General features: G+C 41.1%; 49 protein-coding genes (2 of these 49 cut by a window edge). 26 read left to right on the forward strand and 23 right to left on the reverse strand.

Annotated elements, in window-relative coordinates:
* The 24 genes from BQ7394_RS24835 to BQ7394_RS24950 all read left to right on the forward strand — a co-directional run.
* Positions 1-1,161, forward strand: partial view of a DUF4493 domain-containing protein gene (locus tag BQ7394_RS24835; protein WP_161951816.1) — the 3' portion only. 1,539 nt of this gene lie to the left of the window's left edge; only the last 1,161 of its 2,700 coding nucleotides appear in the window; the start codon falls outside the window, past its left edge; the stop codon is at positions 1,159-1,161.
* Positions 1,162-1,168: 7 nt separating this feature from the next.
* Positions 1,169-1,957 carry a DUF4493 domain-containing protein gene (locus tag BQ7394_RS24840; RefSeq protein ID WP_075559842.1) on the forward strand — a complete coding sequence of 263 codons (789 nt, stop codon included), beginning with the start codon at positions 1,169-1,171 and terminating at the stop codon, positions 1,955-1,957.
* Position 1,958: 1 nt separating this feature from the next.
* On the forward strand, positions 1,959-3,362 hold the full coding sequence (locus tag BQ7394_RS24845) for a DUF4493 domain-containing protein (RefSeq protein ID WP_075559843.1): 1,404 nt from the start codon (positions 1,959-1,961) through the stop codon (positions 3,360-3,362).
* Positions 3,363-3,368: 6 nt separating this feature from the next.
* Complete coding sequence (locus tag BQ7394_RS24850; protein WP_075559844.1) at positions 3,369-5,537, forward strand: PCMD domain-containing protein; 2,169 nt, start codon at positions 3,369-3,371, stop codon at positions 5,535-5,537.
* Positions 5,538-5,542: 5 nt separating this feature from the next.
* Positions 5,543-6,283, forward strand: coding sequence for a hypothetical protein (locus BQ7394_RS24855; protein ID WP_075559845.1), 741 nt, complete (start codon positions 5,543-5,545; stop codon positions 6,281-6,283).
* 9 nt (positions 6,284-6,292) lie between these two features.
* Complete coding sequence (locus tag BQ7394_RS24860) at positions 6,293-7,945, forward strand: PCMD domain-containing protein (RefSeq protein ID WP_075559846.1); 1,653 nt, start codon at positions 6,293-6,295, stop codon at positions 7,943-7,945.
* A 107-nt stretch (positions 7,946-8,052) separates the two neighbouring features.
* Positions 8,053-12,438 (forward strand): InlB B-repeat-containing protein, encoded by a 4,386-nt coding sequence (locus BQ7394_RS24865; RefSeq protein WP_161951817.1) that lies wholly within the window; start codon positions 8,053-8,055, stop codon positions 12,436-12,438.
* A gap of 100 nt (positions 12,439-12,538) precedes the next feature.
* Positions 12,539-12,832 (forward strand): nucleotidyltransferase family protein, encoded by a 294-nt coding sequence (locus BQ7394_RS24870; protein ID WP_075559848.1) that lies wholly within the window; start codon positions 12,539-12,541, stop codon positions 12,830-12,832.
* A gap of 191 nt (positions 12,833-13,023) precedes the next feature.
* Positions 13,024-15,063, forward strand: a complete 2,040-nt coding sequence (metG, locus tag BQ7394_RS24875) for a methionine--tRNA ligase (protein WP_075559849.1) — start codon at positions 13,024-13,026, stop codon at positions 15,061-15,063.
* A gap of 137 nt (positions 15,064-15,200) precedes the next feature.
* On the forward strand, positions 15,201-16,364 hold the full coding sequence (locus BQ7394_RS24880; RefSeq protein WP_075559850.1) for a DegT/DnrJ/EryC1/StrS family aminotransferase: 1,164 nt from the start codon (positions 15,201-15,203) through the stop codon (positions 16,362-16,364).
* A complete protein-coding gene (locus BQ7394_RS24885; protein WP_075559851.1) occupies positions 16,357-17,382 on the forward strand; it encodes a Gfo/Idh/MocA family protein in 1,026 nt (341 codons plus the stop codon). The genes BQ7394_RS24880 and BQ7394_RS24885 overlap by 8 nt, the downstream gene beginning before the upstream one ends.
* A 196-nt stretch (positions 17,383-17,578) precedes the next feature.
* Complete coding sequence (locus tag BQ7394_RS24890; RefSeq protein WP_075559852.1) at positions 17,579-18,508, forward strand: UDP-glucuronic acid decarboxylase family protein; 930 nt, start codon at positions 17,579-17,581, stop codon at positions 18,506-18,508.
* Between the two features lie 21 nt (positions 18,509-18,529).
* The gene (locus tag BQ7394_RS24895) at positions 18,530-19,843 is read left to right on the forward strand and encodes a UDP-glucose dehydrogenase family protein (protein WP_075559853.1); all 1,314 of its coding nucleotides are present in this window, start codon (positions 18,530-18,532) and stop codon (positions 19,841-19,843) included.
* A gap of 61 nt (positions 19,844-19,904) precedes the next feature.
* Positions 19,905-21,386 carry a lipopolysaccharide biosynthesis protein gene (locus BQ7394_RS24900; RefSeq protein WP_075559854.1) on the forward strand — a complete coding sequence of 494 codons (1,482 nt, stop codon included), beginning with the start codon at positions 19,905-19,907 and terminating at the stop codon, positions 21,384-21,386.
* Positions 21,383-22,177, forward strand: a complete 795-nt coding sequence (locus BQ7394_RS24905; protein WP_075559855.1) for a DUF5672 family protein — start codon at positions 21,383-21,385, stop codon at positions 22,175-22,177. The genes BQ7394_RS24900 and BQ7394_RS24905 overlap by 4 nt, the downstream gene beginning before the upstream one ends.
* Positions 22,178-22,179: 2 nt before the next feature.
* Positions 22,180-23,028, forward strand: a complete 849-nt coding sequence (locus BQ7394_RS24910; RefSeq protein WP_075559856.1) for an O-fucosyltransferase family protein — start codon at positions 22,180-22,182, stop codon at positions 23,026-23,028.
* Positions 23,025-23,843 carry a class I SAM-dependent methyltransferase gene (locus BQ7394_RS24915; RefSeq protein WP_075559857.1) on the forward strand — a complete coding sequence of 273 codons (819 nt, stop codon included), beginning with the start codon at positions 23,025-23,027 and terminating at the stop codon, positions 23,841-23,843. Before BQ7394_RS24910 ends, BQ7394_RS24915 begins: the two co-directional genes overlap by 4 nt.
* Positions 23,844-23,871: 28 nt before the next feature.
* Entirely contained in the window at positions 23,872-24,738 is an 867-nt protein-coding gene (locus BQ7394_RS24920) for a glycosyltransferase family 2 protein (RefSeq protein WP_075559858.1), read from the forward strand.
* Between the two features lie 29 nt (positions 24,739-24,767).
* Positions 24,768-25,676 (forward strand): hypothetical protein, encoded by a 909-nt coding sequence (locus BQ7394_RS24925; RefSeq protein ID WP_075560242.1) that lies wholly within the window; start codon positions 24,768-24,770, stop codon positions 25,674-25,676.
* Between the two features lie 16 nt (positions 25,677-25,692).
* Positions 25,693-26,769 carry a glycosyltransferase family 4 protein gene (locus BQ7394_RS24930; protein WP_075559859.1) on the forward strand — a complete coding sequence of 359 codons (1,077 nt, stop codon included), beginning with the start codon at positions 25,693-25,695 and terminating at the stop codon, positions 26,767-26,769.
* A gap of 25 nt (positions 26,770-26,794) precedes the next feature.
* The gene (locus BQ7394_RS24935) at positions 26,795-27,886 is read left to right on the forward strand and encodes a glycosyltransferase (RefSeq protein WP_075559860.1); all 1,092 of its coding nucleotides are present in this window, start codon (positions 26,795-26,797) and stop codon (positions 27,884-27,886) included.
* Positions 27,887-27,918: 32 nt separating this feature from the next.
* Complete coding sequence (locus BQ7394_RS24940) at positions 27,919-28,677, forward strand: glycosyltransferase family 2 protein (protein WP_075559861.1); 759 nt, start codon at positions 27,919-27,921, stop codon at positions 28,675-28,677.
* A 23-nt stretch (positions 28,678-28,700) separates the two neighbouring features.
* A complete protein-coding gene (locus BQ7394_RS24945) occupies positions 28,701-31,241 on the forward strand; it encodes a YfhO family protein (RefSeq protein WP_075559862.1) in 2,541 nt (846 codons plus the stop codon).
* Entirely contained in the window at positions 31,238-32,239 is a 1,002-nt protein-coding gene (locus tag BQ7394_RS24950; RefSeq protein WP_075559863.1) for a glycosyltransferase, read from the forward strand. The genes BQ7394_RS24945 and BQ7394_RS24950 overlap by 4 nt, the downstream gene beginning before the upstream one ends.
* Here BQ7394_RS24950 and BQ7394_RS24955 read toward each other — a convergent pair.
* The 8 genes from BQ7394_RS24955 to rpsO form a co-directional block, all read right to left on the reverse strand.
* Positions 32,221-32,763, reverse strand: coding sequence for a D-glycero-alpha-D-manno-heptose-1,7-bisphosphate 7-phosphatase (locus BQ7394_RS24955; protein WP_075559864.1), 543 nt, complete (start codon positions 32,761-32,763; stop codon positions 32,221-32,223). The two genes, BQ7394_RS24950 and BQ7394_RS24955, sit on opposite strands and share 19 nt — an antisense overlap.
* Positions 32,744-33,445: a nucleotidyltransferase family protein gene (locus tag BQ7394_RS24960; RefSeq protein WP_075559865.1), complete on the reverse strand. Its 702-nt coding sequence runs from the start codon at positions 33,443-33,445 to the stop codon at positions 32,744-32,746. Before BQ7394_RS24960 ends, BQ7394_RS24955 begins: the two co-directional genes overlap by 20 nt.
* A gap of 3 nt (positions 33,446-33,448) precedes the next feature.
* On the reverse strand, positions 33,449-34,036 hold the full coding sequence (locus tag BQ7394_RS24965; RefSeq protein ID WP_075559866.1) for a D-sedoheptulose-7-phosphate isomerase: 588 nt from the start codon (positions 34,034-34,036) through the stop codon (positions 33,449-33,451).
* Entirely contained in the window at positions 34,018-35,052 is a 1,035-nt protein-coding gene (locus BQ7394_RS24970; protein WP_075559867.1) for a GHMP family kinase ATP-binding protein, read from the reverse strand. Before BQ7394_RS24970 ends, BQ7394_RS24965 begins: the two co-directional genes overlap by 19 nt.
* 122 nt (positions 35,053-35,174) lie before the next feature.
* The gene (gene ahcY, locus BQ7394_RS24975; RefSeq protein ID WP_075559868.1) at positions 35,175-36,593 is read right to left on the reverse strand and encodes an adenosylhomocysteinase; all 1,419 of its coding nucleotides are present in this window, start codon (positions 36,591-36,593) and stop codon (positions 35,175-35,177) included.
* A gap of 396 nt (positions 36,594-36,989) precedes the next feature.
* Positions 36,990-38,645 carry an AMP-binding protein gene (locus BQ7394_RS24980; RefSeq protein ID WP_075559869.1) on the reverse strand — a complete coding sequence of 552 codons (1,656 nt, stop codon included), beginning with the start codon at positions 38,643-38,645 and terminating at the stop codon, positions 36,990-36,992.
* Positions 38,646-38,662: 17 nt separating this feature from the next.
* Positions 38,663-39,247, reverse strand: a complete 585-nt coding sequence (locus tag BQ7394_RS24985; protein ID WP_075559870.1) for a helix-turn-helix domain-containing protein — start codon at positions 39,245-39,247, stop codon at positions 38,663-38,665.
* Positions 39,248-39,397: 150 nt separating this feature from the next.
* On the reverse strand, positions 39,398-39,667 hold the full coding sequence (rpsO, locus tag BQ7394_RS24990) for a 30S ribosomal protein S15 (RefSeq protein ID WP_075559871.1): 270 nt from the start codon (positions 39,665-39,667) through the stop codon (positions 39,398-39,400).
* Positions 39,668-39,838: 171 nt separating this feature from the next.
* On the opposite strand from rpsO, the gene typA reads away from it, so the two are divergent.
* Positions 39,839-41,635, forward strand: a complete 1,797-nt coding sequence (typA, locus tag BQ7394_RS24995) for a translational GTPase TypA (RefSeq protein WP_075559872.1) — start codon at positions 39,839-39,841, stop codon at positions 41,633-41,635.
* Between the two features lie 87 nt (positions 41,636-41,722).
* Here typA and BQ7394_RS25000 read toward each other — a convergent pair whose 3' ends face one another.
* The 15 genes from BQ7394_RS25000 to BQ7394_RS25070 all read right to left on the reverse strand — a co-directional run bounded on the left by BQ7394_RS25000 (position 41,723) and on the right by BQ7394_RS25070 (position 57,281).
* Positions 41,723-42,370: a hypothetical protein gene (locus BQ7394_RS25000; RefSeq protein WP_075559873.1), complete on the reverse strand. Its 648-nt coding sequence runs from the start codon at positions 42,368-42,370 to the stop codon at positions 41,723-41,725.
* Between the two features lie 158 nt (positions 42,371-42,528).
* Positions 42,529-43,944, reverse strand: coding sequence for an NADH-quinone oxidoreductase subunit N (locus BQ7394_RS25005; RefSeq protein WP_075559874.1), 1,416 nt, complete (start codon positions 43,942-43,944; stop codon positions 42,529-42,531).
* A gap of 18 nt (positions 43,945-43,962) precedes the next feature.
* On the reverse strand, positions 43,963-45,474 hold the full coding sequence (locus tag BQ7394_RS25010; protein WP_075559875.1) for a complex I subunit 4 family protein: 1,512 nt from the start codon (positions 45,472-45,474) through the stop codon (positions 43,963-43,965).
* 4 nt (positions 45,475-45,478) lie between these two features.
* A complete protein-coding gene (nuoL, locus tag BQ7394_RS25015) occupies positions 45,479-47,407 on the reverse strand; it encodes an NADH-quinone oxidoreductase subunit L (RefSeq protein ID WP_075559876.1) in 1,929 nt (642 codons plus the stop codon).
* A gap of 5 nt (positions 47,408-47,412) precedes the next feature.
* Positions 47,413-47,727, reverse strand: coding sequence for an NADH-quinone oxidoreductase subunit NuoK (gene nuoK / locus BQ7394_RS25020; RefSeq protein ID WP_046150801.1), 315 nt, complete (start codon positions 47,725-47,727; stop codon positions 47,413-47,415).
* Between the two features lie 4 nt (positions 47,728-47,731).
* On the reverse strand, positions 47,732-48,244 hold the full coding sequence (locus BQ7394_RS25025; RefSeq protein ID WP_075559877.1) for an NADH-quinone oxidoreductase subunit J family protein: 513 nt from the start codon (positions 48,242-48,244) through the stop codon (positions 47,732-47,734).
* The gene (locus BQ7394_RS25030; protein ID WP_075560243.1) at positions 48,241-48,729 is read right to left on the reverse strand and encodes a 4Fe-4S dicluster domain-containing protein; all 489 of its coding nucleotides are present in this window, start codon (positions 48,727-48,729) and stop codon (positions 48,241-48,243) included. Before BQ7394_RS25030 ends, BQ7394_RS25025 begins: the two co-directional genes overlap by 4 nt.
* 20 nt (positions 48,730-48,749) lie before the next feature.
* Positions 48,750-49,838, reverse strand: coding sequence for an NADH-quinone oxidoreductase subunit NuoH (gene nuoH, locus BQ7394_RS25035; RefSeq protein ID WP_075559878.1), 1,089 nt, complete (start codon positions 49,836-49,838; stop codon positions 48,750-48,752).
* Between the two features lie 13 nt (positions 49,839-49,851).
* Positions 49,852-50,973, reverse strand: coding sequence for an NADH-quinone oxidoreductase subunit D (locus BQ7394_RS25040; protein WP_075559879.1), 1,122 nt, complete (start codon positions 50,971-50,973; stop codon positions 49,852-49,854).
* Positions 50,974-50,998: 25 nt separating this feature from the next.
* Positions 50,999-51,448, reverse strand: coding sequence for an NADH-quinone oxidoreductase subunit C (locus BQ7394_RS25045; protein WP_075559880.1), 450 nt, complete (start codon positions 51,446-51,448; stop codon positions 50,999-51,001).
* The gene (locus BQ7394_RS25050; protein WP_075559881.1) at positions 51,445-51,990 is read right to left on the reverse strand and encodes an NADH-quinone oxidoreductase subunit B; all 546 of its coding nucleotides are present in this window, start codon (positions 51,988-51,990) and stop codon (positions 51,445-51,447) included. Before BQ7394_RS25050 ends, BQ7394_RS25045 begins: the two co-directional genes overlap by 4 nt.
* A complete protein-coding gene (locus BQ7394_RS25055) occupies positions 51,981-52,331 on the reverse strand; it encodes an NADH-quinone oxidoreductase subunit A (RefSeq protein WP_075559882.1) in 351 nt (116 codons plus the stop codon). The genes BQ7394_RS25050 and BQ7394_RS25055 overlap by 10 nt, the downstream gene beginning before the upstream one ends.
* 124 nt (positions 52,332-52,455) lie before the next feature.
* Positions 52,456-52,857 carry a hypothetical protein gene (locus tag BQ7394_RS25060; RefSeq protein WP_075559883.1) on the reverse strand — a complete coding sequence of 134 codons (402 nt, stop codon included), beginning with the start codon at positions 52,855-52,857 and terminating at the stop codon, positions 52,456-52,458.
* Positions 52,858-53,056: 199 nt separating this feature from the next.
* Positions 53,057-54,748, reverse strand: a complete 1,692-nt coding sequence (locus tag BQ7394_RS25065) for a tetratricopeptide repeat protein (RefSeq protein WP_075559884.1) — start codon at positions 54,746-54,748, stop codon at positions 53,057-53,059.
* 304 nt (positions 54,749-55,052) lie between these two features.
* Positions 55,053-57,281, reverse strand: coding sequence for a T9SS type A sorting domain-containing protein (locus BQ7394_RS25070; protein ID WP_075559885.1), 2,229 nt, complete (start codon positions 57,279-57,281; stop codon positions 55,053-55,055).
* Positions 57,282-57,558: 277 nt separating this feature from the next.
* On the opposite strand from BQ7394_RS25070, the gene BQ7394_RS25075 reads away from it, so the two are divergent.
* A protein-coding gene (locus BQ7394_RS25075) for a fumarate hydratase (RefSeq protein WP_075559886.1) crosses the window boundary here: on the forward strand, positions 57,559-57,671 show its 5' portion. 1,528 nt of this gene lie beyond the right edge of the window; the window shows 113 of its 1,641 coding nt (coding positions 1-113); the start codon lies at positions 57,559-57,561; its stop codon lies beyond the right edge, outside the window.

Raw genomic sequence — 57,671 nt, forward strand, 5'->3', positions numbered from 1 at the left:
GAAAATAGTTTCACTGATTATGGTTTCTCCTTTAGTTTGAAAGATAATAATGGTCAGACTTCTGAAAATCAGCAACCTTATACGATAAAAGTAAATGCTCCCGAATTTGATTTTTTAACGGATGATGGAGCTGCATTTGCGAAACGAATTGTATTGCGTACAGATATAAAAAACGGAAATTCAAAGAAGTTGAGATTTCAGTATCGTGTAAGTGGTACTGGGAGCTGGCTTAACATGGAATCGCCCGGTTTGATAAAAGAAGCACAAGGAAGTACTATCTATAAGACTACCCTTATAGGGTTAGAGCCGAATACGAAATATGATCTTTGTGTCATTTATAATGATAAATATCGGAAAGAAGTAACCGTAACAACTGAAAATCCTGTTTATTATATTCCGAATGCAGGCTTTGAAGAGTATTCGAGTGAGAAGGTATGGGAGGAAGCTGGTATAGGGGGAATGAATATTTATGCTTTTTACCCTTTTAAAGAGGTCTCTACAGGTTGGTGGAATACATCAAATAGGACAACTACTCAACCCAAAGGTAGTAGTTCATGGTATTATGCAGCCTATCCGGGGGTAGTTCCAACAAAAGAAATAAATTATACAGCAACAAATCATATGAATAGATTTGGTGGAAAAACTTTTAATATCGTTGCTTTTGAGGCTGATAATGCGATGGAAATAGCAACTGTGGGTTGGGGAAAGAATACTTGGGTTGATGGAAATCATCCTGTAGCATATAGAACGGCAGGTATGTTGTATGTTGGAGATTATGACCTTGGTAGCCACAAAGAGTCTTTTGGCAAACCATTTTCAACCCGTCCTTCCGGAGTAAGATTTTATTATAAATTTTACTCTTATAATAACGAGACAAGTAAAGCTTATGTTCAATTATGGTCAGAAGATAATTCTTCTGTTGGATATGGTGAACTGATAATAAAAACAGCTACAGATGAATATGCAGAAGCTATTATACCTGTTGAATACTCTATAATGAAAAAAGCAGTAAAAATGACTATTGTATTTTTGTCAACTGATGCTGCTTCACCAGCTACGCTTGATGTACAAGGAAGTAAAGGAGCATTTGGAGGTTATGGTGATTCTCGTCATATTGGTAGTATTCTTACTGTAGATGATGTTTCATTAATATACGAATAATCAAAATATGAAAAAGATATTATTATACACCTTACTATTCCCTCTCTTCACCGCTTTTACATCCTGCGGTGAAGATGCGGAAATGAACCAATCGTCTTATGTCGATGGTACAGGTGGATTGAGTTTAAAGAATAACACTCCTACGCAGATTACTATTCCGGTGATTACGAAGAGTGCGGACTTTACCGATATAGAGGCAGATAATTTTTATGTCGGAATCCTGGATGAGAACGGTGCAGTAGTGAAAGAGTTTGATACTTTCACTGATATGAAAGCAGCCGGTCTTCCGTTGATTCTTCCTTGTGGAGATTATTCAGCGATTGCCAGTTCCTATAAATTGGGAGAAACGAAAGTTTCCGACAAGCCTTATTTTGTAGAACAGCAGGAGTTTGTTATTGAAGAAAAGACAACGACTAATGTCGCTTTGAAATGTACGTTTCAGAGTATCGGTGTTGAACTGGTTCTCTCCGAGCAATTCAAAAAGAAGCTGGAAGAACAGCCGAATAACTATGATTACGAAGTGAAAGTCTCTAACGGGGTAGCCGACTGGACGTTCTCGAAAGAAAAGACGGATGTAGGTTATTTCATAGACGCTTGCGATGAATTAGTGGTAAAGGTAAAAGTCCGTTTGGGTGATGATAAGTGGTATCCCGAACGTACTTATCGTGTAAAGAATGATGATAATAATCCGGCTACTTCTCCGAAGTTAGGCGAATATTATATCATTAATCTGGATGCAGGTGAAACCCCTGAAAAACTATCCTTACGAACAGTAACGCTTATTGATCAGGAATAAAATGAAATACATACGTATACTTACAATTGTTTTGTTTCTTCTTCCTTTTCTTTTTTCATGCGAAATGAAGAAAGACCTGTTGGGAGGAAAAGATTCGGATAAAGAAACTCCCTCATATGAAAATGTGGGTCTGCTGGATCTGGAAGTGAAGGCAGAGAAAGAAGCGAAAGCTCCTAATACAAAGGGGGATGATGATGGGGAAGAGGATTTGTTGAATCCTGATAATTTCTCTATAACTATTGCCGACAGTTTGGGTGAAACGGTAAAATATTATGAATCGTATGCCGCTATGAGAGATGAAGGCGGTTTGTTGTTGCCTGTCGGTACATATTCTGTTCGGGCAGCTATGGGATCGGACCTGAATGCCGGTTTCAACTCTCCTTATTATGCAGGTGATACGGTTTGTAAGGTTACTGAAAAAGAGGTGGCAAAGGTGGTTGCTCAATGTAACCTTCAGAATAAAAAGGTACAGTTTGCTTGCTCGGACGAGTTTTATTCACAGTTTAAAGAAGATTATTCCATCGTTATCGATAATGGTGTCGGTGTGCTAACACTCAAGAAAGATGAAGCCCGCATTGCTTACTTGAAGAATACAGGTACATTACGTTTTACCATGTATGCTACTACGCACGATAATACCGTACATACGTATTCGCATGACTTTTCGAAAGATGATCAGATATTGAATCATAACAACGTACTGATCGAATTGGGTACAGTTCCGACTGTGCCGGATGGTGATCCTGATCATGGAGGAGGTGGTGACGATTCGGAAGAACCGGAAGAACCCGATGATCCGGACGATCCCGATGACGGTGATGATCCCAATGTGCCGGATGTCCCTGTGAATGCGCCTGTTATCAAAATTGATGTGTCTCTGATCGAGAAGGATTATATCATTGAAGTACCGTCACACTTTGAGGAATCGGATAAGCCGGATACACCGGGTGGAGATGATGGTACCGGTGACGGTGATGATAATACGGGAGGAGATTCTACCGCTAAGCCTACAATAAAAGGTGATGGATTTGATATGGGTGATCCCGTTAAATTAACTCCATCAAATGCAGAAAATAAAAAGGTTCGTATTGCAATCTCTACTCCGGGTAAATTAGCTTCTTTACAGGTAACAATTTCGTCTGATGTATTGAAACCTTTATTGGATGAACTTGGATTGGGAAGTTCTTTTGATATGTGCAATTTAACATCTAAACAGGAAAAAGTATTGAGGGATCTAAAATTGGATATACCGAATAAAGGAATAACATCGACTGTATTTGATATATCAAGTTTCATGCCTTTGATTGCTATATTGGATCCTGGAGAATATAAGTTTACAATAAAAGCAACAGACGAGAAAAAACAATCTGCATCAAAAACATTAGTTGTCAAGTTGTCAAAATAGGAAGATATGAAACGTTTGAGAAGTTGTTTATATATTATAATATGTGTTTGTCTTGTTTTTGCCTGTAATGAAGATAAATACAATCCGGTAGGAACGCTTTTATTAAATGTAGAAGAGGACCAGACGTTATTAACCAAGGCTACACATGAAGTGGTTTTTGAATCGTTACGGGTTGATATTTTGTCAGGAGAAGAAGATACTGTAAAAACATATAAGGACTTTTTGACTGATTTAAAAGGACAAAAGGTGGTTTTACCGGAAGGTGATTATGTTATAGCTGTCCGTTCGAATCATTCAGGGGAGGCTTCTTGGGAATCCCCTTTCTATACAGGGAGGGAAGAGGTTTCTATAAAAGCAGGTGAGATCACACAGGTAAAGGTTACTTGTCAGATAGCCAATACCAAGGTATCGGTAACCTATAGTGATGATGTGAAAGAACATTTTATAAACTATGAAACAAAGGTCAGTAATGTTTCCGGTGAATTGTTGTATACAAGGGATGAATATCGAGCTGGTTATTTTTCTCCGGAAAAACTGACAACTCGTTTATCTTTGACAAATAATGATGGAAATAAGTTTACTTTGCAGCAGGTTCATGCGGATATTGAACCACGCTATCATTATGTATTTCATTTTAAGTTAGCGAATCCGACACCGCCAGAAGAAGATGAAGAGGCTGGAGGCGATTTCTCTATTGAAGTGGACGATAGTAATAAAGAAGTTACTTATAATATCTTTATTAAAGAAGAAGATTTGTTTGGAAAAGGAGTACCTTCTTTAAAATTAAAAGGTTTTGATGAAAATAATAAGATCATTTATAAAATAGGAAAACCTGAAATACCTAAAGCTAATCTCTCGCTTTATGCTCCGGCTGGAATTAAATCGCTGAAGGTAAAAGCTGATTCTTATCAATTGTCTACTATGCCGGTGTTTGATTTAGTGAATTTATCGTCGTCAGAACAGGCATTGCTGAAAAATATCGGATTTCCTTTATTAGGAGAAGAATCGCAAGATGCTGGCTTATTTGAACTTGATTTTCAGACTTTGATATCTAAGCTTGAACCGAATGGCTTAAAGGTCGGAATTCATACTTTTACATTAGAACTTTTGGATCAGATCGATCAGGAAGTGTCAGTGACATTCTCTTTTGAAATTCGTCCGGATGTTAAAGTCAGTGTGGATGATCCTATCAAATGGGCTAAATTTGCAACATTGAAGGGGTACTCGGCAGATGAAGTAGGGCAGGTGTTTATGTTCCGGAAAACAGGGGAAAGCGATTTCAAGGCTGTTGATAATGTACAGGTTAATCCTTCAACAGGTGATGTGACGGCTTTGGTAATAGGTTTGGAGGCGAATACTGAGTATGAGTATTATTTAGTTTCTGGTGAAGAAGGTAATCTGAACCAAAGCGAATCTACTCTATTTACAACAGAAGATACACCGATTGTACCTAATTTGAGTTTTGATGATTGGTGTGAAAGTGGTGGTATTGTATATCCCAATGCTAACCAGAATAATGCTTATTGGGATTCCGGTAATGGAGGGGCAGTGAAAGCTAAAAAAACTCCAACGGAAGGCGTTTCGGATGTTGTTGTAAAAGGAAAAGCAGCTTATCTTCATTCTGAAATGGCTACTGTTATAGGTATTGGAGCTTTTGCTGCCGGAAATATTTATACAGGCTCTTTTATACAGGCTATAATGGATCCGACAAATCCTGGTGCAGAGCTTGATTTCGGTCGTCAGTATACAGGTCGTCCGACAAAATTGACAGGTTATTATAGATATATTCCCCAAAAAGTGGATCAAGGGGGGTATAAGGAATTACAAAAAGGTTCGATGGATAAGTGTAGTATATATATTGTTTTATGTGACTGGACTGCCCCGTTCGCTGTCAATACACAGAAAGGACAATTTGTCGATTTATCTACAAATAATACAAGTATATTAGCTTATGGTGAGTTGAGTGAAGCTGAAGCTAGCCGTACAGGTATGACAGAATATGAGAAGTTTGAAATTGATATCAAATATCGGGACACTAATAGAAAGCCTTCATATATTTTGATCGTGGCATCAGCAAGTAAGTATGGCGATTACTTTACAGGAGGGGAAGGTAGTAAGCTGTATATCGATGAGTTTGAACTTGGTTTTGATTATAACGAGAAATCTTTTAAATAACAAATATGAAACAACTCTTATCCCTTACCATATTGTTGATATGTTGTTCTGTATTGCCGGCGAAGGCAAAGGAGAACAAGTATGACCGGGGTATTCTGATGAAAACTTTTATCCCGAAAGGGCAATGGATGGTTGGTACTACGTTTTCCTATAGCGAACATGTGGATGAAAACTTTGAGTTTTTATCTGTGTTGAAGGATATTAATAGCGAAGGGTATACCTTTAAGGTGACTCCGTTGGTGAGTTATTTTATTCGCGACAATATTAGTATCGGTGGTCGCTTTTCCTATTCCCGTACCAATACGGATATAGGTAATATATCTCTGGAACTGGGTGACGATCTGAGCTTTGATGTCGATAATTTTAAGTCTGTATCCAATACATATACGGCGGCGATCTTTCTCCGTACCTATTTGAATCTGGGAGACAGCAAGCGTTTCGGATTGTTTAATGAGGCGCGTGTGTCGTATGGTTATTCAGAAAGTAACAGTAGCTCAGGTACAGGAATCGATCTTTCCGGTATGTATCAGTTAAAGCATAACCTGAATATCGGTGTGGCTCCCGGTCTGACTGTCTTTATTAACGATTATGTGGCAGCTGAGGCTTCGGTTAGTGTGGCAGGTTTGAACTTCAACTGGTATGATCAGACAAAAGATCAGGTATATAAAGGGAAACGCACGGCAAGTTCCGCTAATTTCAAGATCAATCTGTTGTCGATCGATTTAGGTATTGTTTTTTATTTGTAAAAACAGGGCATGAAGGGAAGAAATAGTATCTGGTGTTTTTTAGTAGGTCTGCTGCTGACAGGCTGTGTGGAAAACGATCTGCCTTATCCTACCATCGAAGGGATTATCGAAGAGTTTGCCGTTGAAGGACAGACTTCGGTAAAGATCGATAAGACTTCGGCTTCCGTCTCTGTAAAGGTGGCGGATACATTGGACCTGAGGGACCTGAGAGTGGAAAAGCTGGTCGTTACTTCGGGTATGACCGTTATACCGGATTCTATAGCTTGCAAAGACTTCCGCCATTTCCCGGATACCGGATTTGTGTCGGTTGACAGTTTGCCCGAGACGGTCAATACGCGAATGAACTTTAAGAAACCGGTTTCTTTTCTGCTTCGTTTGTATCAGGATTATCCTTGGAAAGTGACGGTGGTACATGATATACTGCGTAAAGTAACTGTTGCAAACCAGCTGGGGGCTTCCCTGATCGATGCTGATACGCATAATGTAATTATATATGTGGATTCAACAGCCCAGCCTTCTTTACGTAATGTGAAAATAGAGACCTTCCAGTTAGGTAGCAGCATTGCAAAAACGACACCCGAACCGTCGGAGGTAACCGATTTTACCCGTCCTCGTATTTTCCAGGTATCCGCTTTTGATGAAACGGAAGAATGGACCGTGAGTGTGGCGTATCCGCCTGCCGGAATGTCGTTTACCTCTTTGTCGGCATGGGCAAAGCGGGCGGTTGTGACGGGTAAGACATTGACCGGGCAGGTTTCGGCTCGCTATCGAGGTAAACCGCAGGCGGAGACAAAGGCTGATTCGGAAGAAGGCTGGGAGGAAGTGCTTTCCAGTGAAATAGAGATAGATGAAGAAGGAAACTTCACGTTGGTCTTTACGCATCTTAAACCGGCTATGGAGTATGAATATCAGTTAACGGTGGACGGTGCATCCGAGGATATCAAAACATTTACGACGGAGGCGGTGGAGTTGGTGCCGAACCTCTCGTTGGACGATTGGTTTAAAGATGGCAAAAGCTGGTATGCCGACCTCGATCTGACTCCGGAGAATTATTTCTGGGATTCAGGAAACAAAGGCTCGAATGCCGTAGGTGAAGCGAATCCGACTTCTCCGGAAACCAGTGATGTCGTAAAGGGGAAAGCTGCTCGTCTGGAAAGTAAAACGGTAGCCGGTGTGTTTGCTGCCGGTAGTTTGTATACCGGGACTTTTGGTAAGGTTGAAGGGCTGAGTGGTGCTTCGTTGAATTTCGGTCGTCCGTATACGGGTCGTCCGTCTGCTTTGCGTGGCTATTATAAATACAATTCCGGTACCATCGATAAAGCGAAAGATCCGTATAAGGAGCTGGAAGGGCGTAAGGATTCTTGCCATATTTATATGGCTTTGTTTTCCGGCTGGACATCTCCGTTCCCTGTCAATACGAATACCGGAACATTTGTCGACCTGACCTGGAACAATGAGAATCTGCTCGCCTTCGGTCAGCTGGTTCAGGGTGAAACTGTCAAAGATTACACCCAGTTCCGCATCGACATGGAATATCGTGATCAAACAACAAAACCAACATATATATTGATCGTCGCTTCAGCCAGTAAGTATGGCGATTACTTTACAGGCAGTACGAGTAGCGTGTTGTTGTTGGATGAGTTGGAGTTGGTGTTTGAGTAGAAGAGGAGCATCAGAAAGGCTGACTGTACTTTTTCTGATTGTTCATTTGAAGTATAACAATTGCCGAATGGACTATGTATTTCCATCTGGTTCAAAAAGCGAAAATAATGATAAAGCGAATAAAATGGTGGCTGGTACCAGTAATGGTAATGATCGGATACCTAGAAGGGAGAGCTGCAGATGTGGCATCTGCTTCTGACTTGCAGGCTATTTTAGGAGAACATGCCTCAGTTAGTGGGAATACTGTGACTTTGAATGGTGATGTTACAATCAATCAATCAATAACGATTACAGGTGGATCTATAACTCTGAACTTGAATGGGTATACATTGATAAGTGATCAAACGGGTGCAGCCTCTACTGCTTTAGGTATATTAGTGAATGGAGCAACTGCGAATGTTTTAATTACAGGGAATTTATCACTTAATAGTACTGTAGGTAAAATTGAGGTTAGGGCTGCAAAAGGGGAAAAAAAGACTTTTGGTAATGGGGGTCCTGGATATACTGCTGTTGGAGTTCAATATAATTTGGGAACTTTAAATATTCAGAATATACAATTGAATATGAAGCCAGGAGAAGGAGGGGATAAAGGTATAGCTGGTAGTAAAGGGCCTTATGGTAATGCTTATCCCATCGACCCAGAAGGCTCATATACTGTAAATGATATGGTTCCTGCTGGTTGGTATATTCCAGAGGCTTCTGAGAATGATTATATAAACATAGGAAATGGACCTTCTCAAGAAAAAACCACTTCATATTCAGTATCTGTTAAGTCCATAACTTATAATGCTACGTTCAATCCTTCATCTGGAACACTAATTCCTGAAAATCCTTTGACGTTTTCTTATACTGTTGGAACCCAGAATGTGAGTTTACCTTCCGTCTCTAAAACAGGTTATACCTTTGATGGATGGACTTGCAATGGCTCAAAAGTTGACCCTTCTCATTTGCCAACAACAAAAGATCGAAAAGCTACGGTTAATGTAACTTTTAATGCCGATTTATCACCAATTAAATATAATATCGAATACGATTTGAAGGGTGGTACAAATCCTGCAGAAACAAAATTCACTTATACGATAGAAGATAAGGTTGATTTACCAATCCCAACTCGTTCAACTTATATCTTTGACGGTTGGTTTTTAACTCCTGATTATTCAGGGGAGAAGCAAATGATAATACCGACTGGCAGCATGGAGGATAAGAAGTTTTATGCGAAATGGTATCAGTACACAATTTCCTATGATGTGGGGGAGAATGGTAAGATGCCGGATTCCTATCCAAAAGTCTATTCATTAGGAGATATTTTCGATTTACCGAAACCGACCTCTTCAGATACGAAGAAAGAATTTGTTGCTTGGTTTGATAATATTGACTATACGGGTACTCCTTATTATTCTGTTAAAGGGCTGACTGGTAATAAAACTTTTTATGCGAAATGGCTTACCGCTATGTCAATCACTTATCACCTAAATGGAGGAACTAACCCGAAGGATGCTCCAATCACTTTCACAGTAGAGTCAAAAGATGTCATATTGCCAACTCCGACTAGGGATGGATATACTTTCTTTGGATGGTTTGATAATAATACTTTCTCCGGATTAAAAAAAGAGAAGATTCCTACAGGTACAGATAAGAATCAGACATTTTATGCTAAATGGACTCCAACTATTTATAAAATAACTTATAACTTGAATGGCGGTACAAACCCGGATGGAATTAAGCAAACTTATACAATCGAAGACAATGACATAAAGTTGCCATCTCCAACTAGAGACGGTGGTACTTTTGCCGGTTGGTTTACTGATTCCAATTTTAGCCAATCAATTACAACGATCTCCAAAGGGACTACAGGAGATAAAACATTATATGCTAAATGGAATTTAACAACCTATACCATAAAGTTAGATACAAAAGGTGGTTCTTCTTTAGGAGATATCTCTTATACCATTGATACGGATAACATGGCTTTGTCTACAAAAGTTCGAAAAGAGGGTTATATATTTGCTGGTTGGTATAAAGACGAGGGTTATACACAACCTTTTGGAGAAACCATTTCTAAAGGAACTTCTGGAAACTTTACTTTGTATGCCAAATGGAATCCGGTTAATTATACGATTAAATATGAAACGTATAGTGATGTAGAAGTCGCATCATCAACTTATACTATTGAAAAGGAAGTTACTTTACCTGTTCCGCAACGAAGTGCATACTCTTTTGCCGGTTGGTATGAATCAGATCGATTGGAAGGAAAATCTATAATGGCAATAGCAAAAGGTACTATTGGCAATAAAACCCTTTATGCCAAATGGTCTGCAGGTTCTGTGGTAACTATATCTCAGGGAGCGAACGGCACTTTCACTGTAAAGAATGGCGATAAAGAAATCAAATCAGGTGAATATGTTGGGCCTAAGACTGAATTAACTTTGACAGCTACTCCGGTTGCTCCCTATACATTGAGTAAATGGGTTGTTAATGGCAAAGATGTGATCGGTAATCCCGCAAAAGTAGAAATGCCTGCAACTAATGGTTTGGCTGTTTCGGCTGTTTTTGTTGATAACCGGACAGCTGTTTCAGCCCCTGAAATTATAACGACTCCGACCAATACAGATAAAGTGCCGAAAGGAGAGAGCGTAAAGGTTCGACTGAACAAAACAGATGAGTCTGCTGCTTTGTATTATAGTGTAGATGGAGCTCCGGATAAAGCATATAATGGAGAGTTTCTTGTTTCAAGTGCAAAAGATACTCTGGTCATCAAGGCGATTGCTCGTAAAACAGGTTTTAAGGATGGGGTGACAACTCGACAGGTTGTGTTCGACAATAATAAAATTTCCCTGACTTTCGATCTCCCTTTAGGTGTGAAAGCAACCAATCCTACTGGTGGTGATGTGGTGACGGCTACCACTAGTGGAGGTTCTTTTGAGTTTATATTGACGGTGGATAAAGCTTATTATACGAATCTAGATTCAATGGTTGTCTCGGCGAATGATTCGACGATTACGGGGAATGCTTCCGGGCTTTATACGTTGACGAACTGCTCGTCCGATATTACGGTGACTGTCTCCGGTTTGAAAGCTAAAACTTGTACGGTTACATTGCAGCAGACAGAGAACGGACAGATCAAGTTTACCGATGGTGCAGACGAAACGACTTCGGAAGTTGGATACGGATCATCGGTATCGATCACGGCAGTTGCTGATGAGGACTTTAAGTTCCTGCAATGGAATACCGGCAGCCAAAGCAACCCGCTGAACCTGACGGTTAGCAGGGATACGACTATTTCTGCCCGTTTCATTTCTGATTATAAGTCGTATATGATGACTTTGCCGCAGATGGAAGGAGTGACCGTGAAACCGTTCTCCGGTTATTCTACCGAAGTGAAGAAAGACGGAACGTTTAAGTTTTATCTGGTTCTCGCTAAAGGATACCGTGAAGGAAATCTGGTTGTTCGTGCCAATGGTGAAGAGTTGACAAAGAATAAAGGAGGATATGCGATCTACCATATAAATAAGAACATCAGCATCTCGGTCGATGGTATTGTCCGGGATTCCATAAAGCTGACATTGCCGGATCATGTGACGGCGAAAGTTGTTGAAACGATGTCCGACGTAGCAGGTCAAGGGCTATTTGAAGAAACGATGCTTTTGCTTCAGGCGAAAGCGCCCGAAGGCAAAATCTTTAGTAAATGGACGGACGGAAAGACGGATAATCCCCGAATGGCAACGGCAGTGGATGCAGCCCAGCTCATACCTCTGTTTACAGATAAGGAAGATGCTGCGTATGCAAAGGTGATCCTGAATCAATCACCGGGAGCTGGTATTACGGGAGCCAATTCGAATATGGATGCAGTGAAGAGTGGTGATGTTGTGCAATTGAAAGTTGTTTTGCTTCCTGCTTATAGCCAGAGCGAAGTCGTTTTGACAGCCGATGACAAGGTGCTGATTCCTGAAACTTCTTTACGCGCAGCATCTGAGACGAAGACCTATGTATATAATTTGCCGGTGGATAAAGACGGTATAACGGTGAAAGTATCGGGACTGAAACTAAATAGCTACGAGGTTGCAGTGAGCCAGACTAACGGTGGTACGGTATCTGCTGTTCCGGCAGGAAAGGTTATTCATGGGGATAAAGTTCAGTTGAAGGCAGAGGCGGCTTCCGGCATGTTGTTTGTCAAATGGTGGGATGGCAACACCCTGAATCCTTATCCGTATACGGTCGCCTCTGATACGGAAGTAAAAGCCTGTTTCGTTGGAACAGAATCGACTGTCGATAATGAATCCATCCGCAAAGACGATAAGGTTTCGGTTTCAGTAACAGGACGGGTATTATCTGTCGCAGTCACCGAAAAGTCAGCGCTATACATCTGGGATTACAAAGGCTCTTTGTTCCGTAACCAAACAATACCGGCAGGAGAATATACAATGTCATTACCCTCCGGAGTTTATCTGGTTAAGGTGGGAGATATGATAGTTCGAAAGGTTGTAGTTCGATAATAGGAATTTGTTAGTAAGTATTTGAAATACTATTTATTAAGAATATTCTTGCAAATGAGAACGGAATTTCTTTCCTTTGTGAGAAAGTAAGTGTTTGTTTATGAAGACAAAAAAAGAATATATAGAATTGTTACGTAGCTACTTTTTGAATAATGCCAGATATTATGGTGTTGTCCGGATGGCTCTGTTTGGCTCTATTGTTCAAGATGAACAAACTGAAAATAGCGATGTCGATGTAGCTTATGAAGGTGAGGCAAATCTTCTGCTAAGAAGTCGCATGAAACAGGAATTGGAATTATTATTTGGATGTAGAGTTGATCTGGTCCGTTTGAGAGAACAATTATCTGGCTCTACTTTTGGAAAGAGTATATCAAAAGATTTGATATATGTTTGATAAAGAAAGAATTCAGTCTTTGCTTAATCGAATAGAAGATTCTATTATTTAATGTAATAAAGCAAGATTTAGCTCCTTTGTTAATGACTATCCGTCAGATGAGGACTGACTTATAAGTATAATTGATATTTACCTAATTATATTTCGCAAATATTTCCGTACCTTTGCCCCTCAAAAAGAGAACACAAGGTATGGAAAAACAGTTTAAGAGAACGCTGATTACTACGGCGTTGCCGTATGCGAACGGGCCGGTACATATCGGGCACCTGGCTGGTGTATATGTGCCTGCCGATATATATGCCCGTTACCTTCGCCTGAAGGGGGAGGATGTTTTGATGATCGGAGGATCGGATGAGCACGGTGTGCCTATTACGCTCCGGGCTAAGAAAGAAGGAGTTACACCGCAGGATGTGGTGGACCGTTTTCATGGTATCATCAAGAAGTCTTTCGAGGAGTTCGGTATCACATTCGATATTTATTCCCGTACAACCTCGCCTACACATCGTCAGGTAGCCTCGGATTTCTTCCGTACCCTGTATGAAAAAGGGGAGTTTATTGAAAAGACAAGCGAACAATATTATGATGAGGAAGCCAAACAATTCCTTGCCGACCGTTATATAACCGGTACATGCCCGCATTGTGGCAATGAAAAGGCGTATGGCGACCAGTGTGAAGCCTGCGGTACCTCATTGAGTCCGACAGACCTGATCAATCCGAAATCTGCCATCAGCGGTAGCGAGCCGGTGATGAAGGAAACCAAACACTGGTATCTGCCGTTGGATAAACATGAACCGTTCCTGCGTCAGTGGATTCTCGAAGACCATAAAGAATGGAAATCAAATGTATACGGACAGTGCAAGAGCTGGTTGGATATGGGGTTGCAGCCACGTGCTGTAAGTCGTGACCTAGACTGGGGTATTCCTGTTCCCGTAGAAGGAGCGGAGGGTAAGGTGCTTTATGTATGGTTTGACGCACCGATCGGTTATATCTCCAATACAAAAGAGTTGTTACCGGATAGCTGGGAGACATGGTGGAAAGATCCTGAAACAAAGATGTTGCATTTTATCGGAAAGGATAATATTGTATTCCACTGCATTGTATTCCCGTCTATGTTGAAGGCCGAAGGTTCTTTCAACTTGCCGGAGAACGTACCTGCCAATGAGTTTCTGAACTTGGAAGGTGATAAGATCTCAACTTCACGTAACTGGGCTGTTTGGCTGAACGAATATCTGGTGGATATGCCAGGTAAACAGGATGTGTTGCGTTATGTCCTGACAGCTAATGCTCCTGAAACAAAAGATAATGATTTTACCTGGAAAGATTTCCAGGCTCGTAATAATAATGAACTGGTTGCTATCCTGGGTAACTTTGTGAATCGTGCCTTGGTGCTGACAGAGAAATACTTCGAAGGGAAGGTTCCAGCTGCCGGTGAACTGACAGATTATGACCGTCAGACATTGAAGGATTTTGCAGATGTAAAAGCTAATGTAGAACGTTTATTGGATACATATCATTTCCGTGATGCACAGAAAGAGGCGATGAATCTGGCTCGTATCGGTAACAAATACCTGGCTGATACAGAACCTTGGAAGCTGGCGAAGACGGATATGGAACGTGTGGCGACGATCATGAATATATCATTGCAGATCACTGCCAACCTGGCAATTGCTTTTGAACCGTTCCTGCCGTTCAGTATGGAAAAGTTGAATAAGATGCTGAATGTAGAGCCGCTGGGCTGGAATCGTTTGGGTTCAACCGATTTGCTTGAAGCTGGTCATCAACTGGGTAAATCAGAACTTCTGTTCGAAAAAATTGAAGATAGTGTGATAGAGGCACAGATACAGAAGTTGCTGGATACAAAGAAAGCGAATGAGGAAGCGAGTTATAAAGCAAAACCGGTTCGTGAAAATATCGAGTTTGACGATTTTACGAAACTGGATATCCGTGTTGGTACAATTTTGGAATGTACAAAAGTTCCTAAGGCGGATAAGTTATTGCAGTTCCGTATTGATGATGGGTTGGAAAAACGTACGATCGTTTCCGGTATCGCCCAGCATTATGCTCCTGAAGAACTGGTTGGAAAACAAGTTTGCTTTATCGCTAACCTGGCTCCCCGCAAATTGAAAGGTATTGTATCGGAAGGTATGATCTTGTCTGCGGAAAACTTTGATGGTAAGCTAGCTGTGATCACTCCTGAAAAAGAGGTGAAACCAGGCAGCGAAGTAAAATAAAAGAAATAAGCCTTACGTAGAAGGTAAAGGGTGTGTCATCTTGTTTCTGCATGAATGACGCACTTTTTTTATAATAATATGGCTATTGCTGCGTTATTTAAAGCAAGGAAAAACAAAACGGGTGCAAGAATACAAAGATGTTTGAAAAACAGATACAAATGGTCGATTTGCATGGACAATATTATCGTCTGAAAAAGGAGATAGATATTGCAATGCAAGCAGTAATTGAAAGCAGTGCCTTTATCAATGGACCTCAGGTGAGAACCTTTGGAGATCATTTGGCCGGGTATCTGAATATTCCTTATGTGATTCCATGCGGGAATGGAACGGATGCTTTGCAGATTGCATTGATGGCTCTGGAACTACAACCTGGTGATGAGGTGATTGTTCCTTCATTCACATATGTGGCTGCTGCGGAAGTGATTGCCTTATTAGGGTTAACACCGGTACTGGTAGATGTCGATCCGCAAACATTTAATATCGATTCTCGGAAGATAGAGGGGGCGATCTCTCGCAATACTAAGGCTGTTATAGCAGTACATTTATTCGGGCAATCTAGTGATATGGAGCCGCTCCTGAAAATTGCTGAGAGGTATCATTTGTATGTGATAGAAGATAATGCCCAGTCCATTGGCGCTGAATATACTTTTGCGGATGGTCGCGTAAAGAAAACGGGTACAATGGGACATATCGGGACAACATCTTTCTTTCCTTCCAAACCGTTGGCCTGTTATGGGGATGGAGGGGCCTTGATGACCTCCGACGCGGTTCTGGCTAAACGTATCCGTATGATTGCCAATCATGGGCAGGAGCTTAAATATCATCATAAACTGATCGGATGTAATTCAAGACTGGATACTTTGCAGGCTGCTATTTTGGATGTGAAACTGAAATATATCGATGAATTTACGGAAGCCCGCAGGATAGTGGCTGCAAGATACGATGAGGCGTTGTCTTCGTGTGACCTGTTGATTCTTCCGAAGAAATCGGCATTTTCCACTCATGTATATCATCAGTATACGGTTCGGTTGAAGCCTGTTGCCGGTTTCTCATCTATTGCGGAGCAACGGAAGCTTTTACAGGATTATCTGAAAGAGAAAGGTATTCCTTCAATGGTCTATTATCCGTTGCCTTTACAGGCGCAGGATGCTTATAAATGGATGGCGCGTACACCGGGAAGCATTGATGAATCGGCCCGTTTGAGTCAATGCGTTCTGTCATTGCCTATCCATACTGAAATGACAAAAGAAGAACAAGAGTATATAATTGATGCGATAGTCAATTTTAAGTATAATGAATAAGATAAAATTTGCTGTAGTAGGCTGTGGGCATATCGGAAAACGTCATGCCGAAATGGTTACCCGTGATCCGGATGCCGAACTGGTTGCCTTGTGTGATATTCGTCCGCGTGAAGAGTTGGGAATCGATGCCTACGATGTACCTTTCTTTTCTGGTTTGCAGGATTTGTTGCAGAGTAATATTCAGGTAGATGTAGTTAATGTCTGCACACCGAATGGTTTGCATGCCTCTATGGCGGTACAGGCTGTTGAGGCTGGCTGTAACGTAGTAATAGAAAAGCCGATGGCTCTGACATTGGCAGATGCGGAGAAGGTGGTCTATGCCTCTTTGAAATATCATAAGCAAGTGTTTTGTGTGATGCAGAACCGCTATTCCCCTCCTTCTGTTTGGATTAAAGAGATGATCGAGTCCGGAAAATTGGGTAAGATCTATATGGTTCAGCTGAATTGCTACTGGAATCGTGACGACCGTTATTATAAACCGGGTGGTTGGCATGGAGATGCTGCACTTGATGGTGGAACACTTTTCACCCAGTTCTCTCATTTTATCGATATTATGTACTGGTTGTTTGGTGATATATGTAATATTCAGGCTCGTTTTGCTGATTTCAATCACGAAAAGCTGACGGATTTTGAAGACTCCGGCTTTGTGAACTTCAATTTTGTGAACGGTGGCATGGGGAGCTTAAACTATTCTACCTCCGTATGGAATAGGAATATGGAAAGCAGTATGCTGATCGTAGCCGAGAATGGTAGCGTAAAAATCGGTGGACAATATATGAACGAAGTGGAATATTGCCATGTGAAGGATTACGAAATGCCTGAACTGGCTCCGACTAATCCCGGTAATGACTATGGTCCTTATAAAGGTTCGGCCCAGAACCATAACTTCGTAATTCGTAATGTTGTCCGTGTACTTTCGGGTTCAGGCTCGGAAAGTATTACTACCAATGTACTGGAGGGTATGAAGGTGGTGGATATGATACAGCGCATTTACGCACTAAAAGAGCAACAACGTTGATAGTGTAGGTGAGGCTGATGATTATGTGGACATGGACATTTTATAAATATACTTTTTTATGGGGCTAAAATCCCTTCAATTTCCTATCTTTGTGGCAGTTTTGTTATTCTCTGTATGGGACTGACGAACCTTGATGTGTCTTCATTTCTCGAAGATTGTTGAGATATATAGGAAAAACTCAAATTTTACAACTAGCATGAAACAGATTTTAGTTACCGGAGGAGCAGGCTTTATTGGCTCTCATCTTTGTGAACGCCTGCTGAAAGACGGAAACAATGTGATTTGTATGGATAATTATTTTACAGGTTGCAAACAAAATGTTATTCATTTATTGGACAATCCCTATTTTGAACTGGTCCGCCACGATGTGACGTTTCCTTATTACGTGGAAGTTGACGAGATCTATAATCTGGCTTGCCCGGCATCGCCTATACATTATCAGTTCGATCCGGTGAGTACGACTAAAACTTCTGTTATCGGTGCTATTAATATGCTAGGGTTGGCTAAACGTACAAAAGCTCGTATCCTTCAGGCTTCAACGAGTGAGGTATATGGTGATCCGTTCGTTCATCCACAGGAAGAAAGTTACTGGGGGAATGTAAATCCGATAGGTGTACGGAGTTGTTATGACGAAGGAAAACGATGTGCGGAAACGTTGTTCATGGATTATCATAGACAAAATAAAGTAGACATCAAGATTATCCGTATCTTCAATACTTATGGCCCCCGTATGCGGCCGGATGATGGAAGAGTTGTTTCCAACTTCATCATGCAGGCTCTGAAAGGAGATGATATCACCATCTATGGGGATGGAAAGCAGACCCGTAGTTTTCAATATGTGGATGACCTGATTGAAGGCATGATCCGTATGATGGCATCTAAAGACTTCACCGGCCCTGTTAATTTAGGTAATCCGAGAGAATTTACTATGATAGAATTGGCTGAGATGGTCCTTAGAATGACTAACTCAAAATCAAAACTCGTATTTAAACCTCTTCCTGCTGACGATCCTAAACAGCGTAAACCGAATATTTCTTTAGCCAAAGAAAAACTGAATGGTTGGGAACCGAATATTCGTTTGGAGGAGGGTTTGGTAGAGACGATTAAGTATTTCAAAAGTCTTTAATTTTGTATTTGATTATAAATTATGAAAATAGCGATAGTAGGTACAGGCTATGTAGGCCTGGTGACCGGAACCTGTTTTGCCGAGATGGGTACCGAAGTTTTTTGTGTAGACGTAAATACCGAAAAAATTGAGAACCTAAAAAAAGGCATAATTCCTATCTACGAACCTGGCCTCGAAGAAATGGTTCATCGTAACCAGCAGGCCGGCAGATTACATTTTACAACCGATTTGACAGAGTGTCTGGATGAGGTAGAAGTCTTGTTCAGTGCCGTAGGTACACCTCCTGATGAAGATGGTAGTGCAGACTTGAAGTATGTGCTTGAAGTTGCCCGTACTGTCGGTCGTAATATCAAGAAACATATTCTGGTGGTGACAAAGAGTACGGTGCCTGTGGGTACTGCAAAAAAGGTGCGCCAGGCTATTCAGGATGAGTTGGATAAGCGGGGAATACAGATTGAATTTGATGTTGCTTCCAATCCGGAATTCCTGAAAGAAGGAGCTGCGATCAGTGACTTTATGAGTCCGGATCGTGTTGTTGTTGGTGTCGAGTCGGAACGTGCAGAAGAGTTGATGACTCGTTTGTATCGTCCTTTCCTTTTAAATAATTTCCGTGTAATTTTTATGGATGTGCCATCTGCAGAGATGACCAAATATGCTGCAAACGCAATGTTGGCTACCCGCATCAGCTTTATGAATGATGTGGCTAACCTATGTGAAATTGTTGGTGCCGATATAAATATGGTGCGTAAAGGCATTGGTTCAGATAATCGTATTGGCAATCGTTTTTTATATGCAGGTATCGGTTATGGTGGTTCTTGTTTCCCGAAAGATGTGAAAGCATTGATCAATACCGCAAAATTGAATAATTACCCAATGCGTATTCTTCAGGCAGTAGAAGAAGTAAATGATGAGCAAAAATCACTTTTATTCCGTAAATTGGAAAAACATTTTAATGGAGATCTGAAGGGTAAGCGTGTTGCTCTCTGGGGATTGGCATTTAAGCCGGAAACCGATGATATGCGTGAAGCTCCGTCATTAGTTTTAATAGAAAAACTACTAGCCGCGGGTTGTGAGGTGTATGCTTATGATCCGGTAGCTGTAGAAGAAACAAAGCGTCGTATCGGCGACTCGATCCATTATGCAAAGGATATCTATGATGCCGTGGTGGATGCCGATGCCTTGATGCTTGTAACGGAATGGAAAGAATTCCGTATGCCTTCCTGGTCTGCTGTAAAGAAGCTGATGGCTACCCCGTTAGTTCTTGATGGCCGTAATATTTATGATATTAAGGAGATGGAAGGAAATGGGTTTGTTTATCATTGTATAGGAAGGTAATCTTCCTTTTAACTTGAGGTAAAAGGAGCTTGAATTAAAATTGCTTTGGAAATATAAGTAGATGGGAATAGTTATAAGGCAAAGTATAAAAGGAACTATTATAAATTATATTGGGGCCTTTATCGGTTTTCTTACTACTTTCTTTATTCAAACCCGGTTTCTTCGTGCAGATGAAATCGGGCTTTTAAGTGTTATTTATGAGGCAGGAATGATGTTTGCGGCATTGGCAATGTTGGGAACAAATTCTTCTGCAGTACGTTTCTTCCCATATTTTAAAGATGAAAAGAAAAAACATAATGGTTTTTTCTTTTACATGTTATTTCTTCCATTTATAGGGCTATTGATTTTTATACCTTTATATCTTATTTTGCATACGCCAATAAATGATTATTTTTCCAAGAATTCAGCTCTTTTTATAAATTACTATTACTGGATTATTCCTCTAATTTTATTTTTACTGTATTGGATTGTATTTGAATGTTATGCATCATTGCTATTAAAAATTGCTATTCCTAAATTTATTCGTGAAGTAGTTTTAAGAGTATTATTATTGATCATTTATTTATTATATGGCTTAAATATTATAGGAATAGATGGTTTAGTTGGATGCTATATAGGTGTATATGGAATTGGTGCATTATGTTGTTTTTATTATATATCCAGGATAGGAACAGTTTCTTTACGACATGATTATTCATATGTAGAAAGACCTTTAAGGAAACAAGTTTTTAAATATACTGCTTATTTAGTCATAGGTGCTTTAAGTGGAGGTATAGTAGGAAGGCTTGATTTGTTTATGGTAAGTGCTCAGTTGGGATTAGATTATGCTGGTATCTATAGAATTGCATTTTATATTGTAGCAGTTATTGGTATCCCTTCACAATCTATTAGTACGATCGCTTCTCCTTTGGCTGCAGATTTATTAGCAAAAGAAAATTTTAATGAAGCAAATGAGTTATATAAAAAAGTTGCATTACATCAGTTTATTGCAGGTAGTTTAGTGTTTTTATTTATTTGGATTAATATTGATAATATATTTTCTATTATTCCTAATGGAGAGGTCTATAAAATAGGCAAATGGGTCGTTTTTTATATGGCATTGGCAAAGATCATAGAAATTACACTTTCCTTTGGAGGAAGTCTGATCAGTTTTTCTCGGTATTATTATTGGGGATTGTACTTTACTTTCTTTATAACAGGAATAACGATTTTAGGGAATAATCTTTTAATCCCTATATGGGGAGTTACAGGGGCTGCTTTGGCTACTGCTATCACAACTCTTATTTCCTATGGTTTACAGCAATGGTTGCTTTTTATAAAAATAAAAGCAAATCCTTATTCAATAGGATTTGTTAAGCAATTGGGAGTGGTGTTCTTTTTGTGGTTTGCAAATATGGCATTACCAACATTGGAGAATCCCTGGTTTGATTGTATTTATCGTTCAATTCTATTAGGTATTGGAGCAGTCTCTCTCTTGTATATTTTTAAAGTATCTACTGATCTTAATTTGTTGATAAGGAATATTATACGATTAAATAAATGAATATAATTGTCATTCCCGTATATAAGGATGTTTTGGATGCAAATGAGTATAAATCATTATTTCAGTGTTTGAAAGTATTATATAAACATCCAATTTGCTTGATAGGACCGGAAGATCTCAACTATTCTGTCTACAACGAAGTCTTTTCGGAATATGGAGTAAAATTTGATATTGAAACATTTGATTCTAACTACTTTAAAAGTGTGGCAGGTTATAATAAGCTGATGTTGAGTAGGTTTTTTTATGAACGTTTTAGTTCATATAAATATATGCTTATTTATCAGTTGGATGCATATGTCTTTAAAGATGAGTTAGACTATTGGTGCGATAAGGATTATGATTATATAGGTGCTCCGTGGATGAAACTTAGTGGTGAGCTTGATGAAAAAAACAGTGGGAATGGTGGCTTTTCATTAAGAAAGATCGAATCTTTTATTTCATTGTTCGATCATAAGGGTCTTTTGCTATCTCTCAAAGGATTATGTTGTTTTTATCGTTATAGAGGCCCTTTACATAAGCCAATTTGTGTGTTAGCTGGTTTATTGGGTAGGAGAAATCACCTAGAAGATTTTACAGAAACAAATATTGTAAATGAAGATTTACTTTATGCTGTACTAAAGTATAAGAGAGGGCAAAAGTTCAGAATCCCAGAATCAGCAGAGTCGATGTATTTCTCTTTTGAGGAGTCGCCCTCTATGTTATTTGAGCTAACAGGTCATACATTACCTTTTGGATGCCATGCATGGTATAAATATGATTATGTACAATTTTGGAGTAAATATATTTATTAGGCATGAAATCTTTAACATTGGTTCCAATTGGAGGTTTAGCAAATCGTTTTTATGCAATAACATCTGCTATCGCTTTTTGCAGAGACCATGATATAACATTAAGAGTTATATGGTTTAAAGATAAAGGGATGGGCGCTGATTTTCATTCATTGTTTGAATTGTCTGAAACCGTTGATAAACACAAAGTTGAAATTGTTGATGCAAAATGGTTTCATTACTTATATGATAGACCTCGGAAGAAAAATTTGTGGCTTCCTTGGATATGGCAGCGAATTCTGTTTAAATGGCGAAGTTATGAAAAGGATATAACAACAACTTTTAATTTAAGTTTATTAGAGACTGCACTAGATCAAAAAAACTTTTATTTAGTTCATTGTTATGAATTTTATCCAATCTCTGACTTTAATATTCTTTTGTTGAGAAAAGATATTTTCTATGAGGTTAAAAGAATAAGAGCTTCTTTTAGTGGAAATAATGTCGTTGGGATCCATATAAGACGAACTGATAATATTAATTCGGTTAGAAAGAGTCCATTGGAGTTGTTTATTCATTCAATGGACAAAGAAATAGAGTTAGATCCTAAAGTGGTATTTTTTGTGGCTTCGGACTCTTTATGTGAGAAACAAAAATTAAAGAATAGATATGGAGAACATATTTTGACTTATGGAGAAGTAGTTAAAAGAGACAATGAAAAAGGAATTAAAGAGGCATTAATAGAATTATATTTGTTATCAAAAACAGATAGGATATATGGTTCAGCTTCAAGTTCTTTTTCTTTATTGGCAGCCAAGTTATCAGGGATAAGTGTAAAGATTCTTTCGACAGATAATAAATATGAGAATGATAGATGAAAACCTATGGAGATGTTAATTTGATATATACAGAAAACACTTTACCTAATATTCTAAAGTGGGTTTCTCCAAATTCTAAAGTGTTAGAATTTGGACCGGCAATGGGATATATGACTCGATATATGAAAGAAATATTAAACTGTAAGGTGACATGTATCGAACTAAATGTTGATATGGCTAAAGTTGCAAGTCAATATGCTGAACATATGATAGTTGCTAATTTAGACAATGATGATTGGAGTGATCATTTAGATGGAACGTTTGATTATATTATATTGGGTGATGTTTTGGAGCATTTACGAAATCCCAGTCTGATAATAAAGAATTGTATACAATTTTTGTCTCCTAAAGGTTTTATTTTAACTTCTATTCCTAACATAGGGCATAGTTCAATAATATTGAGTTTAATGGATGGTGACTTTGAATATCAAGAGTATGGTCTTTTGGATAGTAGTCATATTCATTTTTTCACTCGGAAGAGTATTAATGCAATGATGAATGATTGTGGATTGATTTGTATTGAAGAGAATAATAATATTAATCCACTCCCTGGAAACACAGAATTTTACAAATTTTATATTACCCACATTTCTGGGATATTTTCTTGCCTCAGAAAAAAAGATACGGCTGTTTATCAGTTTGTCCAAAAATGGGGATTTATTGAATATACTCAAGGACCTAGGCAATTGGAAGGCTATAAATTGTCTTTTAAGAAGTCAATACTTGTTCTGTTAGATGATTTAAATGATTATATCGGTTATCGATTTAACCATAAATTATCATTACCTCTTTTTTTGAAGAAATTATTTAGATAGAGGTCTTGGATTATAAAATAGGGCTGTGATGGAGAAAATAAAAAGAATAGCAGTATTATTGACTTGTTTTAACAGGAAAAATAAGACGGATTTATGTTTGGAGAGCTTTTTTATTGCTATAAAATCGGTCACAGATTTTGTTTTCGATGTTTATTTAGTGGATGATGCTTCCAAAGATGGGACTGCATTATTAGTAAAACAAAAATACCCAATGGTAAACTTAATTATTGGTAGTGGTAGCTTGTTTTGGGCAGGAGGAATGAGATTAGCATGGAAAACTGCCTTAAAGACAGGGAAGGAATATGATGGTTTTCTTCTAATTAATGATGATGTCTGTTTTTTTTCTTCTTTTTGGTATCAGATAGATGCAACTTTGAAATATATAAAACAAAATTATAATAGGTCTGGTATTTGTGTCTTATCGACTGTAGATGAAGCTACAGGGATGATCTCTTATGGTGGATATAAATTGGCAAATAAATTCTTTAAACATAAGACGTTCCAAGTTTTCCCAATGGATATCCCACAAGAATGTCATTTAGCAAATGCTAATATTTTATATGTGCCTAATGATGTTGTTACAAGAATTGGAATTTTGGATTCTAATTTTACACATTCATTAGCAGATTTTGATTATACATTGACGGCTTATAAAAAAGGAATACCTGTATTAGTCGGTTCTGATTATGGAGGATTTTGTATGAATGATCATCCAAGTAAAACTATTGCTAATACATTGAGAAAAAGAATTCGTGATTTATATGATATAAAAGGATTAGCTTTAAATGAATATTTATATTATTTAAATAAACATTTTTGGTGGAAGGCTCCATATGCTTTTATTATTCATTGGATGAAGGTGTTTTTTCCTTGCTTTAATGAAAAAAATCGTTGAATTTCAAATTATAATTATTGACCAATTTTATGTATAATACTCCCATTCTCTTTTTAATATTTAATCGTCCAGAGACTACAAAGCAAGTTTTCGAAAGAATACGACAGGTAAAACCTTCAATTTTATATATTGCGGCTGATGCTCCTAGGAAAAATCGTCCTGACGAAATACTACGATGCCAGGAGACTCGTGAAATAGTGAGCCATATTGATTGGCCTTGTGAACTAAAGACATTATATAGAGATCAGAACCTTGGATGTAAAAATGCAGTGTCTTCTGCAATAACTTGGTTTTTTGAGCAAGAAGAATATGGAGTAATTTTAGAAGATGATTGTTTACCTGACTTATCCTTTTTCTATTTTTGTGAAGAGCTTCTTCTTAAATATAAAGATGATAATAGGATTGGGCATATTGGGGGAAATAACTTTTTTCGTGGAATTGTAAAGGATAATTTGAGCTATGATTTCTGTACATTTTCTCATATATGGGGGTGGGCTTCTTGGAGAAGAGTATGGCAACACTACGATGTGAACTTTTCTTATTGGAATGAAGCTTTGAAAGAAAAATATAGAATGAATTCACTTTTCAATAATCTTTTGGAAAAAATATATTTTTCATCGTTTATATCTGATACTTTAAAAGGTGATAGGGGAATTAACACTTGGGATGTGCAATATTTGTTTATGCTTAGAGTGCAAAATCAATTATCTATATATCCTAAGGTAAATCTAGTTACGAATATAGGGCTAAATGATCCTAATGCAACGCATACAACTAAAAAAAATAAAAAAAGTTATATTTTATCAGAGCAAATACAATTTCCCCTAAGTCACCCTAAGTATATTCTTTCTAATAAATTAATAGATAAGACGACTGTATGGAAAAACTTTTTTTCTTATAAACGTTTAATAAGATATTTGCTAAAAAAGAATTTGTAATATTAATATTTTGAATATGAGGATATTATATGATCATCAAATGTTTTCTTTTCAAAAATTTGGTGGAGTAACTCGATATTTTTGTGATTTAATGACTAATTTGCCTGAAGGATATGAATATGAATTGCCAATTCTGTTTTCAGAAAATCAATATTTGTCGAATGAATTATTTTCTGGATGTAAAAAAATTCCTTGTATATCTTCATTTAGAGTAAAAAGACGTATTTATTATTTTTTCAATAACTCTTTGTCAAAGAGGGTCATTGGTTCAAATACTTATGATTTGTTTCATCCAACTTATTATGATACCTATTTTCTTAAAAAGATAAAGAGACCTTTTGTATTAACGATCCATGATATGATTCATGAAAAATATCCGAAGTATTTTAAACCATATGATAATACATCGGAGCAAAAGTTCTTATTGTGTAAGAATGCAGCTCATATAATTTCGGTAAGCGAAAATACCAAAAAAGATTTAATTGATTTATTTGGTATTCATCCAGAAAAAATATCTGTAGTTTATCATGGATATTCTCAATCTGATAGTTTAGAAGAGCCTCTCTTCAATAATTATATTTTGTATGTGGGTGAGCGTAAGGGATATAAAAATTTTTATGGTTTCATTGAGGCCATTATACCATTACTATTAAATGAACCTGATTTGAAAATTGTTTGTACAGGACAATTTTTTGCTTCAAAAGAGATTGCTCTCTTTAACAAATGGAAAATTTCTAATCAATTATTTCACTTAAGTGCATCAGAAAAACAGTTAGCATCACTTTATAAATATGCATTGTTTTTTGTGTATCCATCTTTATATGAGGGATTTGGTATACCTATCTTAGAAGCATTTAAGAATGGATGTCCTGTATGCCTAAGTAATTCTAGTTGTTTTCCAGAGATAGCAGGTAATGCGGCATGTTATTTTGATCCTTTAAATAGTGATTCTATATTGGATGCAGTAAATAAACTGTTAACTAATAAAGAATATGTTCAGCAACTAAGAATTCAGGGGAAAAATAGATTGGATTTATTTTCTTTAAATAAGATGGTTAGGGGTACCTGTGATGTCTATGAGAGAATTAGGTGAATTTTGATGTAATAGTACTTACTTGATGAATGTTTTTTTTTATTTTGGAAATCCTTTAAAAGGAGAACAAACTTTTTATCCATTTATCTGTTTAGCAGAAGGATTTGAAGAACTGGGAGTTTGCTGTTATGCAGACTTTGATAATTGCTTGAAAGGTGTAAGCCTAGATTATCTTATAAAGCATAGTAATAGTTTTAAAATGCAGGAAGCTGATATTATTTTTGTACATAATGAATTTTATAAAAATCCGAATGCAGACAATATTCTCTTAAATTTGAACAAATCCCCAAGAAATTTTATAACTGTTTTTATTGATGAAAGTGATGGGGTTAGAACTCCGGGCTTTAATAAAGGAGCTCGTTCATGTGATTATGTACTAAAATGCCACTATAATGAAAAGTACAATTATCCGATAAATTTTTATCCTTGGCAATTTGGTTTGTGTAATAGAGTTTTAAATGCTGTATCTCCATTAATTTATAGTGAGAGAGAGAATCAGATACTTGTGAATTTTAGGGCCAAACATCAATTGCGTGATTATGTAAATGATCTTATTCAGCCAATTTTTTCAAAATATATGTATTGGAATACTGATTATGATGCATTTTCATCGAAGGATTTGGGCGGGGATGACCTCTTGTTTTGGAAACAAACAGGTGCAAGACATTATCCCCAATATTATAAGAAGTTATCTATGAGTTCTGTGTGTGCATGTTATGGTGGAGTTTTTGCTATTCCGATAGGAAATCATAATAAATATACAGCTAAGATAGTGCGTGAAATAAATGATATTTTTCATGTTTATGAATGGGATAGAGTTCGTCAATGGGACTCTTGGAGGTTATGGGAGGCTTGGGCCGCAGCTTGTTGTGTTATTCATATTGATTTGGAAAAATATGGATGTGTTTTGCCTGTAATGCCTGAGAATGATAAACATTACATTGGTATAGATATTAAGAATATTAATAAATTAAAGACTCTACTTGCCAGAGATTCGGAAAGGCCCAAAGAATCATCTTTGTTAGGAGAAATAGCAGCAAATGGGCGGGAATTTGTTTTAGAAAATTATGCTCCGAAAAAAGTAGCAGAACGACTGTTAACCATGGTTGGTTTTTAATATTCTGTTTTTTTATACTTAAGTTAGTAGGCATGCAACAACCAGTTTTTTCAATCATAACAATTACATATAACGCTTCCCGTTGGGTGGAGTCGACCATTTTGAATGTGTTGAGCCAGTCGTATCCGAATATTGAATATATTATTATTGATGGAGGGTCGACCGATGGTACTGTAGACATTATCAAACAATATGCTTCCGGACTCTCTTATTGGGTCAGTGAACCGGATAAAGGTATATATGATGCTATGAACAAAGGGCTCCAAAAGGCTACAGGTGATTATGTGTGGTTCATTAATGCCGGAGATTCTTTGTATACTTCTGATACTGTACAAAGTGTTGTGAATTTAATCCAAAAGAAGAAAGTTTTACCAGATATAATATATGGTGAAACAATTATTGTTGATGAAGATGGTAAATCATTGGGAAGGCGAAGATTGAAGGCTCCTAAAAAACTTACATGGAAAAGTTTCAGGATGGGGATGTTAGTTTGTCACCAGTCATTTATAACAAAACGTACTATTGCTCCGTTATATGATTTAAAATATCGTTATTCGGCTGACTTCGAATGGTGTATCCGATGTATGAAAAGTGCACATAAGATATATAATATGCGAATGAACCTTGCTAACTTTCTGGATGGAGGCGTAAGTACAACCCAACGGAAAGCCTCTTTAAAAGAGAGGTACGATATTATGTGTCAGTATTACGGAGTAGTGTCGACGTCATTATTCCATCTCTGGTTTGCTATACGTTTTTATACGGCTAAATGGTTCAAAGGAAGAGTATAAATAATATATTATAGATTACATATATGCATAGTGTTGTAAAAAATGTGGGTAAGCATGTTGCTGCCCTGATCTTATTTTTAGGGTTAGTAATGGTTTATTTTTCTCCAGCTGTATTTGATGGCAAGGTTATCATGCAGGGAGATAATATAAAAGCAACGGGTATGGGGGCAAGCCAGGTTGATAAATACGCAAAGACCGCCGAGCCCGGAGAATTTAGCGTTTGGTCGGATGCTATGTTCTCGGGTATGCCCTATGGTCCTGGATATGGTAATCCAGCACCGGAATTGCCCTCTTATAGTATTATAGATGGTTGGTTGAAAAAAGTAGGGTATGGAGATGCTGCCATGGTTTTTGTTGGCTTGGTTTGTTTTTATCTTTTGATGTGTATCATGGGGGTAAACTGGTGGCTGGCAATTGCTGGGGCTATCGCATTTGCCTTTGCTTCTTATAATATTATTATTATTGAAGCGGGACATATAGTAAAAGCCTATGTTATTGGATATATGCCTGTTACTTTAGCTGGAATGTTCCTGTTATTCAAGCGTAAATGGCTATGGGGAGCCGTGCTGTTCCTTCTAGGTGTTGCGTTTTCTTTATATAATGGACATATTCAGATTACTTATTATTTAGTACTACTTTGTTTATTCATTTATCTGGGATATGCAATAAAGATGTTTAAGCAAAAGGCGTATGGTGAATGGCTGAAATGTTCATTGATTATGGCTGGCTGTGTTGTTCTGGCTGTGTTGCCTAATGCAAAACATATGTACTCAAACTGGGATTTAGGTCAACACTCTATTCGTGGCGCATCTGAATTGACTCCTAAAGCAGATGAAACGGGAAAAGTGGAGAAGGCTTCTACCGGTCTGGATAAAGATTATGCCTTCCAGTGGAGTTATGGCTGGAAAGAATTGCTTACTGTTTTGGTGCCCGACGTATATGGCGGCGGATCGGGAGGAACCTTAGATAGCTCTTCTGAATTGTACAAAGAGCTTAAAAAGAACGGTGCACAAGTAGGGAAGGAAATACAGACTTATACTTATTGGGGAGATAAGCCATTTACATCCGGTCCGGTTTATTTTGGAGCGTTGGTTTGTTTCTTGTTTGTGCTGGGGATGTTTGTGATTCGTAACCCAATGAAATGGTGGTTGTTGGCGGGTTCCATCTTTTTGACCTTTCTGGCTTTGGGAAGGAACTTCGATGCATTTAATGATATCATGTTCCATTATTTACCATTATACAATAAGTTCCGCACAGTGGAAATGGCGTTGGTAATACCTGGGCTGGTGTTCCCGCTTGTCGCTATCTGGGGCTTGAAAGAAATCTTTGCGGAAAAGGTTGAGGAAGCACGTTTGAAAAAGAGCTTTCTTTGGTCCCTGGGAATAACTGGTGGCCTTTGTTTAATACTGTGTCTGATGCCGTCGTTGTTATTGAATTTTCATTCGGCATACGATGCTCAATTCCAGAATCAGGTTCCGGAATGGTATTATACTGCGTTATTGATGGACCGTGCTTCATTGGCTTCTGCTGATGCGTTACGTTCTTTGATCTTTATTCTTTTAGGTGCCGGACTGCTTGTGTGGTACTGGAAATCGAAGAATAAGCAGGCGACAGCTATGTTTGTGAGTGCAGGTATTGCTCTGTTAATCCTGGTTGATCTGTGGACTGTGGATCGTCGCTATTTGAATGATAGCAATTATGTGAAAGAAACGGCACAGGAATCATATAAAGAAAGTGTTGCAGATAAAGAGATTTTCAAAGATACAGACGAGTCATTCCGTGTATTCGGTTTGAATAATCCCTGGCAGGATACAAATATCTCTTATTTCCATCATTCTATTGGAGGGTATCATGCAGTTAAATTGCGCAGATATCAGGAGTTGATCGATCATCGTTTGGATGGCGAGTACAGGAATATTATCGGAGCATTGCAGAAAGCGCAATCGGTAGAGGATATCATGTCGGTTCTGGCTGCATCACCTTCGCTGAATATGTTGAATATGCGTTATATTATCTATAATCCAGATCAGGCTCCGATCCGTAATCCGTATGCTTTTGGTAATGCTTGGTTTGTAAATAAGGTGGAGATTGTAGATAATGCAGATGCGGAGATAGAAGCTTTAAATGTGATCAATCCGTTGGAAACAGCAGTTGTAGATAAACGCTTCGCTAAGGATTTGGAAGGTTTTACTCCCCATCGGGACTCTACGGCAACGATCGTGCTTGAGAAATACCGTCCTAATCGTCTGACTTATAAAACTAAGGCTGATTCTGAACAATTGGCTGTTTTTTCAGAGATATACTATCAACCGGGTTGGAAAGCTACGATTGATGGAAAAGAAGCCCCTCATTTCCGTGCAGACTGGATATTACGTGGAATGTTGGTGCCGGCAGGAGAACATACAATTGTTTTCGAATTCCGTCCTGAAGCTTATGTAACGGCAGCTTATGTATCGTCTTACAGCTCTTTCTTAATTTTATTGCTGTTAATAGCAGCAGTTGGCTGGTCTGGATGGAAGTACTGGCAGCAGAGTCGTAATACTACAGATATAAAAGATAAATGATAACTTACTCGATCATAATTCCCGTATATAACCGTCCCGTTGAAGTTCGCGAATTGTTGGACAGTCTGTTGTTGCAGACATTCAAGGATTTTGAAGTCTTGATCATAGAAGATGGCTCTGTTATCCGGTGTGATGAAGTAGTCAAGGAGTATGCCGATCGGTTGAATGTACGTTATTTCTTTAAACCCAACTCAGGAAGAAGCTTAACCCGTAATTACGGGATGGAGCGTGCTGAAGGGAAATATCTGGTCTTTTTCGACTCGGATTGTATTATTCCGGAAGATTATTTCCAGAAAGTGACGGACTATTTGAAAGAAACAAATGCCGATTGTTTCGGAGGGCCTGACAGGGCGCATTCCTCTTTTTCTTTGATGCAGAAAGCAATCAGTTATTCGATGACCTCTTTCCTTACTACCGGTGGGATACGTGGTAGTAAAAAAGGGTTGGAGAAGTTCGTTCCGAGAACATTTAATATGGGATTTTCCCGGGAGGCTTATCTCAAGGTTGGCGGATTCAAGGATATGTTCGGAGAAGATATAGATTTAAGTACACGTATCCGGAAGGCCGGGTTTTCCGTGGAGTTATTTCCGGATGCCTATGTTTATCATAAACGCCGTGTGAGTCTGAAATCCTTTTACAAACAGGTTTATGTGTTTGGAATGGCCCGTGTGGATTTATATCTGATGCATCCGGAATCATTGAAGTTGGTTCACTTGCTCCCTGCTGTATTTGTCTTGGGAGTATTGTTTCTGTTGATTTCTTCGTTTATTTGTCCTTGGGCATTATTACCTTTAGGCATCTATATTCTGGCCTTATTCCTGGAATCATTATGGGTAAATAAGAGTTTATCCATTGCCTTGCTTTCTATCGTGACCAGTTTTATCCAGTTAGGAGGTTATGGTAATGGTTTTATTTATGCCTTTGTTCGTAAGGTCATCCTTAAACAAAAGGTAGATGTGGAGGCAGAGTTGAAGAAGCATTACAAGAAAAAAGCCTGAGCAAAACTTAATAGATCAGTATAATGGGCCTGGTAGAGTGTTTTTGAAATCTCTCCCGGGCCATATTTATTTCCGATAAAAACGCCTGTAATTCCGGCATTCTTTGCAAAGAGCATATCGCTGATACTATCGCCTGCCATAAAGCTACGGGAGAAATCGATATCCGGAAAATCCTGCTTCGCCTGAAGGGCCATACCGATATTCGGTTTCCGGCTTTTATGGGAATCGCTGGTGGCCGTACAAACATATATATTATCAATTCTTCCTCCGCGAAGGGCTATCGTAGCCAACATAGATGCGTGTATCTCTTCTAATGCATCCATGCCCATAACGCCTTTACCGACACCACGCTGGTTGGTGACGATCACAATATGATCGAACAGTGGTGAGAGGAGCCTGAGTGCTTCCAATGTTCCTTCGATAAATATAAACTCGTCCGGTGATTTGACATAATCATGCGGACGTTGTTTGTTTATAACCCCGTCCCGGTCCAGGAATAGCGTACTATATTGGGTATTTACCATCTTTAAAATCACTTTGAGCACGTTCGTAATCTTCGGGAATACCGATGTCAATAAAGTAACCTTCCGATATATATCCGGAAAGGGTAGAAGTATGGACTGTCGTTTCAAAGAAATCCTTCTCTAATGAGAATTTATCAGGGAAATTCTTTAACTCATGGCGGTTGATCAGATAGATTCCTCCGTTGATAAGCCCGGATTCACAATATTGTTTTTCGTTAAAGCATAGGATACGGTTGGCCTGCGGTTCTATATCGACAACGCCATATCTGTCAAACTTCTCCATCTTTTTCAGGGCGACCGTTGTACTGGCGTGTGTTTGTTTATGCAGGTCTTGCATTTCCGGATAGTTGACGCCGAAGAAAGTATCTCCGTTTAAAATAAACACCTCGTCTGTTGTCGCTTTCGATAAGGCCAGTTTCACGGCTCCTCCTGTACCCCGCGGAGTATCTTCGATTACCGTAGATATCTTGACCGGAAAGGGATTTGTCCCGATCCATTCCTCGATAATTTCATGTTTGTATCCTAAGGCAAGGATAATATGCTTGAATCCGGCCTTAGTCAATGCAGTGAGTAGGTAATACAGGAAAGGATGTCCGGCAACTGGTGCCATACATTTAGGAACGTCCGATACTACACTTTGTAGCCGGGTTCCCATTCCACCTGCCAGTATGATACACTCCATATGTTACTTTTTTCCGAATATCTCTTCTTCTACCAGTTCACAAATGATATGTCCGATTGTGATATGAGCCTCCTGGATACGTGGTGTATCGGTGGAAGGAACATTGACCAGAAGCTTAGACAGTTCACGCATGCGGCCTCCGTCAGCTCCTGTGAAGGCTACAGTGGTGATCGCTTTCTCGTGGCAGACCTTGAATGCATTCACGATATTGGTGGAATTGCCCGAGGTGGATAGGCCGATCAATACATCGCCGGCTTTGCCTATACCCGAAATCAGCCGTGCATAGATGATGTCGAAACTGAGATCGTTGGAAACAGCTGTGATATATGAAGAGTTACAGTGTAAAGCCTCAGACGGCAAGATATCCCGCTCAAGATAGAACTTACCGGAGAACTCGGCAGCCAGGTGCTGTGCATCAGCGGCGCTTCCTCCATTGCCACAAAAGTAAACCCTACCACCGTATTTGAAGCAGGTAACAATGGTTTCCGTAATTTGCGCAATCATATCCTGCAACTTCTCATCCGCCAGGATTTGGCCGATAACGTCGTAATGTTGCTCCAAACGCTTTCTGATTATTCCTTTACTGTCCATGTGTTGAGTCCTTTCTTACAAAATTCAAATTGTTGTATGCGTCCGATATTCATCTTGCTTAATGCTTCGGATACTTTGTAGCAGCTATTTCCGGGACAATAGAAGAACATAAATCCTCCTCCTCCGGCACCTGAGATTTTCCCACCTAACGCACCGTTAGACAGGGCGGTTTCGTATATATGATCTATAAATTCATTCGAGATGTTACGGGCCATTTTCTTTTTATTGGTCCAGCTCGTGTTGAGGGCTTTTCCCAGTTCGATCAGTTCATCCCTTAACAGACAGTTCTTCATGCGGAAGGCTTCATGTTTTACATTATGCATCGCTTCCAGCGAATCGTTTTTGTTGTTTTTGACGTTCTCGGCCTGTTCTTCGATGATCTTGCCGGAACAACGTTGCTGTTCGGTATAGAAAAGAACCGTGTTCATCGCCCATTCCTGCAGGATATCGTCGCTGATGCGGAGCGGGTTGACAATGACTTTGTCGTCTTCCAGGAACTCCATGAAATTAACACCTCCGAAGGTCGCTGCATACTGGTCCTGCTTGCCTCCAGCCATATTCAGGTCGATGCGTTCGATTTCGTAGGCGTAATGAGCGATGTCATATTTACCTAGCGGTAGTCGCAGCCATTCGGTAAATGCTCCGAGGATAGCGACAACAAGGGTGGAGGAGGTGCCTAGCCCGGAACCGGAAGGTACATCCATCTGGGTGATCAGTTCGAAGGAAAGCGGTTTCCCGTTGTTATATCGGGCAACGATCGAGTTGTAGATACCCCGTTGCAATAACAAACGGCCTTCCAGCGGCAGCTGGCTTACTGCGTCAAACTCTTCCGTAATGTTTTCGTTGATGTGGACGAGCCGTATCTTCCCATTATTGAGCGGACGAATGGTCGCATGGGCGTATAGGTTGACGGTAACGTTGAGGATGGCACCGCCATAGAGGTTTGAGTAAGGAGATACGTCTGTTCCTCCTCCGGCAATTCCCAGTCTGAAAGGTGCTTTACTTCGGTATAACATATAGGTAATTGAATCTTATTTATTGCATGGAAATACCATGTAATACTGAAAACGTTGTTTTTGCAGTCTTATTATAAGGATCTTAGAAGAACTGCAAAAACAACGTTTATAAAAGAGTCTGATCAATATCTGTAATGGTCTGCCTTGTACGGACCTTCTACCGGAACTCCGATATAGTCGGCCTGTTTAGGGCTTAATTTAGACAGTTTCACGCCGATGCGTTCGAGGTGCAGGCGGGCAACTTCTTCGTCCAGACGCTTCGGCAGGCGGTAAACACCTACTTCGTAAGCCATCTGCCACAAATCCATCTGCGCCAATACCTGGTTGGTGAACGAGTTACTCATCACGAATGACGGGTGGCCTGTTGCACAACCTAGATTCACCAAACGGCCTTCAGCCAATAGGAAGATAGAGTTTCCGGTAGGGAATGTATATTTATCTACCTGCGGTTTGATGTTGGTATGCTTGATGTTCGGGTAGTTGACCAGGTTGTCTACCTGTATTTCATTGTCGAAGTGACCGATGTTACAAACGATCGCCTGATCCTTCATCTGGGACATGTGTCCGATAGTGATGATGTCGCAGTTTCCGGTAGTAGTAACAAATATATTTCCTTCTTTAACGGCTTCTTCCATAGTAGTTACTTCAAAGCCTTCCATAGCAGCCTGTAATGCACAGATCGGGTCGATTTCAGTAACCAGTACGCGGGCTCCGTACGAACGCATGGAGTGAGCGCAACCTTTACCCACGTCGCCATATCCGGCAACAACTACTACTTTACCAGCAATCATCACATCGGTAGCACGTTTGATACCGTCGGCCAATGATTCGCGGCAACCGTACAGGTTATCGAACTTAGATTTTGTTACAGAGTCGTTCACATTGATAGCCGGAACCAGCAATTCGCCTTTTTCCATCATCTGGTACAGACGGTGAACACCGGTCGTTGTTTCTTCCGAAACACCTTTCATTTCGGCTATTGTACGATGCCAGCGCTGGTTGTCTTCCTTCAGGATACGGTGTAAAGTATCCAGGATAACCTGCTCTTCGTGGTTGCCCCCTTTGCGGTTGATCGTTTCTGCATCGTTTTCAGCACGATAACCCATGTGAACCAATAAAGAAGCATCGCCTCCGTCGTCTACAATCATCTGCGGACCTTTTCCGTCGGGGAAGCGGAGTGCCATGTCGGTACACCACCAGTATTCTTCCAGTGTTTCACCTTTCCAGGCAAAAACGGGAACACCTGTTGCAGCGATAGCTGCGGCGGCATGATCCTGTGTAGAGAAGATATTACAGCTTGCCCAGCGTACATCTGCTCCCAACGCAACTAATGTTTCGATCAACACTGCAGTCTGGATAGTCATATGCAGTGAGCCGGTGATACGGGCTCCTTTCAGAGGTTTCTGATCGGCGTATTTCTGACGAAGAGCCATCAGTCCCGGCATTTCGTGTTCGGCGATTTCGATTTCTTTACGACCGAATTCAGCCAAACTCATATCTGCCACTTTATAAGGCAGATTAGTTGGAAATAATTGTGACATAAATACTAATTATTTTAAATGTGAGGCAAAGATAACAAATTATTGGGTTGTAGGAATAATTCCTCGGGACAAACATATATCATCTCCTGGTATCATCAAAATTTCCTGCTTAGGAAATTCCAGTTTCCTGGGCAGGAAACGCTAGTTCCCCCGGCAGGAAATTGCAGTTCCCTGCGGAGGAAACTGGAGTTTCCAAAACGGGAAACTACGAGGAAACTGTAATCGACTGGGAACTAGATGTATATGTGGAAATGCGGAGAAGGTAGTTCTTCAAATAAAATGAGCATATACAAATAACGCAGAATACGCAGAAAAACGTAGACTTATTTGATTAATAATCAATGCAGTCTGCGATAATCTGCATATTCTGCGTTATCTATGTCCGGAAATTCTTAGTTATACCGGAGTGATGCCCTGTTCGGCCAGCAGTTTCAAACTGAGATCTTTCAGTTTGAACTTCTGTATCTTTCCGCTACCGGTCATCGGGAAGGTATCGACGAAGAAGATATATTTCGGTATCTTATGACGGGCGATCTTACCGCGGCAGAAGTCTTTTACCACATCGTCGGTCATGGTCACTCCTTCGTGCAGGATGATAAAGGCACCTACTTCCTCTCCGTATTTCTTTGACGGGACGGCAGCTACCTGAACATCCTTCACCCCTTCCAGATGGTAAAGATATTCTTCGATCTCACGCGGATAGACATTTTCTCCACCGCGTATAATCATATCCTTGATACGTCCGGTGATACGGTAATATCCGTTTTCGTCTTTGATCCCGAGGTCTCCACTATGAAGGAAACCATCTTTGTCGATTACTTCGGCGGTGGCGGCGGGATTGTTGTAATATCCTTTCATGTTGTTGTAACCGCGGTTGCACATTTCTCCCTGTACGCCAACCGGACATTCTTCGCCGGTCTCAGGATCGATGACACGTACTTCCGTAAATTCGTAGTCGCGGCCAACTGTGTTATGGCGTGCTTCTGCCGGATCATCGATACGGGAATGGGTCATACCCGGAGAAGTTTCCGTCAGACCGTACACGCTGGTCACCTGCATGAACATCTTTTCTTCTACCTGGCGCATCAGTTCCACCGGGCAAAGTGAGCCCGCCATGATACCGGTACGAAGCGAAGTCAGGTCGAACATCGGGAACATCGGATGGTTCAATTCTGCAATGAACATGGTCGGAACACCGTAAAGAGCCGTACAACGTTCTTTATGAATAGAAGCCAGGACAACCAGCGGGTCGAATTTCTCAACCATGACCTGTGTACAACCGTGTGTCAATACGTTCATAGAAGCCAGTACCACTCCGAAGCAGTGGAAGAGGGGAACACAACAACACAACTTGTCGTCGGTAGTGAACTTCATGTGCTCACCGGTCAACAGTCCGTTGTTGGCTATATTATAATGTGTCAACATAACGCCTTTCGGGAAACCTGTCGTTCCGGAAGTATATTGCATATTGACAACATCATGGCAATTGACGAGTTTTTTGGCATCTTCCAGCTTATCGTCGCTGATGTTTTCTCCCAGTAACAACAGTTCGGGGGTATTATACATGCCGCGGTATTTCTCCTGGCCGATATAAACCACGTTCTTCAATCTGGGGAAACGTTTGCTTTTCAGGTATCCGCGCTGTGACTCCCTTAATTCGGGAAGCATGGTATACATCATATCGATATAGCTTCCGTCGAAGACACCGTCGGTGATACACATGGTATGGATATCGGCATTTTCTGCCAGAAACTCCAGCTCATTCTGCTTATAATTCGTGTTGACTGTAACGGCTACAGCCCCGATTTTAGCGGCTGCATAAAGGAATGTCAGCCAGTCGGGTACATTGGTGGCCCAGATACCTACATGCGTGCCGTGCTCGATACCTATGGACAACATACCTTTTGCCATCCGGTCTACACGTTCGTTGAACTCTTTCCAGGTGAAACGCAGGTCGCGGTCTGAATAAACCAGATATTCTTTGTCCGGGCTTGTTTCGGCCCAGTGTTCGAGCCATTGCCCCAGCGTTTTATCTTGCAATTGTATTTCCATCTCTTTCTTCCGATTAGTTAGTAGGGGGTATAAACAACTCCAAGAATTTTAGCTGTACTGTCGGCAGCGGCATGTACATGGTGTGCAACGATCGAATCGTAATAAATACTGTCGCCTTCTTCCAGGATATAAGTATTCTTTCCGTAGTTTATTTCGAGAACACCTGCAAGTACATATATAAATTCTTCCCCTTCATGAGTCGAAAGGACAAAATCGACACCCTCTTCCGACGGAGCAACGTCGATCAGGAACGGTTCCATATGGCGTCCTGATTTATCCTGTGATAGAGAATGATATTCCATATGTTTACGGTTTTCCATTGAATTGTTGGTGAAACCGATGCTGTTTGAATCGTTACTATCTTTTTTACGGCAGATTACCGGGCCTAGTTCAGACTGGTCGTCAAGGAACGTACCCAGGCGAACACCCAGTACCCGTGCTATTTTGATGAGTGGTGCCAGCGAAGGAAAATCTACATTGCTTTCGATGCGTTCGATCTGTTCTACACTCAGGCCGGAACGTTCGGCCACTTCTTCGATGGAAAGTTGTTTAGAATCACGGATACTTTTTATCTTGGCTCCGATAATTTTGTTGTTTCCCATAAGTATGATTTTATTAGTATATCTTTTAATTTGTAACTAAACGCCGCAAATTTACATTAATATTTCATTTCCCAATGCAATTTGCTGAAAGAAAAAAAGGACAACCCATTAAAGAGTTGTCCTTTTGTGAACTTCCGGAGAAGTAGTTTCTTATTTTCTGATACCAAGCTCTTTGATGATAGAACGATATCTTTCGATATCAGTCTTGATCAGATAATCCAATAAACGACGACGTTTACCAACCAACATTTTCAGAGCTCTTTCAGTGCTATAATCTTTGTGATTAGCTTTCAAGTGTTCTGTTAAGTGTGCAATACGTACTGTGAACAGAGCGATCTGGCTTTCTGCAGAACCTGTGTCAGCAGCTGATTTGCCATACTTTTCGAATAATTCTTTTTTCTTTGCTGAATCTAAATACATGATTCTTTTTACTTTAATAAATTGATACTATATTATCTAAGCGGCGACAAAGATATGCATAACTTTTTTGTCTGGCAACAATTTTCATCGTCTTTTTTATATTTTGCAACATGAATATCACATACATATCGTAAAAATGTCGTACTTTTGCAGCCAATAAATTAGTCTTCGATGCAAAAACTCAGAAACATCGCGATTATCGCGCACGTAGACCACGGCAAAACGACGCTTGTGGATAAGATGTTATTAGCTGGTAAGCTTTTCCGTGAAGGACAGGCAGAACCGGATCAGTTCATGGACAACAATGATTTGGAACGTGAACGAGGAATTACGATTTTGGCCAAGAATGTCTCTATTAATTATAAAGATTACAAAATCAATATTATTGATACTCCGGGGCACGCCGATTTCGGAGGAGAGGTAGAGCGTGTATTAAACATGGCCGACGGTTGCTTGTTGTTGGTCGACGCGTTTGAAGGACCGATGCCTCAGACTCGTTTTGTATTACAAAAAGCAATCCAGCTGGGATTGAAACCGATTGTGGTTATTAATAAGGTAGACAAACCGAACTGTCGTCCGTCGGAAGTTCAGGAAATGGTTTTCGAATTGATGTTCAGCCTGGACGCAACGGAAGAGCAGTTGGATTTCCCGACAATCTATGGTTCTGCAAAACAGGGATGGATGTCGACCGACTGGAAAGAACCGAAAGAAGATATTCTGGCATTGCTGGATGCTATTATTGAATATATACCGGAACCGAAAGTCCTGGAAGGAACTCCTCAGATGCTGATCACTTCGCTGGACTTTTCAAAATATGTCGGACGTATTGCGGTTGGACGTGTTCATCGCGGAGAACTGAAAGAAGGCCAGGAAGTTATGTTGTGTAAACGTGACGGTTCGATGGTGAAATCAAAGATCAAGGAAGTCAATGTATTTGAAGGTTTGGGTCGTACAAAAGTTTCATCTGTTCAATCGGGTGATATTTGCGCTGTGATCGGGATCGAAGGTTTTGAGATCGGTGAAACGATTGCCGATGTGAATGAACCGGAAGCATTGCCGACAATCGCTATCGACGAACCGACCATGTCTATGCTCTTTACGATCAACAACTCTCCGTTCTTCGGAAAAGATGGTAAATTCGTAACATCACGTCATATATTCGAACGTCTGCAGAAAGAATTGGATAAGAACCTGGCTCTTCGTGTAGTTCCGACCGACTCTGCCGATTCATGGTTGGTGTACGGTCGTGGTGTACTTCACTTGTCTGTATTGATCGAGACAATGCGTCGTGAAGGATACGAATTGCAGGTTGGTCAGCCGCAGGTTATTATCAAAGAAATCGACGGTGTAAAATGTGAGCCGGTTGAACAGCTGACTATCAATCTTCCGGAAGAATCTTCCAGCCGTATTATCGATATGGTAACTAAGCGTAAAGGGGAGATGACCATGATGGAAAGCAAGAATGATCGTATGCATCTTGAATTCAATATTCCTTCACGTGGTATTATCGGTTTGAACAATGCTGTTCTGACAGCTTCTGCCGGTGAAGCGATCATGGCACACCGTTTCCTTGAATATCAACCGTGGAAAGGTGAGATCGAACGTCGTAACAACGGTTCGATCATCGCAATGGAAACGGGTACGGCTTTTGCTTATGCATTGAATAACCTGCAATCCCGCGGTCGTTTCTTTATTTCTCCGCAGGAAGAAGTTTATGCCGGTCAGGTCGTTGGTGAGCATTCTAAAGAAGGTGACTTGGTTGTTAATGTAACGAAATCGAAGAAGCTGACCAATATGCGTGCTTCCGGTTCGGATGATAAAGTATCATTGGCACCTCCTATTGTTTTCAGTCTGGAAGATGCTTTGGAATATATCAAGGCTGACGAATATGTGGAAATAACTCCGAACTACATGCGTATGCGTAAAGTTATTTTGGATGAAACAGAACGCAAGCGTCAGGGACGTTGATTCGAAATAAAATATTATTGGGTAAGGCGATGTGTATTAATATACATCGCCTTTTATTTTCAATGGAAAGTTTTATATTACCGCTCTCTAAAGAGCAGTAGCATAGTTATATACCTGTAAGACATCATCTATCGCATTAAAGTCGAAATCATTCTTTTTGATATACTCTTTCAAGACTTCTTTCTTTTCCGGAAAGGCTTTCAGGAATTGTTTTTCATTGATAAAACGGTATTGCTTTCCATTCCGTTCGATCCGGAATATCTTATCGATCCGGGTTAAAATCAGTTTTTCCGTTTCCAGTTTATGTACGGTGTTTCCGGACTGGAAGCTAGAATATGAGTCTACGGCTGAAGTCTCCGACCGTCCGCCATATCCGACGTTTTTCCCTTCCCAACGCATCGAGCCTCTATATTGGACAAAAATAGGAGGGTCCATCTGCAATACTTCCGTAACTCCGTCTTTGGTCGGAAGAAAGATTCTTTCGCCGATCTTGATCGTTGCAACCATTTCCGGCTCCAGGAATTCTTTTATATTATTATTGTCATTTTGATCGATGAACAGGAACTTTTTGATTAATAGACTGTAATTCATTGGAACTTGGAATTGTCGTCCATCCTTATAAAATACATATCCATCCTGAAAACCTTTTAACAGGAACTGTGTACTGTCTATCTGGGCAATGAGGCCGGATGTATGCATGATGCAGATCAGGCAAAATAGTAGAATCCGTTTCATAAATAGTCTATTAGGTGGTTACTAATATATTTGTTTCCAGCTGTAAATATAAACTATTTATGATTCATTCGTATAGAGAAGTGGTATATTTTTAGGCATAAAATAGGCTGATAAGGAGTTTGTTTATATTTTTATCAGCCTATTTCTTTATCAGTTCATTAGAATGTCTGCCTTCCTGCCCAGTCGATATACTGGTAAACAGAAGAGATAAATCCGATACAAAGAATGGCAATGCAGCAAAACATCAGTGTGGCTGTCATCACCTTTGTCCTGCCGACACATAACCGATCTTCCGGTGTATCGATAAAGATGTATTTGATAATACGCAGATAGTTATAAAGCGAAAGTACCAGGTTGATTCCTGCAAAAATAATCAGGATGTACATTCGGTCACCCATGGCGGAGGCCAATAGGAATAGCTTTCCGAAGAACCCGGAAGTGGGAGGTACACCTGCCAGCGAAAGCAGACTGACACCCATCATCAAAGCCAGGAACGGATTTGTGCGGTAGAAGCCTTTGAATGAATTCAAATCTTCTTTGCCTGTCGCATCGGCAACGGCTCCGAGTACACCGAAGAAACAAATGTTACTCAGTACATAGATCAGCATGAAGTAGAGGGTGGAATCGAGTCCCAGGATACTGTTACCCGTAATACCCACCAATACGAATCCGATTTGCGAGATGGAGGAGAACCCCAGCAAACGTTTCAGGTTTTGCTGGCGCATGGCAAATAAGTTACCGACCGTCATACTCAGGATAGCTACGACCGATATGATCTCAAGCCATTCGCCGGACAAATGCTGGAATACCGTCATCAAGATGGATACGAAAACAAAGACGATGGAACACTTGGATACGACCGACAGATAACTGGTGACAGCCATCGGTGCACCTTCGTACACATCGGCTGCCCATAAATGGAAAGGGACTGCCGACATCTTGAAGAAGAAGCCGCCCATCATAAAGGCAAAAGCTAGCAGCGTCAGCAGATCGGGGGTCAGGTTCGCCTGTAAATAGTCGAAACTAAGGTTTCCGTAAGCTCCATACAACAAGGATATACCGAACAAAAGCATTCCTGTAGAGAAGGCGGAAGAAAGAATGAACTTAATACCTGCCTCCGACGAACGCCGTTCATGCTTATTGAAGTTTGCCAGGGCAGCGATAGGAATGGTTGAAATCTCTATTCCCAGATACAGCATCAGTACATGGCCGCTCGACAATGTAATAAAGCCACCTAACAAGCTGCTTAGCATCAGGATATAAAACTCGATACTGATCTCTGCATGTTTGTAAAGCCAGCGTGAGGCCAGCAAAGGGATCAATAGAACGCCCAGGTTAAGGATCGTTTTTTCTAATTCGATCAGGTCGTTGGTCCGGAAGAACCCATTAAACAATGTCGCTGTCGGGATATGCAGGAAGCTTGCTGCAAAATTAATGAACAGGAGAATATTGACCGTCCACAGCAGTTGTTTGCGCGATTTATCCGCATCCATCAGTTTCATGACCAACAGAAGAAAGATCAGGACACATACTATCAGTTCAAATCGTAATATGGTGAAGAGTTCGGTACTCATAATCTTTTGTTTTATAAGTTAATATTGAAAAGCCTGTGTCAGTAACCGCTGAGCAATAACAAAACTGTCACTGTCGATCAAACGAATCACCCAAAAAGGACATGTTCCGATCAGGAAGATAGCAGCTATCAACAAGACTGATGCGAGTCTCTCTGAGGGGGTTGCATCTGTCATGCTTTTGACTGCCTTATTGCGTACTTCTCCCCAGATAACCGAGCCTACTGCCCGTAGAATATATACGGCCGTAATCACGATAGATGAGCAGGCTATTAAAGTTGCGACCCGGTAGAAAATCCCAGCCCGTTCCCAAGAACCGACAAAGATCGTCATCTCGGAAACAAAACCGCTCATCCCCGGCAACCCCAGTGAGCAGAGTCCGGCGATCAGGAAGGCGGAACCGATGAACGGAGCTTGATAAAGTACTCCTCCCAGTTCGCTGATCTGCCGGGTATGCGTACGTTGGTAGATCATACCGATCACACCGAAGAAGAGGGCTGTCATTACTCCATGTGAAACCATTTGCATCACTGCTCCCGTGATAGCTGTGCGGGTAAGCATTGCAATACCTAAGATGACAAATCCGCAGTGGCTGACAGACGAGAAAGCATTCATATACTTCAGGTCTTTTTGTTTTAAGGTAACGATAGCCCCGTATAGGATAGCGGTTGAAGCGAGGATGATAAATATCCATGATAATTCGTCGGCTGCTTCGGGAAACAGGAAGGTGGCTACCCGCAGACATCCGTATCCTCCCAACTTCATAGAAACACCGGCCAGAAACATAGAGGCGGCAGTTGGTGCCGACGAGTGACCGTCCGGAGCCCAGGAATGGAAAGGAAAGAGAGCTGTGAATACACCGAAGCCAATAAAGGTCAATAGGTATAACGGCCGTTGGTAATATACAGGCAGATGCGTCTGAGCCAGCTCTTGTAAATTCCAGGTGAAATGGCCGGAGACATCCCCGTTGAAGAAGTAGAGCATGACAATGCCGATAAAGACCAGTGCCGAACCTCCCATCAGCATCAGCGCCAGTTTCATGGCATTCTTTTCGTGTGCACCTGATCCCCAGATACCGATAAGCAGGTATTTCGGGATAACAGCGATCTCCAGGAAGAAGAAAAGCATGAACAAATCTGTTGCTATAAAGAAGCCATAAGCTCCGAACCCCAGCAGCGTGAGTAAGACATAAAACTCTTTGGATTGTTCCCGGATGTTTCCGGAGACCAGTATGCCGCCGAATACTACTAATGCAGTAAGTAATATCATTAACAACGAGATACCGTCGATCCCGTAGCTGAAGTTGATGTTCAGTGGTTCGAACCAGTTGAACGAGTCGGTAAAGAGTAACTCGCCTATATTGCCTGCCGTCATTTTCTCCTGTATGAAGCAATAGGCCAGAAAGATTGTATAGAGTAACTGTATGGCTCCACCGGCCATAGCTATCTTTCGGACTGTCTGTTGCCCTCTGGCGAGGAATAACAGGACGAGCGTAATACCGGGTATAAGTAAAAGTATCGTTAGTAAGTCCATCTTATCAAATATATTGAATGATTAGTAATATGGCCATTAAGAGAACCCCTCCAAGAAAGAAGAAGGCGTATGTCTGAATACGGCCGGATTGCATCCGTTTAATCAGCACACTGAAAGAGTAGCTTCCTTCCGCCAGTCCGTTAAGAGTTCCCTGTATGATATGAGTGTCTATAAAAGAGAACAGGCCTCCGAATCCTTTATCCATCACCTGTTTGGCGAAGAACAAGTACACGGTATCTATATAAAACTTATGGTAAGCCCATTGATAAAAGCTTCCCAGACTCTTTGCAAACGCAGTCGGCCTATCATTGCGTACGGCATAGAATGAGGCTGCTGTCAGAATCCCGATCAGCGCAGCAGATACGGGTAAAAGACTCGATAGAACGCTTACATGTAATTTATATGGCATTCCGTCGGCACTAACCAATTCTCCGAAAGGAATATATCCTGCAAATACAGTGCCGATGGTCAGTACGATCAGCGGTAAAGCCATTTGCCAGGGTTCATGTGCTTTTTCATCCGTTGCTTTCTTATTGAAGAAGACAAGGAAATAGATGCGAAACATATAGAAAGCAGTCAATCCGCTGGTGAGCAGAGCGACAACATATAATACCGGATGACTCGTCCATGTCGCTGCCAGAATAGCTTCTTTACTGAAGAAACCGGACAGGAACGGACATCCGGAGATAGACAAAGCCGCCAGTAGAAAAGCGATATGCGTAATGGGCAGGCTCTTTCGCAATCCTCCCATATCTTCCAGTTTTCCCGAATGTACGATGTGGATAATAACTCCGGCGCAGAGGAAAAGAGCTGCTTTGAAGAATGCATGTGTAAATAAATGGAACATCGAAGCCGTATATCCTTCGGCTGCCTCTTTGCCCCATCCGGCAACACCCAGCGCCAGTAACATATAGGCAATCTGTGAGATCGTAGAATAAGCCAGCACTTTCTTTAATTCGGTCTGTGTACAGGCTATTATTGCGGCAAACAAAGCCGTAAAAGCACTGAGTATGGCTATCACTTCCAGTGCTGCCGGAGCCGAAATAGCATAAACCGGAAACAACCGTGCCACCAGGAAGACACCGGCAACGACCATCGTAGCTGCATGGATCAGGGCACTGACAGGTGTAGGACCCTCCATGGCATCCGGTAGCCATACATGCAATGGGAAGATTGCCGATTTACCTGCACCTCCGGCAAAGACAAGCAGCAGAGCCCATGTCAATGTAGAAAAGCCGAGAAAGGAACTGTCTGTAAAAGCTGCCAGGTAAGATGATCCCGGATCGGTGAGCCGACTGATAATCTGTTCTATGTCGAACGAACCAGCTCCCGTACCCAGCATCAGGATACCGATCAGAAATCCCAGATCGGCAAAACGGGTGACGATAAAAGCCTTTTTCGCAGCTGCAATAGCGGCAGGCAGTTTGAAATAAAATCCGATCAACAGAAAGGAAGAAACACCGACCAATTCCCAGAAAAAGTAAATCTGGAAGATGTTGAATGCCATCACCAATCCCAGCATGGAGAAGGTGAATAGTTGCAGGTAAGCAAAATAACTCCCTAATCTTTCTTCTCCCTTCATGTAGCCGGTACTGTAAAGGTGGACAAATAGCGACACGGTCGAGATAACAATCAGCATCATAGCAATAATCGGTGTCAGGGTTATGCCCACATTGATCGAAAGCGTATCGGTGAAAGGCAGCCATTCGAAATCTATCAGGCGGCAAGGTTGGTAAATACCTGCCTGTTTGCCGAACTCGAAGAAATAGCCATAAGCCACTACCCACGACAATAACGCGGTCAGTACCAGTGACAGGGTAGCCAGTATGCCGGCCCCACGTGGAGTGAACCGTTTACCGGTCAGCGACAAGGTGATAAACCCGGCCAGAGGCAGTAAAAGGATTAATCCTGTATATAGTTCATAATTATTCATATCGGTCAGTATTTCATTGTCGTTGTATCATCGATATCTATGGTCTTGAACTTCCGGTAGAGATTGATAATGATCGCTATTGAAAGCGATACCTCTGCGGCGGCCACTATAATAATGAAAAGCGTGAAGAAGACGCCTTCCAGTTGTTCGGGGTAAAGATATTTGTTGAACGCCACGAAGTTTATGTTCACACTGTTCAGGATCAATTCGGTCGACATCAGTACAGTGATCAGGTTCCGGCGGGCAAAGAAACCGTAAGCTCCCAAGAAAAAGAGTGCCGAACTCAGTATCAGTATATGTGAAAGAGGTATTTGTTCCATAATCTTATTTCTTTTTATTACTTTGTGCAATTACAATACTACCGATCAGGGCAGCCAGCAATAAGACGCTGATTATCTCGAACGGATAGATGTACCCGTACTCGTTGAGGTTGAACAACTGATGTCCTATCTCATGGATATCCAGCACCTTCGAAGAGATCGTCTCCGACCGGAACGGATGATGCAGCAACACCCATAACACCAGCATAAAACCGCTGAAGGGCAGAAACAGTGCCCAGAACAGCCGCCGGGGAATGGGTAACGGTAATTTCGCTCCTGTATTGTGGGTCAGGAAGATGGAGAAGATGATAAGCACCACAATTCCTCCCACATAGATCATGATCTGAAGGGCTGCCACAAAATTCATCTCCATCATTATGTACAATCCCGCAATCCCTATCAGGCAGAGAAGCAGGAAGACTGCCGACCGGAAGATGCTCCGGCTGAATACACAGAGGGCACCCAATGTGAGTATCCCTGCTGAAAGTACGTAAAATAGAATTGCTTCGGCATTCATATTTGTTCCTCCTTTCTATTGGCGGGCAGATGACGTTCGTTGAGGAGCTTCACCAGTTTCCGCTTGTCATATTCACTGTTTTCAAAATGATTGGTCATCTCGAGTGCACCGAAGTTACAGGAGTCTACGCACTGACCGCAGAAAGTGCAACGTCCCAGGTCGTAGATATATTCACTGAGAACGCGTTTGCTTTTCCCTTCCGGTGTAGTCACTTTCTCCACTTTGATTTGGATCGTATCGTTGGGACAGGCGGTTTGGCAAAGGGTACAGGCAGTACATTTCAGTTCACCGTTCTCATCCTCTATCAGATGAAGCTCCGCTTCGAAACGTTCCGGGATATAGAGCGTCGTTTCCCGGTTTTCGGGATACTGCTGTGTCAGTATCCGGGCTGGATGCACCATACTGCTGAATGTACGGAACATTCCTTTACCGAGCGACCCCATAGCCGCACCGATGGAATAGATATAATTAATGCATTTATTCATTTTCAATACTCCTTTTTCCATTATAAATACCATTCAAATACTGCAACGGTAGCAGCAATAAGTACATTGACAATGCTGATGGGCAGCAGGTATTTCCATTCCAGGCGAAGCAGCTGGTCGATACGGATACGTGGAAAGGTCCAACGGAACCACATGATCAGGAACACCACAAAGAATACTTTGCCGAAGAACCAGATAAATCCCGGAATATAATCCATTATTGCATTGAAACCGTCGAGTCCGTGAATGTAGAGCGGTTGCCAGCCTCCGAAGAATACCGTTGCTGCCATCATAGAGGCGATCAACATATTGGTATATTCCGAAAGAAAGAACATGGCAAACTGCATGCCCGAATATTCGGTATGAAATCCGGCTGTCAGCTCCTGTTCGGCTTCTGCCAGGTCAAAGGGGGCACGGTTCAGCTCGGCTGTTGAGGCGATAATAAATATTATGAAAGAGATGATTGCCGGAATATGTCCTTTGTAAATCCACCATCCGTCAGCCTGCGAATTGATGATCCCGAGGATGGACAGTGAACCGCTCATGGCAATAACGGCAATCAGTGACATACCGACAGAGAGTTCGTAACTCACGATCTGTGCACCGCTACGCATAGCCCCTAATAGCGAATATTTATTGTTGCTGGCCCATCCCGCCATCATCACCCCGATCACACTGATCGATGAAACGGCAGTGACATAAAGTACCCCAATATTGATATCCCATAGCTGTAATTCCGGCGAATAGGAAAAGGGAACCAGTGCCAGAAAGCTGGTGGTCAGTACGATGAAGGGGGCCAGGGCAAAGAGGAATTTATCCGCTTTGAACGGGGTGACGCATTCTTTCAGAAGCAACTTCAACACGTCGGCGATAGCCTGTACGGAACCGCACCAACCCACACGCATTGGTCCGAGGCGCAGCTGCATGAAACCGGCAATTTTTCGTTCGGCGTAGATCATCAGAATAACCAGGACAACGATCATTACGATAAGGGCGACGGCTGCAAGGATTAACTCGGCAGTCAATGCCCAGCCCGGCGACAGATAGTCGGACAATGTTTGCCCGATCCATTGGGTAAGACCTGTAAAATCTATTTGTAAACTTGTCATTTCTTTTTGTTTTTTATCTGTCAATATCAGGTATTATCAGGTCGAGTGTCGACATGATCGCCACAAGATCTCCCACTTTCGAACCGATCGACAAAGGTTTGAGTGCCGTCAGATTGCTGAAGTTCGGTGTCCGGAATTTCACACGCCAGGGTTTGGCTGAGCCGTCGGCAACAATATATACACCCAATTCACCGCGTGCAGTCTCTACCCGGTGGTAGTATTCTCCTTCGGGAAGTTTCAGCATTCCTTTGGGTTTATTGCGGAAAGAACCTTCGGGGATACGGTCGATCAGCTGTTCGATAATGGAGATAGACTCTTTCATCTCTTCCATCCGGACCATGTACCGGTTCATGCAATCTCCCCCGGAGAAAAGGATCTCTTTGAACTCTACCTGATCGTAAACATCATAAGGTGCCTGTTTGCGGACATCGCATGAAATACCGGAGCCTCTTGCAACCGGGCCTGTGCAACCCAGTGAAACGGCAAGTTCCGGAGTCAGTATGCCGACACCTTCCAGGCGTTTACGGAAGATGATATTGCCCGTAAGCAATTCGCCGTATTCATGTTCATGTTTTTTCAGGGAGGCGAGTACCTCTTTTACCTTGCACACGAAATCCGGATGTAAATCCTGCATAACACCGCCCGGAGTAATATAATTCATCGTCAACCGGTTGCCCCCTGTCTCCTCAAAGATTTCGAGTATCATTTCCCGTTCGCGGAATGCGTAGAAAAAGGGAGAAACGGCTCCCATATCCAATCCCATGCAGCCCCACCAGAGCAAATGCGAGGCGAGACGTTGTAATTCCGCCATGATAACCCTGATCACCTGCGCACGCTCGGGAACTTCAAGGCCGGCTCCTTTCTCGATACAGAGAGCGCATGCCTGATTGTTCATGTGGGCTGAGAGATAGTCCATCCGACTTGTCAGATAGATAAATTGCTTGTAGCCCAACGACTCGCACATCTTTTCGATGCCCCTGTGAATATAACCCGGATGCGGGTCCATATTCAGGATCGTTTCACCGTCCAGTTGGGTACGCAAGCGAAGTACTCCGTGTGTGGACGGGTGTTGCGGGCCAATATTGATGATGAAACCTTCCGATTCGTCAGGTGTTATTTCCATATATTTTTCCATGATTAATCCTATTAAGTCGTGTAGCTTACAAATCGAGCGTGTTCACAAAATCTTTACGTAATGGATATCCCTCGAATTCTTCATCCAGGAATAACCTGCGTAGATGCGGATGATTATCGAAACGGATACCGAACAGGTCGTATATCTCGTCTTCGAACAATTCTGCAGCCTGCCATAACTCATAGAGTGAGGGAAGGAGAGGAGTCTCTTCCCGCTCCACGTGTGTTTTCAGGATCATTTCATGTCCTTTGCCTACCGCACGCAGGTGACAGACCAGTTCAAAATATTCGCTACGGTCTGTTACTGTTTCGCAAACCAGCTGATTAAAACCAAATCTCTGGTCCTCTTTCAGCAGATGGGCGGTATCCATAAGCTCCTCTTTTGCGATTATCAGAGCCGGAAGCCCGAAACTTTCTCCTATATCTTTCCCCTGGAAACGGTTGGAGAGTAATGTTGTCAGTTCTTCTTTATTCATAACTCCGGTTCGTCTTTAGGTTTCTCTATTACATACGCTTTCTGCAATTTGATTTTTTGCTGCAACGCCATCATCCCCTGTAATAAGGCTTCCGGTCGGGGCGGGCACCCCGGAATATAGACATCTACCGGAACAATCTTGTCTACGCCCCGTACGACTGTGTAGCTATCTTTGGCAAATGGGCCGCCGGTAATCGTACAGGCTCCCATCGCGATCACGTATTTGGGTTCCGGTATCTGGTCGTACAAACGGCGTAGTACCGGAGCCATCTTGCTCGTGATTGTACCGGCTACAATGATCAGGTCGGCCTGTCGTGGGGTGGCACGCGCCACTTCGAAGCCGAAGCGCGACCAGTCGTATTTGGCGGATGCTGCACTCATCATTTCAATAGCACAGCAGCTAGTTCCGAAAGTCAATGGCCAGAGTGAATTACTACGTGCCCATCCGGCAATTTTGTCTATGGTCGTAACCAGGACGTTCCGTCCCAGGTTCTCGCGGAACTCTTCCGGTATCTCGGGTAAAAAGTCTTTTTTCATTTCCATTGTAATGCTTTCTTTTTAAATGCGTAAAGCAATCCCATGAACAGGAACAGCATAAAAAAGATAATCTCGACCAGTGCCGGGGCACCTACTTCTTTCAGTGTGACGGCCCAGGGATAAAGGAATACCATTTCCACATCGAAGATGAGAAAGGATAAGGAGAAAAGGTAATAACCTACGTTAAACTGCCCCCAGGATGTTCCTTCTGTGGGAAGTCCGCACTCGTAAGCCTCCCCTTTGACCGGGTTTCTGCGTTTCGTTGACACCAGTTTGCCTACGCCTATAGCCAGGCCGGCAAAACCAATGCCGGCGAACAGCATTAGTAAAATTGATATAGCTCCCATATCTGTTATGAATTAATTAAAAGGTAGATAACCTTTGCCGGATGAAGATGGTCACTTCCGGCAATAGCAATTTGTGCCGTTCCTGCCTACAGGAATAGCCTATAAGATATCAGTAAGAATAGATTTAAATAATAATCCTTCGCAGTTCGTAGATAAAATGTGCGAAGCGGTAATGAAGGGACGATGCGTCGATAATCTGTAAAGTCGATATTAATTCACTGGTACGCTGGCGTAGATTGAACTCTTTCAGGAATTGATCCGAATGAGATTTGTTTTCCAGCCGGAGTGAATTATTGGAGTTGCTTCTTTCGCGTGACAGCTTGGATAGAATATGTATATAGTTACAGTTCTCTGCCAGGTCGAATATTAACTCATGTTGCTGTTGTAAGGCTCTGTCTTTAATCGTTTTCTCGGCAGAACTCAATTGTACGTTCCCGTGACGGATACATGTACCTATATTTGTAGCGTCCTGAGTACCCATCAGTATCAGGCTCAAAAAAACAAGTATAGATAACAATCCTTTCATCTGGTAAAACGTCTGTTTGTTTAAATTAGCACGCAAAGGTGTAAAAGGTTGACAAGATGACAAAACATTTTGTCTTAAATTATATAATAAGAACCATATTTGTGTGTCATTTGTTCTTGTGTTCTGGCCGTTATGTATTAAAAAAATAAAGGCTGCCTCCGTATGGAAACAGCCTTTTATATGTAGGTTGTAAACTTAATTACTTAACCAAGCTAGCGAAATCTGCGTTAGTTGCATATTTAGCAAATTCCAGATCGATAGCAGCTTCTTTAGCCATAGCTTTGTCAGCAGCGATAGCAGCTTTCAGGTTGCTGATAACACCGTTTGCGTCGTTTGTACGAGCAGCAACAACCGCTTTCAGGTAAGAAGTAGTAGCATCAGGATTAGCAACAGCATTCAGAGTCTGAGATGCTTTGCTGTAATCTTTTACTAACAACTGAGCCAAAGCAGCGTTGTTTGTCTTAACAGAACCGAAAGAGTTAACAGCCTTAGCATATTCGCCTTGTTCCAGATAAAGAACACCCAAAGCTTCGCCTAATTCAGCTACGCCAGCAGCGTTACCGAACAATTGCTGAGCTTTAGCCTGGTCACCCTTAGTCAGAGCGATAAGACCTAAGTTCATGTTAGCTTCGTTGTTAGCCTTAACAGAGTTAGATTTGTTGAACATCTGTTCAGCCTTAGCCAGGTCACCAGCCTTGAATGCCATCATACCGATGTTGTTCCAAGTGCGGTAGCAGTTAGGATACAGTTCAGAAGCTTTTGTATAGATAGCCATCTTTTCAGCATCGTTGTTAGTCAGAGTAGCAGCATACAGAATTTCTTCGATGTTCAGTTCTGCAGGGTTGCTCTTTGCCAATGCGCTGATTTCGTCGTCAGACTTACCGATGATTTCGATGTTAGCAGTCAAACGAGAACGACGCAACTGAGGTAAGATAGTTTCTGCCAAATCAGAATATACAGCAGAGATGTTTTTGATTTCTTTTTCTCTTGTTTCAGGATCCTGGTACATAGAGATAACTCTTAATACGAGGTCTTTATCCTGCAGGTTAGAAGCAGATACCAATTCTTTGAAGCCTTCCCAGTCCTGAGCAGTGTAACGTGCATCAACCGGAGCATCAACTTTCATTTTCTTCAATTCTTTAGCCAGATATTTAGAAGTGTTACCTTCACGTCTTTCAGCCAAACCAGTGTTCAGTTTAACACCACCATCAGGAGATGCATAAGCAGAAATTTCGATTGCTACATTCTGGTTAGGAGCTTCGTCTGCATTTTTTACCAGGTCTTTCCAATCTTTGATAGATGTAGAGTTCAGTTCTTTTGAACGAAGTTCAGCTTGTTGGATAAGGAACATGATGTTAGCATCGTGAGCTTCTTTGATGATACGCTGGAATTTGTCAGCAGCGATAGCAGCAGTTGCAGTAGCAGCGTCAGCCAATTCAGAAGTTGCGATTACGCCTTCACCGATTTTTACGTCCGGCAATTTAACTGTTTTGTTCTTGATCTTTGCATCGAAAGTCAGATACAATTCAGATTTCTTCATTTCTGGTTTGTAAGTAAAAGCAGATTTCATTGTTACGTTAGCACCTTCTTTCTGCGGGATAACCTGATTGTTACCTTTTACTTTTTCACCTTGATAAGTGTAGGATGTTCCCCATGCTTCACCACCTGCGTAACGAAGAACCGGAGTTACTGTTACAACAGCTTTTTTATTGAACCATTTTGCAGGGAATGTTGCGTTGATAGTTACCGGAACTTTGCCTCCGATAGCCTCTAGCGGCTGCGGCTCAGCTTTGATATACTCTTCAGCTAGCGGTTTCAACTTGTTAGAACAAGAAGAAAGGGTTAAAATTGCTGCCATTACGAAGAATGACAATAAAAACTTTTTGTTCATAATTTGATGTAAGTTTAAAATGTTACTATGTTTATATATTCTCTTCCAATTGTCCCTTAGCCATCAAAGTGCAAAACTAAAGCATTTTTTTGTTATGAATAGCAAAGATACAATAAAATCTTTCTAATTAATACTTATTAATGAATCCGTGTCCCCTTTTTTGCTGAAACGGATATAAATAGCAGGATTTGCGGGCATTTCTTCGCCTGAGTTCCTGATATAATTAGGTTAATTTTTTGTATTTACTATATCGTTGCCAATACAATAAAGCAGCGTTTCCGACTTGCTTATTGTGTATTTTTGATTAAAATAATATCTTTTGCGTGAAACTTTCATTATTGTAAGTGACTCGTATCAGATAAATCCCTGTTGTGACAGAGGGTGTTGTGACTGTGTTTTGGCCAGTGTAGACCGTTCCGCTCCGTACCGTTCTTCCGTCTGTCGCAATCATTGAGTATTGGGCTTGTCTGATATTTTCCGGGAGCAGGATATGGACTGTTTTAGGAGTCGATCCTGTAAATATACGGATAGGATTACTTTTTTCGATGGATGTGTTGGCCGATGTGGTGTTATATTGGATAACCGGGTCGATAAACAGGGATGTATTCATCGGTGATGCCGGATGAGCGGTCGCTTCGATCCATTCTTCTTTATAATGAATCCAGGTCGTGTTTTTACTGGTTTCTCCTTTTGGTAGATTAAATGCCGAAAAGAAGGTCTCATCTGTAGAAGATTTGATTTTATAACCGATAAAGAAAGTCCCGGATACCGTGACCGGCTCTGAGAATGGGATGAACGACTCCTGGTCGCGGTTCAAAGGCTTAAGTGAGTCGATAAATATTTCACCTTTTTCTTTCAATGTCGTGAACTTCGGCTTGAATGCCTCGGTATGTAAAAGTCTTTCCGGTTTGTTGCTTCCGCTGTAAACGGTTATTTCTATATCGATATTTTTAGAGTTGGCGATAGATGGATTAACTATATACGCACCAAAAATGGAGGCATCCCCTGTTGTTTTATACATTTCTGTAAATTCGGTCATGCCTAATGAGTTGTTACCGAAAGCCGGTCCTTTCCCGGGTGAGGGGAGGGCGGTCGTTTCTATCGTATTTCTTTTGCCACTTTCACTGATATTGCTCAGGCGAATAGCTGGTGTTGTTGTATATGGATCGATACCGTTACAGATAAGTTCTTTGTTACGGTTGGATGGATCGAGCCACGTTTTTAGTTGTTTGTCCGGGTCGGGAGATATATCCCAGCTTCGGCTTAACATGTAGAAGTAATCGTTGTATGGTTTCGAACAGGCGGAAAATCCTCCGGACAAACCTCCGATTATCCGGTTGTTTTTATCGAACAAAGGAGAGCCGGATGAACCCCCGTAAGTACTCCCTTCCGCCCACTCTTCTACATGCCAGTGTCCGTTTTCTCCGAATAAAGCCTGTGGATAAGAATCTATTATTACATTATCGGTCTTTGAGAACCTTTTTACGGAAGCATTCGGGTGGTGAATATTGATATAGGGTGCTGTTCCTTCATCTTTGGCATTCCATCCTGCGTAATAAGGTTGATAGTAGACCGGTGGAGTTTCCAATAGTTCGAGCAGAGCCATATCCGTACTCTCGTTGGTTGCTCTGAAGTAGGTCGAAGCCATCGACATCTCCTCCGTGCCCCTCATTATAGGGTCGCAAAGTGGACTTTCGTAGTTGAAGAAAGTTACAATGGTTCCGGCGATCTGTTCATAGTCCGGATTTTCAATTGTAAATTGCTTGTTCAGACAATGGGAGGCTGTCAGGATATAAGGCTTTCCGTCGTTTTCTGTATTATTAATTAATGTACCTGTACAAGCCGTTTCTCCGTTGAGTACGATCAGGACGACGCTATGTCCGATGTCATCGTATTTATCTGTTTCCTGTTGCAGGCAGGCTAACGGTTTCATGCACCAGAAATAGGGACTGTCATCTTTAGGTTCATATTCTTTCAGTCCCCGATAGTCGTGGTTGACTTCTCCTACTTTTAGTCTTCCATGAAAGGGTACATTGGCAGGTTCCTGATATTCGATGATCAGTTCGTCACCCTGTACCGGTGAAACGGGTAGTATCCCGAGTTCCGAATTGTTCAGATAATTGAATGAACCTAAAATATGTGTCTGGTCAGGATTATACAGGAAAAGCTGGGCACCTTCGGGTAATTCGAATTCAGTAAATAATACATTGATGGAATAAGCTTTGGCCGAACGTATGCCTAACCGCCACACACGGGTCCCGTCGGCCAGTGTAAAACTGGAGCCTGAGTTTTCCGGTGTAAAGTCTGTCATAAACTTATAGGCGAAATGATAACCGCTGCGTAAATCGCTTTCATTCAGTGAATCGATACGTAATTGTTCATCTATGTCAAAAGAGGGCATTTCTTTGAATATACTTCCGGAGCGGGTACTTAATACCGTCATCGGAAGAGGTTTGCCTCCGTGACTGATTTGCCCTGTTAGATGGTCGGATATCAACAGACATAGCGCGAAAAGTACGACTAGCTTTTTCATGTTCTTGCAAATATATGTTTTTCTTTTCTAGAGTTCAAGTGTTGATAGTGAATATATTTCAGTCCTTAAAGCGATCTTTTTTTGTAGCTGTTGAATTTCTGTATGTTTTATAATCCGGATCACTTAAATTTATTTTTTAGCCAACTATTTCCTTCCTTTCGGAGAACAAATTTGTGAAACCTCTCTCGTATTTCATGATTTTTATCTAAGTTTGCCAATCGAAAAAGGATCATTCTGAATTATAAAACCAATAATTACATAATTAAATAATAAAGATATGGCAACACCTCCTTTCAAGTATCAGGCACCGTTCCCACTCGGACCGGATACAACAGAGTATTATCTGCTTACAAAAGATTATGTATCGGTATCCGAATTTGAAGGACAGCC

Origin of the sequence: Parabacteroides timonensis (assembly GCF_900128505.1) — a bacterium.
In the GTDB taxonomy this organism is placed as follows: Bacteria; Bacteroidota; Bacteroidia; order Bacteroidales; family Tannerellaceae; genus Parabacteroides; species Parabacteroides timonensis.

Bases quoted from the DNA above. Each gene is read 5' to 3' on its own strand.
- BQ7394_RS24840 (WP_075559842.1), top strand. From the start codon at position 1,169: ATGAAAAAGATATTATTATACACCTTACTATTCCCTCTCTTCACCGCT.
- BQ7394_RS24845 (WP_075559843.1), top strand. From the start codon at position 1,959: ATGAAATACATACGTATACTTACAATTGTTTTGTTTCTTCTTCCTTTT.
- BQ7394_RS24850 (WP_075559844.1), top strand. From the start codon at position 3,369: ATGAAACGTTTGAGAAGTTGTTTATATATTATAATATGTGTTTGTCTT.
- BQ7394_RS24855 (WP_075559845.1), top strand. From the start codon at position 5,543: ATGAAACAACTCTTATCCCTTACCATATTGTTGATATGTTGTTCTGTA.
- BQ7394_RS24860 (WP_075559846.1), top strand. From the start codon at position 6,293: ATGAAGGGAAGAAATAGTATCTGGTGTTTTTTAGTAGGTCTGCTGCTG.
- BQ7394_RS24865 (WP_161951817.1), top strand. From the start codon at position 8,053: ATGATAAAGCGAATAAAATGGTGGCTGGTACCAGTAATGGTAATGATC.
- BQ7394_RS24870 (WP_075559848.1), top strand. From the start codon at position 12,539: ATGAAGACAAAAAAAGAATATATAGAATTGTTACGTAGCTACTTTTTG.
- metG (WP_075559849.1), top strand. From the start codon at position 13,024: ATGGAAAAACAGTTTAAGAGAACGCTGATTACTACGGCGTTGCCGTAT.
- BQ7394_RS24880 (WP_075559850.1), top strand. From the start codon at position 15,201: ATGTTTGAAAAACAGATACAAATGGTCGATTTGCATGGACAATATTAT.
- BQ7394_RS24885 (WP_075559851.1), top strand. From the start codon at position 16,357: ATGAATAAGATAAAATTTGCTGTAGTAGGCTGTGGGCATATCGGAAAA.
- BQ7394_RS24890 (WP_075559852.1), top strand. From the start codon at position 17,579: ATGAAACAGATTTTAGTTACCGGAGGAGCAGGCTTTATTGGCTCTCAT.
- BQ7394_RS24895 (WP_075559853.1), top strand. From the start codon at position 18,530: ATGAAAATAGCGATAGTAGGTACAGGCTATGTAGGCCTGGTGACCGGA.
- BQ7394_RS24900 (WP_075559854.1), top strand. From the start codon at position 19,905: ATGGGAATAGTTATAAGGCAAAGTATAAAAGGAACTATTATAAATTAT.
- BQ7394_RS24905 (WP_075559855.1), top strand. From the start codon at position 21,383: ATGAATATAATTGTCATTCCCGTATATAAGGATGTTTTGGATGCAAAT.
- BQ7394_RS24910 (WP_075559856.1), top strand. From the start codon at position 22,180: ATGAAATCTTTAACATTGGTTCCAATTGGAGGTTTAGCAAATCGTTTT.
- BQ7394_RS24915 (WP_075559857.1), top strand. From the start codon at position 23,025: ATGAAAACCTATGGAGATGTTAATTTGATATATACAGAAAACACTTTA.
- BQ7394_RS24920 (WP_075559858.1), top strand. From the start codon at position 23,872: ATGGAGAAAATAAAAAGAATAGCAGTATTATTGACTTGTTTTAACAGG.
- BQ7394_RS24925 (WP_075560242.1), top strand. From the start codon at position 24,768: ATGTATAATACTCCCATTCTCTTTTTAATATTTAATCGTCCAGAGACT.
- BQ7394_RS24930 (WP_075559859.1), top strand. From the start codon at position 25,693: ATGAGGATATTATATGATCATCAAATGTTTTCTTTTCAAAAATTTGGT.
- BQ7394_RS24935 (WP_075559860.1), top strand. From the start codon at position 26,795: ATGAATGTTTTTTTTTATTTTGGAAATCCTTTAAAAGGAGAACAAACT.
- BQ7394_RS24940 (WP_075559861.1), top strand. From the start codon at position 27,919: ATGCAACAACCAGTTTTTTCAATCATAACAATTACATATAACGCTTCC.
- BQ7394_RS24945 (WP_075559862.1), top strand. From the start codon at position 28,701: ATGCATAGTGTTGTAAAAAATGTGGGTAAGCATGTTGCTGCCCTGATC.
- BQ7394_RS24950 (WP_075559863.1), top strand. From the start codon at position 31,238: ATGATAACTTACTCGATCATAATTCCCGTATATAACCGTCCCGTTGAA.
- BQ7394_RS24955 (WP_075559864.1), bottom strand. From the start codon at position 32,763: ATGGTAAATACCCAATATAGTACGCTATTCCTGGACCGGGACGGGGTT.
- BQ7394_RS24960 (WP_075559865.1), bottom strand. From the start codon at position 33,445: ATGGAGTGTATCATACTGGCAGGTGGAATGGGAACCCGGCTACAAAGT.
- BQ7394_RS24965 (WP_075559866.1), bottom strand. From the start codon at position 34,036: ATGGACAGTAAAGGAATAATCAGAAAGCGTTTGGAGCAACATTACGAC.
- BQ7394_RS24970 (WP_075559867.1), bottom strand. From the start codon at position 35,052: ATGTTATACCGAAGTAAAGCACCTTTCAGACTGGGAATTGCCGGAGGA.
- ahcY (WP_075559868.1), bottom strand. From the start codon at position 36,593: ATGTCACAATTATTTCCAACTAATCTGCCTTATAAAGTGGCAGATATG.
- BQ7394_RS24980 (WP_075559869.1), bottom strand. From the start codon at position 38,645: ATGGAAATACAATTGCAAGATAAAACGCTGGGGCAATGGCTCGAACAC.
- BQ7394_RS24985 (WP_075559870.1), bottom strand. From the start codon at position 39,247: ATGGGAAACAACAAAATTATCGGAGCCAAGATAAAAAGTATCCGTGAT.
- rpsO (WP_075559871.1), bottom strand. From the start codon at position 39,667: ATGTATTTAGATTCAGCAAAGAAAAAAGAATTATTCGAAAAGTATGGC.
- typA (WP_075559872.1), top strand. From the start codon at position 39,839: ATGCAAAAACTCAGAAACATCGCGATTATCGCGCACGTAGACCACGGC.
- BQ7394_RS25000 (WP_075559873.1), bottom strand. From the start codon at position 42,370: ATGAAACGGATTCTACTATTTTGCCTGATCTGCATCATGCATACATCC.
- BQ7394_RS25005 (WP_075559874.1), bottom strand. From the start codon at position 43,944: ATGAGTACCGAACTCTTCACCATATTACGATTTGAACTGATAGTATGT.
- BQ7394_RS25010 (WP_075559875.1), bottom strand. From the start codon at position 45,474: ATGGACTTACTAACGATACTTTTACTTATACCCGGTATTACGCTCGTC.
- nuoL (WP_075559876.1), bottom strand. From the start codon at position 47,407: ATGAATAATTATGAACTATATACAGGATTAATCCTTTTACTGCCTCTG.
- nuoK (WP_046150801.1), bottom strand. From the start codon at position 47,727: ATGGAACAAATACCTCTTTCACATATACTGATACTGAGTTCGGCACTC.
- BQ7394_RS25025 (WP_075559877.1), bottom strand. From the start codon at position 48,244: ATGAATGCCGAAGCAATTCTATTTTACGTACTTTCAGCAGGGATACTC.
- BQ7394_RS25030 (WP_075560243.1), bottom strand. From the start codon at position 48,729: ATGAATAAATGCATTAATTATATCTATTCCATCGGTGCGGCTATGGGG.
- nuoH (WP_075559878.1), bottom strand. From the start codon at position 49,838: ATGACAAGTTTACAAATAGATTTTACAGGTCTTACCCAATGGATCGGG.
- BQ7394_RS25040 (WP_075559879.1), bottom strand. From the start codon at position 50,973: ATGGAAAAATATATGGAAATAACACCTGACGAATCGGAAGGTTTCATC.
- BQ7394_RS25045 (WP_075559880.1), bottom strand. From the start codon at position 51,448: ATGAATAAAGAAGAACTGACAACATTACTCTCCAACCGTTTCCAGGGG.
- BQ7394_RS25050 (WP_075559881.1), bottom strand. From the start codon at position 51,990: ATGGAAATGAAAAAAGACTTTTTACCCGAGATACCGGAAGAGTTCCGC.
- BQ7394_RS25055 (WP_075559882.1), bottom strand. From the start codon at position 52,331: ATGGGAGCTATATCAATTTTACTAATGCTGTTCGCCGGCATTGGTTTT.
- BQ7394_RS25060 (WP_075559883.1), bottom strand. From the start codon at position 52,857: ATGAAAGGATTGTTATCTATACTTGTTTTTTTGAGCCTGATACTGATG.
- BQ7394_RS25065 (WP_075559884.1), bottom strand. From the start codon at position 54,748: ATGAACAAAAAGTTTTTATTGTCATTCTTCGTAATGGCAGCAATTTTA.
- BQ7394_RS25070 (WP_075559885.1), bottom strand. From the start codon at position 57,281: ATGAAAAAGCTAGTCGTACTTTTCGCGCTATGTCTGTTGATATCCGAC.